The following is a 57,671-nucleotide window of genomic DNA, read 5'->3' on the forward strand; positions in this document are numbered from 1 at the left end:
AACCGCCGTATACGGATCCGTACGTACGGTGGTGTGAGAGGTCGGATAATCAATTAATGATTATCCTCCTACTCGATGTGCATCACCTTAAATAACTATCGATGATAACTATGCTCTATTTATCTTTATTGACTTCAAGTCTCGTATACAATTCAACAAAAAGATGGACTGTCATACCAAAGATAAATGAGCATGTGATGATAACAAATAAAGAAAGTTCTTTATGAAACCCTAATACGAGAAACAACGTAAATACAATTAGGGTACTAATAAAGAATTTAGGTGAAACCTTCATAATAGAGTCCTCCTTTTAAATTTATTTAAAGCTTTTTTCTAAAGGATTTTCTCTCATAGATTTTTGCTCTTACCTATTAGATTTAAAGGACAGAACAATATTAACATAATAACCCAATGGAAATAAAATACATAAAGTTGCACAAACTCCTGGATTTAATGATAAAGTTAAAAAATAATAAATAAATGTAAAAGCATTCATTATATAAAATCAATAACAGTGGAGGGAGAAAATGAAATTATTCATTCAATCTATTCTTATTTCAATCATTGTTCACGCTCTATACATTATCGGGCATGTTGTCTATGGTATTTACTTAACGAACTCATATGTGCCCAAAATTGTTAACTCATATGAAAATGTGGCTTACTTACAAAATGAAGTGGCTTTCGGGTACGTAATTAATCCATTCTTAATGGTCGGTTCTTTTATTATCGTTACAATTGTAGCTGCAATTGCCCTACAAATAATTAAGAGGTTAAGAGATGACAGGTTAACTAATGCTTAATATCATGTATAGTTGGGTTATTGTAGCAGGGAATGTAGAGAATATTTCCCTGCTACTTTTTTCTTTATTAACAAACACACATTCGCTACAATAGTGAATAGAGGTGAATGATATGTTCGGTAAAAAGTCATTATCAGATGTTTTAGAATTTTTAAGAAAAGATGAGCAATTATCAAAAAATATAACATACTGGCATGAAATAGAACCTGAAGATGGATCATACGTTTCTTTTCCAGAAGTGTTAGATAGTCGAATAAAAAACGCATTATCAAACCGTGGGATCAAGTCTTTATATAGTCATCAAGGACAGGCGTTCACTGCAGGGGTTAGTAAGAGAAGTTTCGTGGCCGTAACACCGACAGCATCAGGGAAAAGTCTTTGTTATCACTTACCTGTGTTACAGCAAATTATTGAAGATGAGGAAAGCAGAGCACTTTATCTTTTCCCCACAAAAGCACTTGCCCAAGATCAAAAAAGTGAAGTCAATGAGTTAATAGATGAAATTGATGTTCATGTTAAATGTTATACGTATGACGGTGATACGGCACCAAACATCCGGCAAGCTGTGCGTAAAGCTGGTCACATCGTAATTACAAACCCAGATATGCTTCATTCAGCAATCCTTCCACATCACACAAAATGGGTAGCATTCTTTGAGAACTTAAAATATATCATCATTGACGAGTTGCATACGTACCGTGGAGTGTTTGGTAGTCATGTAGCAAATGTTATTCGTCGTTTGAAGCGAATTGCTAACTTTTACGGCAGTGATCCAACGTTTATTTGTACGTCAGCTACAATTGCCAACCCTAAGGAATTGGCCGAGCAATTAACGGGAAAAAAGATGGAGCTAATTGATAAAAGTGGGGCGCCACGAGGTCGCAAGCACTTTCTTTTTTACAACCCGCCAATTGTTAATGAGCCATTAAATATTCGCAGAAGTGCAACGGTTGATGTGAATAAGTTAGCTAAGACGTTTTTAAAAGAAAAGATCCAAACAATCGTGTTTGCTAGAAGTCGGGTCAGGGTTGAGGTGATCTTGAGTCATTTGCAAGAACTTGTAAAAAAAGAATTAGGGCCAGCTTCGATCAGAGGGTATCGAGGAGGTTACTTACCAAAACAGCGCCGAGAGATTGAACAAGGTTTAAGAAAAGGTGATGTTATCGGTGTTGTTAGTACAAATGCTTTAGAGCTAGGAGTTGACATTGGGCAACTTCAAGTTTGTATTATGACAGGATACCCAGGGTCTGTTGCAAGTGCTTGGCAGCAAGCAGGAAGAGCTGGTCGGAGGCAGGATGAGTCCCTTATCGTAATGGTAGCTAGTTCAACGCCAATGGATCAATATGTTATTCAACACCCTGAATATTTCTTTGAACGAAATCCCGAGTCAGCGCGTATTAATCCGAACAATTTAATTATTTTAGTTGATCATTTAAAATGCGCAGCATATGAACTTCCTTTTAAATACGGTGAAACGTTTGATGGTGAGGAGATTGAAGAAGTTTTAGAATTTTTAACTGAGGAGCAAGTACTTCATCATAAAGGGTCAAAATGGTATTGGATGAATGATGGATTCCCTGCTCACGGTATTAGTCTGCGTTCGGCTTCACAAGAAAATGTCGTCATTATCGATCAAACAAATACTGGTAATGTAAAAGTAATTGGTGAAATGGATACGTTCAGTGCAATGACACTTCTTCATGATGAAGCGATTTACCTTCATCAAGGAGTGCAGTATCAAGTAGAATTACTTGACTGGGATGAGAAAAAAGCATGGGTTCGCGAAGTTGATGTCGAATATTTTACAGATGCCAACCTAGCTGTTGAATTAAGAGTTTTAGAAGAAGATAAGGAAAAACCAATGGATGAAGCAAAATTATCGTATGGGGATGTCATGGTCAATGCAAAGGCTACAATCTTTAAAAAAATTAAGCTTTCGACGTTTGAAAACATTGGTTCAGGACCGATTCATTTACCTGAAGTTGAGCTGCACACCAATGCGATGTGGATGAGCTTCTCAAAAGATGTTGTGGATGAGTTAGGAAAAGAGCCTCTTGAACAAGCGCTTACTGGACTTGCTCACCTATTTCAACATGTTGCACCCGTTTTTGTTATGTGTGATCGTAATGATTTGCACGTTATCCCGCAAATTAAAGCTATTCACTCTGAAGAACCTACGATTTTCTTTTATGATCGTTATCCAGGTGGAGTAGGACTAAGTGAACAGATTTATAAGAATTTCCCCCAAGTATTGAGGGAAGTTCAAAAAATGGTTGGCAATTGTCCGTGTGAAAGTGGTTGTCCGTCCTGTGTAGGACCATCTGTTGAAACAGGAGAAAAAGGAAAAAGCTTAGTTGGTAAATTAATTGCTAAATTGACAGGGGAGGATTTACATGTCCATTAAAGGCAAACTTTCGCGAATGAAAAAGCACTTGTCAATTGAGGCACCCCAAGAATCAGTGGTTAAGCCAACACCTACTATAATGGAGTCTGTTGCTCAAGTTCCTTTTTATGATAAATGGAGAAAGCTTGATGCTAGTGTTATTCATCTAGAGGAAAATTACACAATTCTTCGGGAAAAACACTATGAGCTAGAGACTCTGCATGGAAAATATACGTTTGCTGATGCGATTGACATTGTTGAGCGATGGCACGAAACTAGTTTGAAGCATCCCTTGTCCGCCGCAGGACGATCACCAGAGGATTTACTGTTTTTTGATACAGAAACGACTGGGTTGTCGAGTGGGGCTGGGAGTACGATTTTTTTACTTGGATACAGTCAATTGACAAGAGAAGGGGTTAAGGTAAAACAATATTTTCTCCCTGGCCCTGAGCATGAAGTGGCTATGTATTATCATTTCTTAAATGATGTAAAAAACTTAAGTAATCTTGTAACTTATAATGGAAAGGCTTTTGATTGGCCACAAGTAAAGACGAGACATACTTTTGTAAGAGACGAAGTACCGAAGCTACCAGCATTTGGTCATTTCGATTTACTACATGGTTCGAGGAGGTTGTGGAAAGAAATATTGCCTTCTTGTAAGCTTTCAATTGTTGAAGGTGAAATATTAAAGTTTGAACGAGGAGAAGATACACCGGGATATATGGCGCCGATGCTGTATTTTGATTTTTTACATGAACCTGATCCCGATTATATTAAAGGTGTTTTAACGCACAATGAATGGGACGTCCTTTCCTTAATCTCATTGTATGTTCATATTTCAAGCTGCTTATTAGATTATGAGAATAAAGAGTTATCAACGATTGAAAGACTGCAGATTGGAAAGTGGTTTGAGTTTGTTGGTGAAAAGGAGAGGGCACTCGATTGTCTTGAAAAGCTTATGAAAGAAGATGAAGGCAATATATCTGAAGACGGAATTTTATTACTGAATAAGTTATATAAGCAATCTAATCGAGAGAATGATGCAATAAAACTTTTAGCAAAATCGTTCAAAACTAGAAATTTATTTTCTGTTGAAATGGCAATTGAACTTTCCAAACTATATGAGCACTATAATAAAGATTATGAAAAAGCATTAGATATTGCAGTAGCTGGTCTAACCTGGTGCAAGGAAGCAACAAAGTTAGCGGGGAAATTAAAAACAAAACAAACGGCCGAACTCGTAAAAAGAATAGAAAGGCTTGAACGAAAATTAGTTAAAGCGACTGACTCCTAAGGGATATAACCGAAAGCGTTATTCCTTATTATGGAGTCAGACGCTTTCTTCATTAATCTTCGCTTGGTCTTGGCCCAGCATCGAGCCCTGATGCGCTTACTGTCATCATTGGCTTAACTGTAGCATCACCATTAACGAAAACTTGGCAAGATAAGCGGTAATTTTCATCAATTCCTTTAGCTGAAAAAGCTGCCTTTTCAATATCTGTTAATTCACCAAATTCACCGTCAATAACTTCCACTCTACAGGTTGTGCACTTGGCTTTACCACCACAACGGTGAAGGATATCAATCCCGTGATCTTCTAATGCTAACACTAGTTTAGTGCCATTTTCTACTTCAAATGTATCTTGGCCAGGAACTGTTATTTTTGCCATGATTAACCCTCCTTTATTTCCATTATATCCCCCATATTTCCAGGAAGCAAACGGGTTGTATTTCCCGAGCAAGCGCATATTTAGAGTAGTTTCGCCAAAAAAAGATACTACTGGTTTGTTTGTTTTTGACGAAAAAATCACACTATTCTAAATAAACAAATCTTTATTCAGAGATGTTTAATTATTTATTATTGTGTTTTCTTAACCTTTCGGTTCCTGAAATGCCAGATAATTTAACTATTACAATTAAACATTAGACTTTAACACAGATATTTCGTTATAAATAGGACTAACTATAGCGAAGAAACTTAGGCGAACCTATAATTTATCAAGGAAATTAGGGCAAACAACTAGTACATCTTGAGTGCTCCTTACATAGGTTAATATTGAATAACAATTAAGGAGGAATATAAAATGTGGAATAGACCATGTAGACCATGTACAAAAGTAATGCCTGCAGTTGTTCACCCGACAAAAAATACTTTTTCTCAACAGAGCTGTGAGTATATCGTTCCTGAAATTCATCCGAGTCATCACCATCACATGACAAACCATCACTATAAGCATATTCACAGTTTCCCTCAAACAGCTTCACAATCACAACAAATCACTCATCAACACTTTGTATCACCAGGAGCAGGAGCAGCAGGCTTTGGAGGACCAGGAGCAGGAGCAGGCTTTGGAGGACCAGGCTTTGGAGGACCAGGCTTTGGCCCGCGTCCACGTCCAGGTTTTGGCTGGTAATTCTAAGGGAGAGCTGATTTGCTCTCCTTTTCATTTTTTCTAACTTGTATTAGGATAATTATGTATCAATATTTATCGAAATCGTTCAGGGAAATAAGTTAGGAGTATATATGATAAAAGTGTGTGTAGTTTCTGGCTACAAAGGACATGAATTAGGCATTTTTGACCAAAAACATAAAGGAATACAATACATAAAAAAGACAATCGAAAAAAAGCTTCGCCAGCTTCTAGATGAGGGTTTAGAATGGGTCCTTATCAGTGGTCAACTTGGTGTTGAGCTTTGGACAGGTGAAGTAGTGTCTGATTTAAAAAAAGAATATTCACAGCTAAGGCTTGCGGTAATGACGCCTTTTTTGTTGCAAGAAAAAAACTGGAGTGAAGCGAATCAAGAGCACTACCGTCACGTTCTAGGGTTAGCTGATTTTGTAGATAGCATCTCCAAAAAAGAATATGAAAGTCCAGCACAGTTAAGGGTGAAAAATCAATATTTGGTCGAAAAAAGTGATGGTCTCGTTATTTTATATGATGAATGGAAAGAAGGTTCCCCGAATTATTATTTGGAACCTGCTTTGAAGCGTACTGAACGTGATGGCTATCCTATATTCTATATCACACCTGATGATATAAATTCGACAGTACAAGAAGAATTAGATGAGTTTTGACGTGAAGAAAGTCGAAAAGAACAAATTGACAATTGTTCTTAATTCTGAAAAAATAGTAAAAGTAGTAGTCTACAGTTAAGAACTGGGGTGGATTTTATATGAGTCAATTTCGATTTACAGCAAAAGATATTTTAGAAAAAGAATTTAAAACAAGCCTAAAAGGATATAATCAAGATGATGTTGATAAATTTTTAGATGCAATTATTCAAGATTATGAAAAATTTCACGAAACAGTTGAAAGATTAGAACAAGAAAATCAACAATTACGTCGTGAAGTAAAACGGGCGCAAGAACAAAAACCAAAAGCTCCGACGTCATCATCACCTGTCGGAAGTACAAATTACGATATTTTACAACGTCTATCAAACTTGGAAAAAGAAGTATTTGGTAGAAAACTATACGAATAATCTTTTTTATGACGGTAAAAATGTAGATACTAAAACAACTAATTAACAAAGGAGAGGCTCTATTGATTGAAGTATATATTGATGGGGCAAGTGCTGGAAACCCTGGTCCTTCTGGAGCAGGTGTTTATATTAACTACAAGGATGGGACTGAAGATCGCTTTGCAATTCCACTTGGTGAGTTAACCAATCATGAAGCTGAATATATGGCTTTAATAAAAGCTTTAGAAATATGTAAAGAAAAAAACTTATCAGCAGTATCATTTCGCACAGACTCACAACTAATTGATCAAGCGGTTGAGAAACGCTATGTTAAGAAAGAAAATTATCAAAAGTTACTAGAGCAAGCACTAAAATACATCGATGAACTTGATTTGTTTTTTATGAAGTGGATTCCTAGTAATCAAAATAAAAATGCTGATGAACTTTCTAGACAAGCCGTAAGAAAAAATTAACTGGTCTTCAAAGTAGTACCAGTTGACCCTACAGCCTAAATCGTAATATAATAATACTTGTCGATAAGACAGCACAGCGTTTAGCGTTCAGGTAATTGCTATATCACTCGATGATATAGAGGAAAGTCCATGCTCGCACGACCTGAGATGGTCGTAGTGTTCGTGCCTAGCGAATTCATAAGCTAGGGTAGTCTGGTTTTGACTGGGCTAACGGCGAGGTAAGCACCTACGTCCTTTCGGATATGGTGTGATGCTTCTGAAAGTGCCACAGTGACGTAGTCCGCTTGGAAACAAGTGGAGTGGAACGGGTAAACCCCTCGAGCGAGAAACCCAAACTATGGTAGGGGCACCCTCTTGAAGGAATTCAACGGAGAGAGGGACAGGTGACTAGTCACCTGTAGATAGATGATTACCCCCTGAGTACGAGGCTCATCACCGCTTGCAGTACAATGGGACAAAACATGGCTTATCGAACGCTAAAATGATGACTGTTAAGCCCACAGTATAAGGGCTTTTTTATTTGCCCTTTTTTACTGGGTAATGTTGGTCAAATATCCTTATTTGTGATTTTGGTTGAACATGTCTATAATGGTGAAAGACTATAATGTAGGTGATTGAAATGGATAAAGTGACGTTAATCGCTACGGCAACAATGGGACTAGAAGCGCTAGTAGCAAAAGAAGTAAGAGATTTAGGATATGAAGATGTAACCGTTGAAAATGGACGGATTATATACACAGCTGATCCGATGGCGATTTGTCGTTCGAATTTATGGTTAAGAACTGCTGACCGTATTAAAGTAAGAGTCGGTGAATTTAAAGCACTAAGCTTTGAAGAGTTATTTGAAAAAACAAAAGCTCTTCCGTGGGCTGATTTCATTCCAGTAAACGCAGAATTTCCAGTGATAGGAAAATCAGTCAAATCACAATTATTTAGTGTATCTGACTGTCAAGCGATCGTCAAAAAAGCAGTCGTAGAAAGTTTAAAGAAAAAATATCGTACCGATTGGTTTAAGGAAGATGGTCCGCTTTATCGAATTGAAGTTGCAATACATAAAGATATAGCGACGCTAACGATAGATGCAAGTGGAGATGGTTTACATAAACGCGGCTACAGATACCGCTCTAACCAAGCCCCATTAAAAGAAACGTTAGCATCAGCACTTATCATGCTCACAAATTGGAAAGCGGACAAGCCTTTAATTGATCCATTTTGCGGGTCTGGAACTCTTCCTATAGAAGCAGCAATGATCGGGCAAAATATTGCACCTGGATTTATGCGAGAATTCGCTTCCGAGCAGTGGGGTTGGATTGGACAGGATAAATGGGATCAAGCGAGAATGGAAGTTGAGGATTTAGCCAAATATAACCAAGAGTTAGATATTCTCGGAACTGATATTGATCACAGAATGATTGAATTATCAGAGCATAATGCGGCTGAAGCTGGATTTACTGATATTATTCGCTTTAAGCAAATGCAAGTAACCGACCTTCGAGCGAAGCGAGAATACGGCTGTGTAATTGCTAACCCACCATACGGGGAACGCCTAGGCGAAAAAGAACAAGTGGCGCAATTATATAAAGAAATGGGCAAAATCTTTCAAGAACATATTCCAACGTGGTCAATTTATGTTTTAACTTCGAATGAACAATTTGAAGAGCTATATGGTAAAAAAGCAACCAAAAAGCGGAAATTATATAATGGGAAAATCCGTACTGATCTATACCAATATTGGGGACCAAGACCACCCAAACCAGTCGATTTATCTGAACAATAACAACAGACGCCAAGCATTTGCTGCTTGGTGTCTCTTTTTTTATCTGATATCATGCCTAGGTCTTTCCTCAATAGGTACATCGACAGGAACATCGAAAATCCAAACGAGGAGGATGGTGATAATAACTGAAATTACATAAGTGAGTATAGGTCGTTTATGATGTAAACGAAACATCGGGAACATAATCGCTACTAATAATGCTGACCAACCTAAATTCCAACCAAATTGATAATAAATTCGTCCAGTTAAAAGGAAAAAATACTCTATCCCTACATAAATAGCTATCCAAATACTATTATGAATAATTTGCTTTTTAAAGGTACTCGGATAATGTCGTAAAAACATTAAAATAGTCCCTGGGAAAACAACAAAAGTATAAAGCATCTCGGTCATTGAATGATTTGGCATAATGTCAGGATCAAGTTTCCAAAGTAGATAATTCGCACATAGAAAGTTGTATGTTAAATTACCGAGTGCATAATAAAGCATTGTTGTATGGTACTTTTGCCAGTTTTTATAATCTCCTTTTACCCAAATGGCAATAACGACGATTAGAGTTAATGTAAAGTGCATGTATTTATCCACCTTATCTTAAAACAATTGATAAGGTTTAATTTTCCCTTTAAAAACCAAAGTATCCAATAATAACGTAAAATGTCCCACAAAAATAAATTACCCATAAAATTATTATGTAAACTTCGTTGTGAATAATTTAGCTGTTTTAGACATACAATAGCACTATATGAACGAAAGGTGGAATAGTGTATGTCAGAGCCGTATAACGATTTAAAACAAGTAGAAATGGCAATAAAAGCCGCAGAACGTATGGTTGGACAAGCTACAATGAGTATGGACGAAGATCAATTACAAGCGGCAACTGAAGCGGTACAACAAGCAAAGAAACAATACTATACCGCTGCGTCGCATCAAACAGGTGTAGATGAGCGCTTTTTTGAAATCTCATCTGAATTGATCGAAAAAATCGACCATCAACTAGAAGAAGCAAAAAAATAAAGAGTATGTACAAAATCTGGTGCTCCTTTTAAAAATAAAGTTATAATCATTTATTATCAACCAAGAATAGCATAATAGGCTGACTTTGCGTATGAGTCAGCCGCTTTCTATTGTTCAGGATGATATATGTCTTCAAATTGCGGATTAGAAAATATCATCATATTCAAATCTTCATTATAATCAATAGTCATGCCTTCAAAGTACCAAGCATCATCTTCAGTAATAAAAAAGGTAATACCTTCTACAGTCGTATGATAAGAATTGTGTGTAGGTTTTTCTTTGCTGATGCCTACTGAAAAACCACCAGAACCGACACCTCCAACACGAACAAAAAGTCGTAAAGGTTGATCTTCACCCAAAAGAACTTCTTGTTTGTAAAAGCGTGCAGCTGCTGAAGTAATAGATATGTTCATTTTTGTTACCCTCCCTCATTCTACTAAAACATCATAACAAAATTCTTTGTCGAGTAAAAATAGTTAACATTTGTCTTAAGAAAATTTATAATTAAAGTTGTATTTCAGTTTTCGAAATATTGTCAATAAAGAGAGGATGTATAAGAGATGTCAAAAGAAATTGAGAAAGATTTTTTAGAGTATGTTAAAAAGATGGAAAACTTTAGCGAAGCTCGTTCGTTAATGTTTTGGGACTTGCGCACAGGAGCTCCTAGGAAAGGTGTTGAGCAACGTTCAGAAGTAATTGGTACACTCTCAACTGAAATTTTTAATATGTCTACATCTGATCAAATGAAAGAATACATAGATACTTTAAGTGAGAGCAACGAAACTTCCGAAATCGTAAGAAAAACAGTTGAAGAATGTAAGAAAAATTATGATCGAAATAAAAAGATACCTGAAAAAGAATATAAAGAATATGTAATTCTTGAGTCAAAGTCTGAAGCTATTTGGGAGCAAGCAAAAGCCAAGTCTGACTTTGAGATGTTCCAACCGTATCTAGAAAAAATCGTGGAAACAAAAAAGCGCTTCTTAGATTACTGGGGTTACGAAGGACATAAATATAACACTTTATTAGACGATTATGAACCAGGAATTACTGTTGACATTCTAGATGAAGTATTCGGGAACCTTCGAAAGGAATTAGTTCCTTTAGTTCAAGCTGTAAAAGATTCAAGCCAAAAACCTAAAACAGATTTTTTATTTGAGCATTTTCCAAAAGAAAAACAACGTCAATTAAGTTTAGAAATTCTACAAAATTTAGGCTATGATTTTGCAGCTGGTCGTCTTGATGAAACTGTTCATCCGTTTGCCATTAGTTTAAATCCAAATGATGTGCGTGTCACAACGAAGTATGATGAAAAAGACTTCCGTACAGCTATTTTTGGTACGATTCATGAATGTGGTCATGCGGTTTATGAGCAAAATATTTCTAAGGATTTAATCGGTACACCGCTTTGTGATGGTACGTCGATGGGAATCCATGAGTCACAGTCACTGTTCTTCGAGAATATGATCGGGCGTCACCCATCATTCTGGAAAGCAAATTACCCGCTATTACAAAAACATTCAAATGGTCAGTTTGATAATGTTTCATTAGAAGATTTTTATCGTGCAATTAATGTGGCAGGTCCATCGCTCATCCGTATTGAGGCAGATGAAATGACTTATGCTCTTCACGTTATTGTACGTTATGAAATTGAAAAAGGTTTATTCAGTGATGAAATTGAAGTGAAAGATCTCCCGCAAATTTGGAATGACAAAATGGAAGAATATTTAGGCGTACGTCCATCCAATGATGCTGAAGGTGTACTGCAAGATGTGCATTGGTCTGGTGGAGCATTTGGTTATTTCCCATCATATGCATTAGGCTATATTTATTCAGCACAAATGAAAGCTGCTATGGATAAAGACCTTCCTAACTATGGTGACCTTCTTGCCGAGAATAATATTGAACCAATTAAAGAATGGTTAACAAAGAATGTTCATCAATATGGAAAAATGAAAAAACCAGTTGAAATTTTAAAGGATATTACTGGAGAAGGCATTAATTCAAGCTACCTAGTGAACTACCTTACTAAAAAGTACGGTGACATTTACCAGTTTTAATTACTAAACAGAAACTCCTCTCCTCATTTGTAGGGGAGGAGTATTTGTTATTTCCTATAACATAGAATGACATAAAGGATGGAAATAAGAGTGGGTAAATGAGAGAAGCATGTCTTTCAAAACGCTACTAAGAAGTTTAATAAAAAAGGAGCTGTGAAAAAAGTGAATGTAACAATTGAAACGCTACTAAATCATAAATCAATTCGAAAGTTTCAAGAACGTACGTTAACAAAGGAACAAATTGAAACGATTGTAAAAAGTGCGCAAGCAGCATCAACGTCAAGTTTTATTCAAGCGTATTCTATTATCGGTGTTAAGGATAAGCAGAAAAAAGAAAAGTTAGCTGAACTAGCAGGGAACCAAGTATATGTTGCGAAAAACGGACACTTCTTTGTATTCTGTGCAGATATACACCGTCATGAACTAATTAGTGACATGGAAAGTAAAGACTTATCAGGATCATTAGAAAGTATGGAAACATTTATGGTTTCCTTAATCGATACAGCATTAGCAGCGCAAAATGCTTCTGTTGCTGCCGAATCAATGGGGCTCGGAGTAGTTTACATCGGTGGAATACGGAACAACCTAGAAGAAGTTTGTAAACTTTTAAAAGTCCCGAAAAAAGTAATTCCATTGTTTGGTCTTGCTGTTGGGTATCCTGACCAATCTCCTGATGTTAAACCACGTCTACCACTCGAACATATTTATCATGAAGATAGCTATCACGAAAATAATGGTGTTTTAAAAGAACAATTACTGGAATACAACGAAGTTATTTCCTCCTATTATGAAAAAAGAACAAATGGTAAAAGGAAGGATACTTGGACCGAACAAATGGCACAAATGTTATCCAATCAGAAACGTCAGTACATGAAAGAATTTATTCAAAATAAAGGGTTTTCAAAACACTAATGAAACGCCATACGAAGCTTTTGGTAAAAGAAACATTTATTATCAAAAGCTTTTTTATGAGTTCTATTTCGGTGGTTTTGAATACTGATTACATATTGTAACCAAAATTAAGACTAGTAAAATCAATGGATATTTCACATTGTTTCAAAATTCGACAAAAAAATTTAAAAAAGTTGTTAACAAAATCAAAACTTTCTGTTACAATTTGAGTCATTAAGAAGTTATTTTTTTATTCATTCTTGAATACGTATTCATAAATACATAGAAAAAGAGAACTAATGGGGAAAAAGAGGGATACAATGATTTCATCGAGAGAAGTTGCCAAATTAGCAGGGGTGTCTCAAGCTACAGTTTCGCGCGTGTTAAATGGTGCTACAAATGTTCGGAAAGAAACAAAAGAAAAAGTAGAGAAAGCGATTGCTGAACTACATTATCGTCCGAATATGATCGCTAGAAGTCTTGTAATGAAAAAAACAAAGACAATTGCACTAATTTCAGGTGACTTAGAAAACCCGTTCTACTCTGAAATTACGACAGCTATTATTAACTTAGCAACGAAAAAAGGTTACAATACGATGGTTTATTTTGATAATCAACCAAATCGAGAAGAAATCTATGAACATATTGTAAGTAATAATGTTGCTGGGATTATCCAGTCGTCGATTAATATTGATGAACCAATGTATGACTTCTTTTCCGAAAGTGGTACACCTTATATTCAAATTAATCGCAAACATAAAAAAGCTGGAAACTATGTTATTTTAAATAATGTTAAGGCTGGAAAAATAGCAATGGACCATCTTCTCCAACTAGGACATAAACAGATTGGTATGATAATGGGCCCAACCAATGTGTCTACTTTTCTTGAAAGACAAGAGGGATGTTTTCAAGCTCTTTGTGAAAGAGGAATTGAAATTGATCAACGGTATTTGAAAATTGTAGATACATCAGCAAAAGAAACAGAAATGGCGATGTATGACCTTCTAAGTATACAGCCACAGCCTACAGCGGTACTTTGTGCAACAGATCAAATTGCCTTAACGGCTATGGACGTTAGCCTGAAAATGGGAAAATGTATTCCAGAAGATATAAGTTTAATTGGCTTTGATGATATTGCACTTGCCAGTCACCAAGCAATCCAATTAACGAGTGTCGCTCATAATATTCACCAGATGGGTGAGATTGCGGTCAATAGTCTTATTCATATTATTGAAGGTAATATTCAGCAAGGAAACTATCAACAAATTAAATTAGAACCACATCTAGCAGTTCGAAAAACAACAAGCAAACCAAGTTATTAATTTTTAGGTAATTTATGAATACGTATACATCCTAAAAAGTTATTTTTATCAACAGGGATCGAATTTTGTTTTCGGTTCATATGAATACGTATACATTTTTTGATTACTTTAAGGAGGTGGTTGTACTTTTAACTTGATAGGCTTGAGAAGTAATTCATTATGCAAACGCAAACAAAATAAATTTATTTTTGGGGGAAAAGAGAAATGAAAAAACAACTTTTACTAGCTTTATCAGCTTTACTTCTAATTGTTGCATTAGCTGGTTGTGGAGCAAGTTCAGGTGCAGGTGGGAGTGACAGTACAGAAATCGTACTTTCACATACAGCAGCTCCAGGAACACCTATTTACTTAACGTACGAGAAGTTTAAAGAAGAAGTTGAAGAGCGTTCAGAAGGAGAGGTTACTGTACGTATTCACCATAGTGCAACTTTAGCGGGGGATACTCAAGGAGTCGAAATGCTAAAAAGTAATACTCTTGATGTTGCTTCCGCAGCTACAAACAATATGGCACCATTCACTGATTTATTCCTAGTATTTGACTTACCTTACATGTTTGAAGATGTATATGCGACACATAAAGTGTTATCGGGAGAAATCGGTCAAGAATTTAGAGAGAAAACAAGAGAAGACTTAGATTTAGAGCTACTATTCTTCTTAGACCCTGGTACTCACCGTCATGTTATGAACACAGAGCGTGAAGTGAAAGTTCCAGATGATTTAAAAGGTTTACGTTTCCGTTCAGCTGAAAGTCCAATTGAAATGGCATATGTCGAGTCTTTAGGTGCGATTGCTACACCAATTACTTGGGTTGAAGTGTATTCGGCACTAGAGCAAGGCGTTGTTAACGGTTTAGTACAACAACCACACTGGGCAGTAACTGCTAACTTACACGAAGTAATTCGTCACGTAACTGAAACAGGTGGAATTCATGCCCTTCATATTGCATTTATGAACCCAAGAACTTTTGATGGTCTAACAGAAGAACAACAGCAAATCGTTCGTGATGCGGCACTTGCAGCACAAGAGTTTAACTTTGAGCAATCACCTGAGTTTGCTGATGAGTTAAAGCAAGAAATGATTGATGAAGGTGTTACATTCTATACACCAACAGAAGAAGAGCAACAATTATGGGTTGAAACTTCAGTGAAAATCTGGGATCAATTCACAGATAAAGTAGATCAAGATTTAATTGAGCGAATTCAAGCGGCTCAACAATAATTAAAACTTGAGGCTTAAACATTAAAACGAACGTTTTAAGCCTCTTTCTTTTTTAAAGGAGTTGAATGTCTTGCTAGAGCAACTAGATAAAAACCTAGAAAGAGTAAGTAATACTCTTAATCATTATTCTAAGATTGCACTCGGTGTAATCGTCGGCTCGATGTTTTTAGCGGTCATTCTTCAAGTGGCATTAAGGTATATGTTTAACACTGGCTTAAATTGGCCAGAGGAATTTACAACATTCTTAATGGCGTGGATGACGTTCTTAGGATCAGCGATTGCATTAAAACAATTAGAGCATATTAACATTGATATGTTTGTTGAAAAACTATCCATTCGTGGACAGGAAATTCTTCGTTTTATCACGAAGTTACTAATGCTTGCTTTTATTATTTTACTTACTTATGTAGGCTTCCGATTTGCACTTAATAGTATGAATTTTACGTCAAACGCATTAGGCATTCCATTGTTTTGGCCTCGATTAAGTGTTGCATTTGCAGGGGCACTTATGATCATCCATATGTTACACTTCATTGTTCGAGACCTTAGGGAGGTGATCATAAAATGATTTTTTGGCTTATTATTCCGTTTCTAATCTCTTTAATTATTGGGATACCGATTTCTTTTAGTTTAGGGGTAGCCATCGTTGTTTTTATGATCGCAACGGCTAAATTACCATTTGATGTATTTGTACAAACGCTTTATAACCCGACCGAGTCATTCCCGATGATGGCGATTCCGTTTTTTATTTTAGCGGGTGAGTTGATGAGTCGTTCTGGGATTACAGATCGATTGATCAATTTTGCTAAATTTTTTATGGGACGTTTCCGTGGTGGCCTAGCCCACGTGACAGTCGTATCAGGTGCTGGTTTTGCAGGGTTATCAGGATCTGCAGTTGCAGAAACTGCTGCATTAGGTAAAACACTTGGACCAGCAATGAAAAAAGAAGGCTATAAAAAGAGCTTTACAGCTGCTTTAATTGCGAGTGCGGGGGTTATGGCACCGGTTATTCCACCGAGTGTTATTATGATCCTGTACGGAGCACAGATGAATGTTTCAATTGGCGCAATGTTTATGGCAGGTATCGTTCCAGGTTTAGTGATTGCAGCATTATTAATGATTGTTTCTTATGTTGTTGCAGTAAAAAATAACTATCCAACAGCAAAAATTCCATTTACCTGGAAAGGTCTTTTTGAAGTAACGTTAGCTGCATCATTAGCGTTTGTTATGCCGATTATTATTGTTATCGGTATTCGTGGCGGTATTTTTACACCGACAGAAGGTGGTGCTGTTGCAGCAGCGTACGCGTTTTTAGTTGGTGGGTTAATCTATCGTAGTTTAACAGTAAAAGATATTTTTGATAGTTTAATTCGAACAGGTACAATTTCTGCAGTTATCCTTCTAGTTGTTGCAATGTCTGCTCCATTTGGTTGGATTATGGCTTACTTTGGAATTCCGCAAGCATTTGCAGATTCAATTTTATCTATTACTGAAAATCCAGTTATTATTCTTTTATTAATCATTCTATTATTGATGTTTATTGGGATGTTCTTAGAAGGTGCTGCAATTGTTATGTTACTTGGTCCAGTTCTAGCACCAGTTGCAATAGCGATCGGTATGGATCCAGTTCACTTTGCGATTGTTATGGTAGTAGCAATAGCAATCGGTATGGCGACACCTCCTGTAGGAGTTAACTTATTTGTTACTGTTCCGATACTCGGTACATCGATGGAAAAAGCAAGTAGGGCGGTTCTGCCGTTTATCATTACATTATTCATTGCACTACTGATTATTGCCTTTGTTCCAGAGATTGTTTTATGGCTTCCTAACATGTTTAGGTGATGACTAGCATAGTGTATGAATACGTATTCAAAAACGTAACCAATTCAACACAAATATGTAAACATTCTATATGAAATAAGGGGAGTATTCCCCTTATTAGGATGTTCATTTCTTGGTAATAAAATCATGTTTTTCTAAGAGGAGGAGATTATGATGGCAAGTACACCGTTACATTTCGGTTCATTAATTAATGGTGAAGAATTAAAAGGTTCAGGTAGAAGTAGTTTAGAAGTAAAAAGCCCTTTTGATGGTGAAGTTGTTGGGACGATTGACTTAGCAACAAATGAAGATATCGAATTATCTTTAGCAACAGCACAAAGTGTGTTCCGTAACACGATGAAAAAGCTGCCAGCTCATCGTCGTGCAGAAATCTTAAGAAAAACAGGTGAACTTTTGGCTGGAAGAACAGAGGAGTTCGCCCAAGTTTTAGCGCTAGAAGCAGGTAAGCCAATTCGCGATGCACGTGGTGAAGTCGGTCGTGCCGTTCAGGTACTTAACTTTGCTGCTGATGAGGCGAAGAAAATCGAGGGTGAACTTGTTCAAATGGATGGTGCTGTTGGTGGAGAAAATCGTATTGGTATGGTACGACGTAATCCAATTGGTGTTGTTGTGGCAATTACACCATTTAACTTCCCTCTAAACCTAGCACTACACAAATTAGGTCCAGCATTTGCTGCGGGGAACACAGTTGTTTTAAAACCAGCGGAAAAAACACCGTTCACTTCTTTTATGTTAGCAAAATTATTTGAAGAAGCAGGTCTACCTAAAGGGGCATTAAACCTTGTAATGGGTATTGGTTCAGAGATGGGTGAAAAGCTTGTAACGGATGACCGAGTCAGTAAGATCACATTTACAGGTAGCCCGACAGTAGGAAAAATCATCAAAAAACAAGCAGGACTTAAAAAAGTAACGTTGGAATTAGGATCAAACTCTCCTAATATCATCTTCAATGATGGGGACATTGAAACAGCTGCTACTAGTTTAGTAAAAGGTGCATTTGCATTCGCTGGTCAAGTTTGTATTTCAGCTCAACGTATTTATGTCCAAAAAGACGTTTATCAACAGTTTGTAGATACTTTTGTTCCACAAGTAAAAGCGCTGAAAATCGGAAATCCAACAGATGAAACGACGGATATCGGTCCCATGATTACTGAAGAAGCAGCTAAACGTGCAGAAGAGTGGGTAGATGAAGCACAAGTTCAGGGAGCTACACTATTAACAGGTGGAAAACGCACAGGAAATCTGTTTGAGCCAACCGTTTTAGTGAACGTTGAACCACAAATGAAAGTTGTTTGCCAAGAAGTATTTGCACCAATCGTATCGATCATTCCGTTTGAAACAGAAGAAGAAGTAATTGGCTACGCTAATGATTCTGACTTTGGTCTGCAAGCTGGTGTATTTACAAAAGACATTAATCGTGCGATGCGCTTAGCAGATGAGTTAGAAACAGGTGGAGTGTGGATTAATGAAATGTCTACATACCGTCAAGATAACTACCCATACGGCGGTGTTAAGCTTAGTGGTGTTGGTAAAGAAGGCGTAAAATACGCTGTTGAAGATATGACAGAAATTAAGTTTGTTGGAATTAAATTAGGATAATAGTAGTTGAAACTAGATAGAGACAGAAAATAATTAAATAGCTTAGGATAGGAGATGTCGGAGAGATGAACGTTTCAATATTTCAAACAGCTGGACAATTAATTACTGGAAGCGGATCAGTAGCTAAAGTTGGAGAAGAAGTGGCTAAGCTAGGTGGAAAGAAAGTACTGATCATTACTGATAAGATTATTAGAGAAACAGGTTTGGTGAATAAGGTCATCGAACCATTACAAGAACAATCGATTTTAGTAGATATAATTGATGATGTTATTCCAGAACCTCCTTTTGAAATTCTAGAAGAAATGGCATCAAAAATAAGCGGTAAAGGTTACGATGTATTCGTTGGTGTCGGCGGTGGAAGTGCACTTGATGTTACTAAATTACTAGCTGTTATGATGACGAATACGGAAGATGTACGGGATATGGTTGGGATCGATAATATTAAAAATCCAGGCTTACCATTTATTTTAATTCCAACAACATCAGGAACAGGTTCTGAAGTAACGTATAATGCTATCTTTACGGATAATCGTGATAAAGTTAAAAAAGGTATCGTAAGTACTTATTTATTACCAAATATCGCGATTGTTGACGCAGAGTTAACGCTAACAGTTCCTCCAGCTGTGACTGCTGCAACTGGTATGGATGCTTTAGTGCATGCGGTTGAGTCTTACACAGCGATTCGCGCAAATGAATTAACAGATGGAATTGCACTTCAAGCAATAAAATTAATTTCGCGTTCATTACGTACAGCTGTTCATAACGGAAGAGATTTAAAAGCTCGAGAAGACATGGCAATGGGAAGCCTGCTAGCAGGTATTTCTTTAGGAAATGCTGGTGTCGGTGCTGTGCATGCTTTAGCTTATCCTCTAGGTGGAAAATTCAAAGTCCCACATGGGGTAGCGAACTCATTACTTTTACCTTACGTTATGAAATACAATGTTGTGGCTAATCTAGAAAAGTTTTCAGAAGTTGCTAAAGCAATGGGTGAAAACGTAGAAGGGCTATCAACAAGAGATGCTGCAGAATTAGCGGTTCATGCAATGGCAAGATTATCTCAAGATGTAGGTATTCCTGAATCAATAAAAGATGTAGGTGTATCAGCAGAAGATATTCCTGCACTTGCAGAAGAAGCTAGTAAAATTGATCGCCTATTAAGTAATAATCCTCGTACTTTAACGGTAAAAGATATCGAAAAAATTTACCAAGAAGCTTACGGAGAAGTAAGAGAAGCTCTAGAAGTATAATGAAATAAAGAAACCGCAATGGATTTGTCGATCTTTTGCGGTTTCTTTATGTATTAAGACATTTAAAAACAGGTAGCCATTTAATAAAAAGGAGAAGGCGAATTTACGTGTGTAGGACTATAAATCAAGAATTCGGACAATAAAACCTAAAGTTTGGACCATAAATCAAGAATCAGGACCATATTCAACTAAACTATAAGTGAAAGTAACAATACCTATTTGTCAAAATAGGCTTTTCGTCTATAAACCTATTATATGAAATACAATATGCCTGATAACATAACAAAAAGAGCTTGAGAAGCGATACTCTCAAGCTCTTTTTTTACTTGTTGGAACTAATATTGGGTTCATACGTAAATAAATAGACTGACTTACAATTCTGTTTTTTAGGCAATGATTTTAACTTTTTTAAATTTTACTCCACATTTGCATATAGTACTGTGCTTTAGTTGTTTTACTTCGGTTTCGCATCTAGGACATATTGGTTTTTTGTGCATTGGTCTCACACCTTTTTGATTTAATTTTATTTATTTTAACTGGGTGTAATAGCTGGATCGAAATGGTAAAATTAGCTCATTAGAGTTTGCTAGTTTATATAAAACTTTATATTATAATAATACCATCATTTAAAAAATAATCAATACTTATTAATAATTATTATAAATAGGAGGAGAGGGAGATGGTAAATCATTATAGACACGGTTTATCCTCGATCTTTTGGGGGCTTTTAATTGTTTTTTTAAATTTCGATATAAACGGTTTTTCATTGTTACCTAACTTTATTGGGTTTTTACTCGTATTATTTGGGGTTCGAGAGGTATCAAAGCAGGATACTGGTGCAAGAGTACTGATGCCTTGGACTAACGGATTGATTGTCTTTTCAGCTATAGCATGGTTTTCGTCATTTATAGGATTAGATAGCTTACCTACTATGCAGCAACATGGTGGATTTATTACGTATGATCTACCAGTTATGAATTTGTTTTTTATTATTGATGGGATCGAACAAGTTTTAACTCTCACCTTTGTGATATTATTAATGAACTATTATATTCAACTGATCAAACGGTCGAACCAAGATAAGTGGGAGCCAACCTTCATTAGGCGTAGGAACTTTTATGTAGTGGTGAATGGAATAATGCTGTTTAGTATGCCGTTATTTGTAATTTTTCCTATGTGGTTTTCTATCGTATTTTTCATTTTATTGTTATTAAGCTTTATCGCGTTTATCAGAATATTAATGACGGCTTATCGGATGAAGAAAATAGCAGAGACAGAATTATTTAGTGAAATCGAAGAACAAGACGCACAAGGAAAAGAAGTACCTTTTTATGTTAAAAAGAAAAGACTAATAATACCAGCATTTGTAATCTTAATATTATCTTGGACTGGGAGTATGATGTGGCTTAATCAATGGCGTATAGAGGAACCGCTGCTATTACCAGCATTTATTGCAACGACTGGAGAAGATTTTGCAAATGTTTACTTTCTGCATAATGGAAAAGGGGAATCGTCAGAACCGTATTTTAGTTTCTACGACGAGCTTCACAACCAAAATACTGTTTATTTCGAGAATTACTTTGCAATAGATCAGTTACATTTTAGACCAGCACACCATGAAGGTTTAAATGATTTAGCTAATGGTGGATTAAGGTTATACGACGGTACGCATTTAAGAAATGATGGACAGTTGCAATATATAGAGTTACCTAAGCTAAAAACAGATCCTTCTAAATTTATGGACCTTCAAAGTGGGAGGGGTAACTCTGATGGATATACTTTAACATTTAAAGTCCAAAAATCTTTTGAGATCGTTGATGAGCTTGCAGTACCTTTTACAGAAGAAGTCCACGAATATTTTACATTTGACTGGCAAGTAGAAAATAGCTTAAACACTAGTGATGATCATGACGATAAGTTAAGGAAATTTGTTCAAGGAGAGACAGTTACGTTCTCTATTACGCCGAAGGATACGGAAAGCTATCATCAGTTGGCAACTTTCCAGTCTCCTGTACGCATTATCGTTGATGGTGGTGAAGGTGAGGAAATAATTGATGTAGGTTGGATTGAACAATATCCTAGTTATAATGTAAGACCCATCCAAGATTACGTGCGAAATTATAAGTAAAAGATAAATAATTGAAATACATTGTAAAAAATTAAAAAAGGGATTCTTTAAATTCCTTTAATGTATATATCCTTTTCCTTGATCATCTTCATTTAAAGTTTCGCCAACTCCTTCTTGTGCGACTTTTAAACGAAATGTTTCATATAAATACATTCCAAACATTTCAAAGCGTTCGTTATCAGATAATTCATTAATTAACTTTCTAATATCTTCTTTACTAATTTCTTGGAGGATGCCGTCGACGATAATGTAGGCATCTTCCTCATCTCCTGTTAGATGATTTTTATACATTTCATATAAGTCATCAACAAATTTCATATGATTACCTCCGCCCATCTTTGCTGTCATCTTTTTAGTGTTACTATTTTTACTAAAATTATTCAGAAGACCTTTTCAGTACATATCTTTAGCCAAAATCATCTTATATCAACAATTAACACATTTTTTTATTGAAGGGAGAATATCACTTTTGCTTATAAAAGACTCGTTGTATGGTAGTTATGACATAGAAAAAGTGCTTGAGGAGCTTATTCTTTCAAAACCAGTCCAACGTTTGAAGGGAATTCATCAAGGTGGGGCTAGTTATTTAGTGAACAAGAAGTGGAATGAGACGAGATATGACCATTCTGTAGGAGTGATGTTACTTATTCGTAAGTTAGGTGGTTCACTCGACGAGCAAATTACAGGATTACTCCATGATGTGTCGCACACTGCGTTTTCACATGTTATTGATTTTGTACTCGGTCAACAAGAGGATAGCTACCATGAAGAGATTTTTCAGCAGGTAGTGATGGCTTCTGAAATACCACAAATATTAGAGAGACATGGATATTGCTATAGGGACCTACTCCTTGATAATTCAAAATGGACATTGCTGGAACAAGCAGCTCCCGAGCTATGTGCAGACCGAGTTGATTATACATTGAGGGATATGTATAAATACGGTCAAATTACTCAAGAGGAAGCTCAACGCTTTTTAGAAAATCTAATCATTGTAGACGGAAAAATGTTTTTACGAACTATAGAGAGTGCGGAATGGTTTGTGGAAACCTATTATAAAGAAGTTATTGATTTCTTTTTAGATCCATTAAATGTTTACGGTTATGACTTGTTAACGAAGGCAATTAAAGTGGGTTTTAATAAAAATGTAATATCTCTTCAAGACATGCTAAGTGTTGATGAGGATGTTATGAACTTGCTCAGAGCTTCATCGGATCCCGTTTTACACGGCTATGTAAAACAACTTAACGATCAAGTAAAGGTATGTGAAGATAAAGAGAATTTTCATACCCATTTAACAAAGAAAACACGGTTAATTGATCCTTGCGTCTTTATAAATAACGAGTTAGTCAGGGCGTCTAGCTTATCAGAAAAGGTAAAAGCAATGAATGAAACAGCTTTAAAGAAGTCAATGGAAGGTACTTATGTCAGAGTTGTTACATAATAGGCAGGAAAAACCGATTACACCATTGTAGATGCGATGATTGTAGACAAAATAGTCATCGCTTTTATTCTGTATATCACTCAAACTTTTATAATCTAGAACAAACCATAATTAATGCCCACAGTTTTGTCTAAATGATTTCTACTATATTTTACAAACTCCCTACTGTCAATTTATTCGTTATAATATGGTGATAGGCAAAGAGGGAGAGTGATAAAATGCCATCTAATGAAAAGAAACGTTATTCTAATAAAAATACCTTTCGTAAGTTTATATATATTGGCTTTATCCTAGTATTATTAATCATTCTTGGGAGTTCGATACTAGCAATCTATCCTTTACCTTCAAAAGAAAAAGTAGATTACTTTCATTCAGAAAAACCGATTATTTTCAAAAATGAAGTTATTGAAGGTGAGACGCTTCTTGTCGAAAACCAATTTTATGTTAGTTTACAGTTCTTTATGGAGTATATCGACCAGAATGTTTTTTTTGATCAAACATCTATGTCAATTATTATTACAACAGAGGATAAAGTTCTCCAAATTCCAGAGGAAGAGTTGTCTATTTTCATCAATGAAGAAGCTTTCTCGTTTGAATTACCTCTGTTGACTTTAAATGAAGAGGATTACTATGTAAGTCTTGAGTTATTAAAAATGATTTATGCATTAGATATTAATGTAGTTGATGATACAAATGCGCTATTTATTCGTGAAGACGGGGAAGAAGTACAATTGGGGACTGTAAATGGTTCAATTAAAGAGCATGAAGCTCGTTTACGAGAGAAAGAGACAGTTACAAGTCCCTATATAGCTGAAGTAAATAAAGAAGAACGAGTAATTGTGGAGCAGGATAAGGGGGATTACCTCTATGTCCGAAAGTTAAATGGAATGGCAGGGTTTCTAAAAAGTAAGCATGTCACAGTAGACCCCGAGCCAGGGCGCATTGAAGTAGTATTGGAAAGAAAAGAAAATATTGCGTTACCTAAGATTGTTGGTCCTATTAATCTAACATGGGAAGCTGTGTACACGGAAACCCCTAGTTCAAACACATTCCCAGAATTACCTGGGGTTAATGTCGTTTCACCAACATGGTTTAAACTCAAAAACGCTGAAGGAGATATTTCAAATATTGGTTCAACAGAGTACATGGAATGGGCCAGAGAAAAAGACTTTCAAGTGTGGGGGTTATTTTCTAATGATTTTGACCCTGATTTAACGAGTAAAGCGCTCGAGAGTTTTGAGACGCGTCAAAAAATGATTCGTCAGCTCCTTTATTATAGCCAATTGTATGATCTCGACGGTATTAACGTTGACTTTGAAAATGTGTTTTTTCAAGATAAAGAATTGGTTACGCAATTTATGAGGGAGCTTACTCCTTATTTGCATCGTGCGGGATTAATTGTTTCGATGGATATTACTTTTATTTCTGCAAGTGAAAATTGGTCTATGTTTTACGATAGAATTGCGTTATCAAAGATCGTTGATTATATGATTGTCATGGCATATGATGAGCATTGGGCCACATCTCCCCAATCAGGAAGTGTTGCTAGTCTACCTTGGGTTGAACAAAATGTTGCTCGTTTACTTGATGAAGTACCTAATGAAAAGCTTGTGCTCGGTATCCCAATGTATACGAGACTTTGGACCGAACAAACAACAGATGGTGGGAATGTTGAAGTGTCTTCTCAAGCATTTTCTATGGATGAGGTAAATGAATGGATAGAAGCTCGGCAATTAACACCACTTTATGATAAAGCAAGTGGTCAAAACTATGTCGAATATACGGATGAAACTGAGAAGGTGACGTACAAGATTTGGATAGAAGATGAAATGTCTATTGAACAAAGGATTGCGATTAGTAAGGACTACAAACTAGCAGGTGTTGCAAGTTGGGCAAGGCACTTTGCCAATGATGATGCTTGGAAGCATTTAAATAAAGTACTTCACGGTAACGAAAAATAAATATTAAAAATGGTTAGACGGGATTACTGCAAGAGCGGTAATTCCGTTTTTTCATTTACAGAGCCTATGTCTAGTAAAAATTTTAAAAGTTTAAAATGGTAGTATATCTTTGAGTGGTTCGTCCAAGCTATTGGAAATTTTTTGAATAATGTAGTATTAGAAAACGAAAAGGAGGTTTTAAATAATGTCTGACAAAAAAAGTAGTCACAAGAGTAATAAGGTAGAACCCGCCCCCCCATACTTTAACTATAAGCCATACAAAGAGAGAAATGCGGTTTCTCCTAAAGTAAGTAATCGTCCTGTCGAGCCGGATGTCACGCTAGGTCCAACAACTGTAAAGGTGCCTGTAGTTCTTGCTGAAACGGTGGTTCAAATCGATCTAAACCCAACTATTAAATTTCCAGAACCAGTACTAGAAATTAAAGCCATTAGAAAAAATCTTAAAATAACACAATGCCGTCTATTATTACCAACAAATAAGCTATTTATTACTGGCTTTGTCCGAAAAAATATTCAATATGCTACACCACACTTTGGTACAAAAGATGCTGTTATATCAAATATTCGTTCTTTAACAATCGATATCCCATTTAAAACAGTAACAGAAATAGATTATATTAATAAACCAAAATTTGATCTTGCACCGCCAACACAAAGATCATCTTACTTTATGAAGTCTCAACTCCCTGATGGGTTTGCTTCAAAAGACCATTTATTATCCGCTGATCTTTCTCAATTTGATCAATTTAGTGGTGAAGAGTTTAATGAAGTTCCTTTCTGTGAGCTAATTTCCAGTCGTTTTTATGAGTACGATGAAGCATTAGATCGAAAAATGGGTAGAGTGTATGATGAAAAAGGTAAGTCCATCGATGCTCCATTTGAAGAAGGCACATTCACAGAAGTAGAAGAGAAAATGGTAGTAGAAGTAAAAATAAAAGTGTTACAAAAACAACAGGTTAATGTGAAGTCTGAAAAACATGATGGTTATCATTATTAATGTTAACCGATAAAGGTGGTTGAGAGCAATTTCTCAACCACCTTTATATTAAGTATTGTTAGAATTGGTAGTAACAGACACACTAGCAACTGCTGCTATCATCGCTGCTTGTTGAGCTTGCATTAGAGCCTCAAATGTAGTAAAAATCCCTGTTTCTAATATCATCGACTCTTTCATTTTATCTGTCATTAGGAAGTTAACGGCCATAATAAAGTTCATATCTTTATACCATTTAAATGCTTTTTCATTATTTAATTGTTCTTCAAGCTCCAGTACTAGATCAATCTGGCTAATACCATCCTCAAGTAAAGCTAGAAGGCCAACTTCTGGAAAGTGCATCGTTTTTAATCTCCTTTTAGATTCCTTAAACTTTTCAAGGATATTTAAGGAACGTTCAATAAGAACTTTTGGTTTTTCATCAAATTGCAATGATAAAATGTGGCTAAGGAATTGAAGGTCATTTCCTTTTCTAAAACCATTTTTAGAGAGCTCATTATAATACGTTTCTGTTAGGTCTAGAAGTTTTTGCTTGTCAGTATCTACTTTCGCTAGTAAGACGGCTAATGGGTAATCTGCTGTAGATGTGAGGAAGAAGTGTTGAGCCTTCATTCCTTTATATATGGCTAGTGCGCTCTCAATACTTTCTTGATGATCACTTTCGTCTGGGTCATTTGTAAGTAGGACCATCGCTGCAATATAAGAAAATGGACTACGGCTAAAACCACCTTGAATTAATCGTTCATATAAATCAATAAATTCTTGAAATTTTTCTTTAGGGTTTTCGAATCGAACATCAAGCATGGCGGCAATCGTGAAGCGTTGATAACCTCTTAGTGTGGAGAGCATTCCGACTTGAGTTTTAATATACTCACTTAGTTCAGTGAAACGGGTAATATTCAGTGGTTTGTTATTTACCACATAAATCGAGGCAATCATCATTAATGTTTTATCAGAAACTCTCCACTTTAGTTCTTTTTTCAACTGATGATAACCATCTATGTACTGCGTCATTTTTTGTTGTAGTGGTTCCTGTAACATCATAATCACTTCTTTCATTTTAACTTTACTTTAATTTACATTAATAAGAGTAAGTGGTTTCACGGTATTTTCTCATATATTCTGATCGTGGGGTCATTTTATTAAACCATTATTAGTCTATCCTAATTTATTTTCAATCATTGGAGAATTTAATTACGGGAGATAAAAAAATTTGGACCGTTAGCTAAGCGAATGATTGGTTTTCACGCCACAAAGTTTACGAAAACAGCCTTTTGAATAGAGCAAAAAAAAGACTGATTAAAATTTAATCAGTCTCTTACATGTACGGGCTTTTTAAATGGAACAATGTTAGTAAAGTGCTGAAAATCTCTTAGCTCTTCCTCTATCTTTATTAGTTTTATTATATCAGCAAACGTTTTAATACTTTTCATGACATCGATAAATTGCTCGGTAAAAGACTGATTTTCAAGTGATGCGCGCAAGTGAGTATTTAACGTTAACCAATCAAAACTTTGGGTTTGATATTCTTTTGTATCGCTCCATAAAATGTATTGGTAGCAAATGGGCGATAGGGTAAAGCTATTTTGGTCCTCTTCAAGAAATTGCTTACTCCATTTCACAGCTAGCGCTTTTTCTTCAATCATAAGTCACAATCCTTATCTACTAATGTATTCTACTATTATAGTAAATTGCCAATCGATATACTACTTGATAAGTTTGGTAACGAGGACTTATACCGTTGAAATTAACCTAACTACTACTAGGAAGTAACAATTAGGATCAAACTCCATCACTAAATGAAGTTTCGCTTTATAAAAAGTTCTCAGCTTTTAATTTATTAATTACGAGGCCATCAGTTTCGAAGGCTAATTCTGGTATATCTTCAAAAGCAAAGTAATCGACTTCACTTAAATCATCGTTAGCCTTTAATTCACCAGCAATAACCTCGGCAAGAAACCATATCCCTACAGTATGTTGTGCGGGGTTATGGAAATTGGAGTGTACTTCATATACTTGTTTAATTCCGACATGTAATCCAGTTTCTTCAAAAAATTCTCTTTGAGCTGCAAAACGCACGTCCTCGTCATATTCAACATAACCACATGGAATGCACCACTTATCTTTAAAGCTTATGTTGCGTTTTCCAAGGAGAACCTTTTTATCTTTAATAACAATAGCAGCAACACCAACGATTGGATTTTGATAAAAAATGAATCCACAATCTGTACATTTTGGTTGATTGATTTTTTTCGGGTGATTTACACCTAATTTTCCGCCACACTTTGGGCAAAAATGGTAGCGCATTTTTTTACCTCCAATTAAATAAAAAATGTGAGGGTTTATCCTTCTTTCATAATTATTGAAGTATCTCCTTAATAATAGGGCAAACTAATTTAAAATTTGATGGAGAGTGAAGATAAAATGTCTTATGTCAATGGTCAGATTATATGTGGAGAGTTTGATAAAGACTTAAATGAATTCGCAGTACATTCTGTCAAACACCATTTAACAGAAACAAGTCTCAAACACAGTCAAATTGCCCAATTATGTAATTACTTAAAAAAACACAAGGATGAAGCTAGCGGCCAGATCATTAGTCTTTATGATCAAATGCTTATTCCTTTATCGATCGAGGAGATGAAAGCAATTTTACAGGATTTAGAGCAAATTCAGAATATGTATCAGTAAATAAACGAATCGCATTCTATCTGTGTAAAAATCCTAAGAAAACTTCACGTTATTGCTTGTTTCGTTTAGCTATTTCTTCAGCAACGATAAATGCAAGATCATCATTTCCAAAGAGGGAAAGGACACCTAGGACAGTGTTATCAGGAATTGGACCTGCTTCTTCTTTTGAGACTGTCAAACTTAAAGCTTGTTGTAAAGCAGGATTACTTAATTGATTAGGGTATGCTCGTAAGTATAGTTCCTCTGGGTATAAATCATGATTTATACACCATTGGGCAAAAACGAGGACCATCATTTGTTCATCTTGTTGAAAGTTTTGGATAATCTGTTCTTCTAATTGCTTTTTGCTCATTGAAAATTCTCCTTAATAACAGTATGGTTAATATATTATAACAAATAATCTCGAGCATACTAGTAACACATAAAACACTTTGTAAAAACAAAAAAAGTTACACAGTAATAATGAACAATAATTCTATTGAGAAGTAAATTATACATAATGTTCTCTTTACCAATAGGAAGGGGTGCTTATAATGAGTAAGTTAACCGCACTATACCCTCAAGCCATAGAACATACGAAAATGAAAATTTATGAGGACATTGACCATTACTTAGAGGTAAAAGAGTCAATGCCCACATATGAACAATATATTATTGACCGTCGACACTATATTGAACAAATCTGGATTAATGTCTGGCTTACAAAAGTTACAAACGATGTACCAAAAAGAGAAAAAAAAGCGTTTTTAAATGAAAGCGGGTATGAAGTAGAAGGGGTAGATCGAAAGCTCATTAACCGTTTATTTAGAAATGAAATGAGGACTTTTGAACCGTTCGATACACTTTCATGGATTGAAGATACTTTTTCTGGAGATGATCAAGGGTGGGAAGAGCGTTATCAACTTGTTCGCGAACAATATCTAAAGAGAAAAGAAGAAGAATTACAAGCAGAAAAAAGAAGTAGCATTAAAGAAAATATTGAAGCCTTTGCTCAACATATAATTGAAGAGGAATATGAGCATTTCTATCTTTATGTAAGGTATCATGTAGCCAAACAATTAGCGGATGACTTTGAAAATAATCAAAAATATCCTGCAATTGCTCCTTTTAAAATCGAAGAACGGCTAGTTGAAGAAGGTTCTTTTGACACAGCTAATTATTCAACATTAGCTACCTTCTTTGATGAGTTGACAGGTGCTGTTCACAAAAAGTTTCATTGGGAGTATGAAACATACTTTTATGCATACGAGAAATTAATATCCGAATATCTTCCCAATTTAGTAGCGCGGAATTTAATGGATCAATTACCACCATCGCTCACAGACCAATACGCTATAGAATTTAATAGAGAATTATCCCAAAGGTCATTACGAAAATTGTTAACCATTTATATAAATACACTTGAAAGTGATTTTTTCAAAAGGATCCAAGAAGAATACGTATCTGATTTAATTGAACTAGCAGCAATACCGTTTACTCTTGAACGTCATGGTGCAATATATGAGCAAGATCTTGAAGATCGTGAACGTAAAAAGGCGGAAGAATTAGCCGAAATTGAACGCAAAAAAGCGATGGAAGAACGGATGCTAGAAGATATTTTCGGACGAGAATATCGACCATCGATTGGACGTAACATCCAGTATGTGTTGCATATAGGTGAAACGAATACTGGGAAAACCCACCATGCACTTGAACGAATGAAGGAAGCAAATAGCGGTTTATATTTAGCACCACTACGATTATTAGCTCTCGAAGTTTTTGATAAATTAAATCATGAAGGTGTTCCTTGTTCCCTAAAAACAGGGGAAGAAGAAAAAGAGATGGAAGGAGCTTCTCACATCTCTTGTACAGTTGAAATGTTCCACGAAAAAGAGTTCTACGATATTGTTGTCATCGACGAAGCACAAATGATTGCTGATAATGATCGTGGCTTCTCATGGTTTAAGGCAATTACAAAAGCGAATGCAAAAGAAGTCCATATTATCGGGAGTAATAATGCAGAATCGATGATTGTCGAATTACTAGGGGATTCGGATATCGAAATATATAAGTATTACCGAGAAATTCCTCTTGAGGTTGAGTCTAAAGAATTTAGCATGAAGCACACTCGAAAAGGAGATGCGCTCGTCTGTTTTTCACGGCGTCGAGTTCTTGAAACTGCTTCTCGGTTACAAAACAGCGGTCACTCTGTCAGTATGATTTACGGAAGCATGCCTCCTGAAACGCGTAAAAAACAAATGCAACGATTTATTGACGGAGAAACAAATGTTATTGTAGCAACTGATGCCATCGGAATGGGGTTAAATCTCCCGATACGACGTATTGTCTTTTTAGAAAATGAAAAGTTTGATGGGACAAGAAGGCGCCGGTTAACTTCTCAAGAAGTAAAACAAATTGCAGGGCGTGCAGGACGTAAAGGTATATATGATGTTGGAAAGGTTGCTTTTACGAAAGATATCAAACGGATGAAACGTTTACTAAATCAGGAAGATGAACTGGTGTCAACTTTCGCTATCGCACCTACCAATGCCGTGTTTGAAAGGTTTCAGAAGTACTACCGTGATCTCGGAACCTTCTTTGAGCTTTGGAATAAGTTTGAAAGTCCAAAAGGTACGAAGAAGGCAACACTTTCAGAGGAAAGAGAGTTATATACGATGGTCCGTGGTACACAAATCGAGGCACGCTTATCAATGATGGATCTATATGGGTTCTTGCATTTACCTTTTTCGACGAACGAACCTCTACTGACAAAACAGTGGCGACAAGCCATGTCAGCTATAATAAAAGGTGAAGAACTACCAGAGCCAATCATAAAAAAAGGAAGTCTTGAGGAAGTAGAGCTCTCTTATAAAGCAGTTGGTTTACATTTATTATTCTTGTATCGTCTTGATCGCCGTACAGAAGCTTTATACTGGGAGCGAGTTCGAGAGGAGATTAGTGATGACGTTCATGAACGCTTAAAAACAGACGTTCGAAATATGAGTAAAAAGTGTAAAGCTTGTGGAACTAAGCTTGATTTGGACTTTGCGTTTCCGATCTGTGAAGACTGCTACGCTTCAAGACAAAAAAAATACGATTATTATTATGAATATTAAATAGTTAAGAAAGTGAAAGGTTAAGAACGATGGGGAAAAAGAAAAAAACAAAGAGAAGGTCAATGAGAGGACGGCTATTCTTCATATTTGCCGTTCTCCTTCTTGTGATGGTCCTACATTATCAAACGGAAATAAAAAGAGGACTTATCCATTTTTCATTTAAAGATAATGCGATCCCAAGTTGTTATATTCCGATATATAAAGAGGCTGCCCAAACGTATTCCATACCGTGGGAATTACTTGCTGCTATACATCGAATTGAAACGAGGTTTTCGACTGTAGATCCAATGGTTAGTTCAGTTGGAGCACTTGGTCACTTTCAATTTATGCCTCGGACATGGGTTGGCTGGGGGTATCCAGGAACTGACTTAGGAGATATTACTGACGGTGTAGATATTACTGATCTCGATTTAATCGTACAGTATGGCGGCTATGGTATTGATGCTTCGGGGAACGGAAAAGCAGATCCTTTTAATGTAGTTGACGCCGCCAATGCTGCAGCGAAATATTTAGCCGATCACGGTGCAGCGGATGATGATATTCCTAAAGCTATTTTTGCTTATAACCATAGTCAAAAATATGTAGATAAAGTTCTACATTATTATGAGCTCTATAACGACGGAGGATACAAAGCGGAAAAGCCGTCTGGATATTGTTTTAAATAAAAATAAATAGCGAGCACATTATAAAAAAGTGCTCGCCTAATTTATTGCCTTTTGATGAAGATAAGAGGCAACGTCTGTGTGACCCAATTCGTGTGGGCCACAGTAACAACCCGATTGGTTCAACCAATCTTCAGTGGGGATGAAGGAACCCCCTTGTTTGATTTATACCATTCCATTTGGATCGATTGCTTTTTCAACTTCATTTGTCATCATCCCTAATTCTTGAAGTACTTGTTTTAAGGTTTTATTTTCGACATCTGCTTGCATCCCAATTTGAGCGGTAAGATCATACCCGAGCATCGGACTAAGTCCTGTTACTAATCCTAAACTCGCTTCCATCCAATTTTTACATATTTCCTCATTTGCCTGAATTCCCGTAATACATTTTGTGACTAACGTTGATACCGCATTAGCTAGAATATCAATTGCCTCTAAAAATGTGTGTGCAATTACTGGCATCATCACATTAATTTCTAATTGACCTGAAATTCCAGCTGTAGCAACTGCTGCTTCGTAGCCGATAATCTGGCAACAAACCATATGTACCATCTCTAAAATAGCTGGATTAACTTTTCCAGGCATTATTGTTGAACCAGGTTGTACAGCAGGTAAGGTAATTTCGGCTAACCCTGTTCTAGGGCCAGAACTTAGTAAACGCAAATCACTCGTAATTTTAATTAAATGAACCGCAAGTTCTTTTAATGCCATCATCATTCGTATGGGGGCATTTCGGTTTTGCATAAAACTAAATACGTTCGTAGGGGCTCGGAATGGGAAATTTGTACGCTTACTAATTTTTTTAATGACTTTTTGCGGATAATCGGGATGTGTATTAATAGGTGTTCCTACTGCATTTCCACCAAGTCCGATTTCATATAAGGCGTCCAAAGTTGCTTCAATCTGTATATACATTGATTGAATTGTCTCTGCATATCCAGAGAATTCTTGACCTAACCGTATAGGGACTGCATCATGTAAATGAGTTCGACCAGTTTTTAAAATGTGCATAAACTGATTCGCTTTGTTTTGTAGTTCCTGTTGTAGTTGTGAAATAGCAGGAAGAAGTCTTTGATTAATATTTTCAACAGCCGCTATATTAAGGGCTGCAGGAAATGTATCGTTTGTTGATTGTGACATATTTACATGGTCATTTGGATGTACGCGAAATGTATTTAGTGAATGGTCGATTATACCACCTAATAACTCAGTAGCTCGATTAGCTATAACCTCATTAGCATTCATATTTTGTGAAGTTCCAGCACCAGCTTGGTATATATCAATGACAAAGTGATCATCCCATTTTCCTTCTACAACTTCATTGGCTGCAGTAATGATTGCCTGGCCTATATTTTTTGGGAGCTTGCCGACCTCCATATTAGTGAGTGCTGCTGAAGCTTTAATAATTCCTTGTGCTTTAATAAAGGATCTTGGTAGTCGCTTTCCACTTATTTGAAAGTTTTCAAATGCACGTTGAGTTTGCGATCCATAATACGCGTTACTTGGCACATGAATCTCACCTAGAGTGTCTTTTTCTTTACGGAATTGATTAGACGGTATCATCATTTACTCCTTAGCATCAATAAAATCTTACAGGTTATTGTTTCCAGAGAACTTCTATTTTATTTGATTGTCTTATTGAAGGATTTTAGACTAAATTGTCGAAATTATCTAACTATCAACTTTGTAAGAGGTGTTTTTTGTGTGTTTATTTGTAGTTAATCTTTCAACGGTTTTTACAGAAGTCCCCTTCCTTGAACGATTTAAAAAAGCAAGTGAGGCCAATTTTGCTCATGTTGAATGCCAATTTCCGTATGTAACTTCTAAAGAAAGTATCAAAAAGGAACTTGAGAGAAATCGATTAAATCTTATACTTATTAACCTACCACCAGGAAATTGGGAAGATGGTGACCGTGGATTAGCGGTTGACTTAACTAAAGTAAGTGAGTTTCATGAAGCAGTTGAGCGTGGAATTGAATATGCTACAACGTTAGGTTGCTCAAAAATCCATTGTATGGCAGGGATACTTACTAAAGATATAGACAGGCAAAAGGCGAGAAATACATACATAGAAAATATTAAATATGCAGCAAATCGTTTTGCTGCATATCAATTAACATTACTTATAGAGCCAATTAACACTTATGACATGCCAGGATACTTTTTAAATAATATTGAAGATGCAGTAGCCATTATAGAAGAAGTAAATTTACCAAATGTTAAGCTACAGTATGATTTCTATCATCAACAACGAATGCAAGGTGATGATTTAATGCTGACTTTTGACAAGTACAAAAAATATATTGGGCATGTTCAAATTGCAGATGTTCCTGGTCGCCATGAACCTGGTACAGGCAAGATGAATTATAATCATATTTTCAAGTCACTTGATGAACTAAAATATGAAGGGTTTATAGGACTGGAATATACACCGATAAAAGAAAGCGAAGCTAGCTTTACTTGGATGAGGGGGAAACAATAATGAACATTGGGTTTATTGGAACTGGAGTTATGGGATCGAGAATGGTTAAAAGAATGCTAGAAGGCGGGTACAGAGTAACCGTATATAATCGTTCACCAGAAAAGCTTGAACAACTGTTAAAAAAAGGAGCAGTTCAAGCAGAGAGTATTGCATTACTCTCTAGTCAATCTGATGTAATTTGTACTTGCTTATCGATGCCTCAAGATGTAGAAGACGTTTATTGTCGACAGGACGGAGTGTTAGAGAATGCAAAACCGGGCACGATTTGTATCGACTTTACAACAGTTGGAGTGGATACAAGTAAAGTTGTTGCTAGGAAGGCAATTGAAAGAGAAATCTGTTATTTGGATGCTCCAGTTAGTGGTGGGCCAGAAGGAGCGGAACAAGGAAGTTTAACCATTATGGTTGGTGGTGATGATAAGACCTTTGATAAAGTAACACCGATCTTAAAAGTATTAGGGCAAACCATAAAATACCTTGGTCAAACAGGATCTGGTAGTGTGGCTAAATTAATCAACCAGTACTTAGTCGCCGTTCATTCAGTAGCAGCTTCAGAAGCTATGGTTGCTGGGACAGCACTAGGTTTAAATTCAGAACAGTTATTTGAAATATTACAAGTTAGCTATGGAGATAGTCGAATGTTACGTAGACATATGGGTGAATATATTTTAGACCGCCAGTTCGAACCTGGTGGTGCAGTAAAGTACGTTCATAAAGATGTGAAGCTTGCCAACCCATTGTTCGAACAAGTTGGAATGAAAAAATACACAGGGCTTCTTGCAGAACAGTCGTTTCAAGAAGCTATCAACCAAGGATATGCCGATTTAGATATGTCAGCTGTTATCTGTCCATTAGAAAAAGATTGTAGGGTAATTGTAAAAAAAAGAGGAGTAGTTGAACCATAGTATGTATTTAATGCAAACGAATAGCATAAAGCTTGGACAGCGTAATGGATACATAAGTTTAACAACTGATAAGGAGAAAATCGAGTTATGTGATCATTAATAAAAGAGGCAGATCAGCTCATGATTTGCCTCTTCTAAAATGTAGAGTAATGTTCTAAATTACTGTGCTAAAGCTTTTTCAATAGCATCAATGACATCCTTGTCATCTGGCTTAACTCGACTGTCATATCTTTCTAATAGATGACCGCTCCGAGAAACAAGGAATTTTTCAAAATTCCATTTAATGGGTTCTCCCGATGCTGTAAGGTGTTTAAATAAAGGGTGAGCATTTTCTTGTCCTGCATGCACTTTATCAAAAACCTCAAATGTAACGCCATAGTTTATTTGACAAAATTCAACGATTTCTTCTACCGTTCCAGGCTCTTGTCCACCAAAGTCATTCGAAGGAAATGCGAGTATTTTAAAGCCTTGTTCTTTGTATTTTTGATATAATTCTTCTAGTTGTTCGTATTGAGGCGTAAATCCACATTTAGAAGCGACATTTACAATTAAAAGAACTTGGCCTTCATAATCTTGCAGCGTTTTTTCATTTCCTTCAGCTGTCGTGACACTTACATTATAAATGGTATCGTTTGTCATCGTATCATCACCATTCCTTTGGGTTTCAATAGCTTGTTGACCACAAGCACTTATAATTAGGAAGCATATTAGAAAGAAGAACCATCGCAAATTGATCACCTTTTTCTGTAAAGTCATCCTAAATTTATTCAACTAAATTATAGTACAATGACATGGGTGATCTCAAACATTATGGTATTCCTGACCATAAACATATAATATACTGGTAAAAGAAAGTGTTGTTAAAGTTTGTTGCTGATAAGTTAGCTCTGTATAAAATATGCATGAAATAAAGCAATTAAATAGAAAGCTAGTTTATTAACTACAGTAAGTCGTCCTTTTTATTCTACATAAAAGTAAAATATTGTGGGGGAGTACATATGAAGTGTTTAATCGTTTTTAGTTCTTCACATGGGACAACGGAAAAAGCATCAATGCTTCTTTGTCATTTTCTAAAATGTGATGTTCAACTAATAGATTTAAATCAATGTAATTCACAACCCGATATCACTGAATATGACACTATAATTATTGGTGGGTCTATTCATTTAGGTTCGATACAAAAGAAAGTGAAACAGTTTATAAAGAGTAATTTTGAAAAACTTCTAACAAAAAGAGTGGCGCTTTTTCTTTGTTGTATGAATGAAGGAGAATTAGCTAAAGTGCAATTTAATAAGGTATACCCACTAGAGTTAAGAAAACATTCGATCGCAAACGGTCTTTTTGGCGGAGAACTACTATTTTCACAGATGAACTTTTTAGAACGGCAAATTATAAAAAAAGTAAAAGGCATTAGCGGTGATGTAACGAACCTTAATGAAAAGTCGATTAAAGCATTTGCTAATCAACTTAATTAAATAAATCTACTAGCAGTTAACAATTGTAGTAGTCGTAATTAACAACTTAGGAGTAGTTTAATGGGAGAAGTCAAGTATCGTGAAATAGAGAAGAAATCTGTTTTGGAACGGTTTGGCTTGGAGTCAGTTCCTGCACATTTACGAACGACATCATCAATAGAATATACTATGATTCAGATCGCCATCTCGGTCAATGCTGGAAATGTATTAGTTCCTGCACTAGCGGTACTCCAAGGTGGGTTATCTTTTTTTCAGGCTGTGTTAGCCACGATCATCGGTGCAACAGCAGCTTTTATATTCGTATCTTTTTTAGCATTGCCAGGGGCAAGGTATGGAATTCCAGCCCAGTATGCGATCCGTTCTATTATGGGGGTTAGGGGTGCACGGTATATTGCCTCACCTGTAAGGACGATCACTTCTCTTTACTGGTTTGCGGTGCAAACGATTGGTGGGACGTATTTAATAAAAGAAATTTTTGAACGGCTGACATCAATAGAAGTTCCTTTTATACCAATAGCCTTAGTAATGGCGACAATGATGGCAACGTTAGCACTCATAGGATTTGAAGCAGTAAAAAAAATAACAAAATATTTTCTTCCCCTGCTTTTTATTGGTGGGGTCGTTATGCTTTATGTATTAATGACAGCCGATTCAAGCGGTCTAATAATGAACCTGCAAACACAAGATGGTAAAACTCCAGTAGGAACGATGATTTTCTTTGCTAGTTTAGCTTTCGTTCAGTATATTTCAGGTGTTAGCTCGTCCGCGGATATGGCGAGGTATGCCAAATCTACTAAACACGCATATTTTGGCTTGCTTACAGGAAATACAATAGGGTTTACATTAACAGCAATCCTAGGTGCTTATACTGCAACGATATCAGGAAACTGGAATCCTTATGTTGTATCAAGTCAACTCACTGAGTCTGCAATTTTTATTGTTATTATTTTTTTGGCAGCGATCTTATCGATGATTACGATAAATCTTAGTAATGCGTATACTGGTGGTTATAGCCTGTTAAATAGTATTCCCAATTTAGGTAGAGTTCGTAGTGCGATTATATTTGGGATAGCAGCAATTACCTTAAGTGCCTTTCCAACCTTAGTAAACAATGCACAAGTATACATCTCATGGATGGGGGCACTTATTATTCCACTTTCTGCTGTTATTGTCATCGATTTTACATTTATTAAAAAAAGGCAACTAACCTCTACAGATTCTGAAAAACTGGCTACTAATTGTTTTAGCTATAACCATACAGCTTTAGTTTCAATTTTGGTTGGTATTGTTTTTTATGTATGTTTGCCAGAAACTCTATCCCCAGGTTTTATTACATTTGTTGTAACTTGTGCATTCTATGTAATCTTAATGAAGTGGAAAAGATCAGAGGGGCAGAGTAATTTAAAAAGTTAAACCTCTATGAAGCTATTATTGTGGTAAAATGAATGATAATAGACTTTCATTCATTAAATATTTTTTTGTGTTGTTAAAATTTTTGCGTGTGAAATTAATGTATTTAATAATAGGTGTACCATTTTTGGTATACCTTTTTTGTCATAATAGATGTAGTTATAAAATTTTTAGGTAAAAGGATGGTGCTCAAAATTGAAATTTTTCCATACCGCTGATTGGCATCTAGGGAAATTAGTACAGGGTGTTTATATGACAGAAGACCAAAGACATATACTTGACCTATTTATTAAAGAAGTAGAACAGGAAAATCCAGATGCTGTTGTCATTGCTGGAGACTTATATGATCGCTCAATTCCACCAACAGAAGCTGTCGATCTCCTAGATGAAGTATTAGAAACGATCGTGATAAAAATGAAAATTCCTGTTCTGGCAATCGGTGGAAACCATGATGGTCCAGAGCGCCTTGATTTTGGTAGAAAAATTATGAGAACAAACGGTTTTCATATCGTAGGTCAATTCACAGATACGTTTGAACCAGTTGTACTCCATGATGAGCATGGAGAAGTTCATTTTCACTTAGTTCCTTATGCCGAACCTAGTAAAGTTCGCCATGAGATGCAATTAGAAGATGTACGATCCCATGACGAAGCTATGCAAGCAATTATTAATAAAATCGTAGAAACGATGGATAAAGATGCAAGACATATTTTTGTTGGACATGCCTTCGTAACGCCATACGGAGAAGAAAAACCAAATACGAGTGATTCTGAACGTCCACTAGCGATCGGTGGAGCGGAGCATGTCAATGCTAACTTATTCCAACCTTTTCATTACACGGCTTTAGGTCACTTGCATCAAGCCCATCACGTCGGTATTGAAAAAATTCGTTATGCGGGATCACCGTTAAAGTATTCGGTTTCTGAAGAACATCATAAGAAAGGATATTATGTCGTGGAATTAGATCATTCGGGAGAAGTATCGATTGAAAAACGATTACTAGAGCCACGTCGAACGATACGAACAGTCGAAGGGAAGATCGATGATATTGAACAGAATGAGAGAAATGAGGATTACGTATTTGTTAGGTTATTAGATGAGAGCCCTGTGTTGTCACCAATGGAGCGAATTCGCTCTGTTTATCCAAATGCGATGCACGTAGAAAGAGTCATATCCTTGCTTGCTACGGATGAAAATAACACCGAGAAAATAGAACGTTCAAAAATGGATGAACTCTCACTTTTTAAGGCGTTTTATAAAGAAGTTAAAGGTTCTGATATATCCGAAGAAACAGAACGATTATTCCGCGAAGTGCTACAAGAAACGATTAGTTTGGATGGTGAGCGAAAATGAGACCAATAAAGCTAACATTGACTGCATTTGGACCGTATAAACAAAAGGAAGTTATTAATTTTAGAGACTTAAAAGAACACCGTCTATTTGTTATTTCTGGTAATACAGGTGCTGGTAAAACGAGTATTTTTGATGCGATTTGTTTTGCTTTATATGGTGAGGCAAGTGGTGAAGATCGTAACGATTCAAGGATGCTTAGAAGTCACTTTGCTGCAGATGAGGATCATACGTCCGTAGACTTTGAGTTTGAGCTTCGAGGGAGAAGTTACCGTGTGTTTCGTCAGCTCGCCCATATAAAAGGGACAAATAAAACAGCAACTGGAGATAAATACGAATTGTATGAAACAACAGGGGGCCAAGAAGTATTATTAGTTGATCGTTTGACAGTAAGTCAAGTCAATGAGAAGCTACAAGAAATTATTGGGCTAACAAAGGAGCAGTTTAGTCAAATCGTTATGCTCCCCCAAGGTGAATTTCGTAAATTATTAACATCAGAAACAGAAGACAAAGAAACGATCCTACGAAAGATATTCAAAACAGGATTGTTTAAACATGTGACAGAGCGGTTAAATGAAAAACGTCAATCTTCACAAAAAGTGTATGAGAAACAAAGGCAGGAACGAGACCTTCATATTAAAAATATATTCGAAAATCTTCCTAAACGAAACGACTCGTTGTTAACAGAGGTTTTCACTCAAGAAAATTATAATACAAATCAAGTGCTTGAAGCTCTGTCTAATGAAAGAGCATATTACCAGCAAGAAACAGAAAAGCAACAACAACGCTTCAACGAACAAAACGGGTATCTCCAAGTAAAAACGAAACTGTTTCATGAAGCGAAAGCCATCAATGAACGCTTTGACCACTTTGAGAGAAAGCAAAAACAGGATGAAGCTCTAGAAAACAAAAAACCTGAAATGAATGAAAAGGAACGTGAGCTAACGTTAGCCGAAACAGCTAGTCAATTAGAGGTTCATGAGGCACATTATCAAGAAGTGGGTCAAGAGCTTCAGGTCATCAAAGACCAATTGACTAAAACAAAGGCAGATTTTGTTCGAGCAGAAAAGGATATGGATATTGCCCAAAAAACGTATAAAGTTGAAGAAGAAAAGCAGCAAGAACGTGAAGATGTAGCTGTCCTCGTTAATAAGTTAAAGGAATATGTACCGAAAGTAGAACAGCTGGAGGAAAATCAAACGTTGTTGCAGGGTATGAAAAATAGGGTTGAGCAATTAAAACAAGAATTAGAAAACCTTATGTTGCAATTGGAACAATATAAAGGGAAAAAGAACGACATTACGGGTGAAATTAAACGACTGGAAACAAATAGCCAAGGGTATGCAGGGAAGTTCGAGCAACTTCAAAACATTAAAATACAAGTAAAGGCTGTTCATGAGTATATACAGTTGATAGAGGTACAAACCAAAAAGTCTAATCAGATGCTTAAAGAGGAAGTGTCTTTTTCAGAAGTAAAAAACGACTATAATCAATTAGAAGCGCACTGGATTGCTGGACAAGCTAGTTTACTAGCAGAGCACCTCCATGAAGGAAATTCTTGCCCTGTTTGTGGAAGTGTAGAACACCCAGCCAAAGCAATTCGTAAAGAGGATATGCCAACAAAGGAACTTCTTGAACAAAAAAGAAATGAAAAAGACACGGTTGAAGCAAGCTACAGAAAATTACAGGCGGAACTTAGTACGATCCATGTTCAACTCAATACTAAGGAACAAGAGGTTTCAGATTTAGGTATAGCAGTAGACGATTTAGATGAAACGCTTCAGCAATTAACAGAAAAAGAAACGGTGCTTCAGGAAGAAATAAATCAGCTTAAATTAGAGCAGTCAGAATTGGAGCAGCACAAAAAAGTACTTGAGCAGGTAGAAAGAAACTTCGAACAAGCAGATATGAAAAAGGTTCAAGTAGATAAGGAATATAACGAAATAGTTATAACGTTCGAAAAAGAGATGAGTCTACATGAGCAACTTTTAAAGGATATCCCTGACCAGTTACAATCGCTAGTGCAGCTCCAAAGAGAAATACGACTTCGTGAAGATGAAAAGGAACAAATGGAGCGACAGTGGAAAGCTGTTATAGATGCTTATAACGAAACAAAGGAACGTTTTTACACGACAAAAACGACAATTGAAAATCTGGAAAAGCAAGTGGAAGCTACGCGTGAGAAAAAAGACAAGGCGTACGACAAGTTCCAGCAACAGCTCGATGCTACAGGCTTCTTAACAGAAGAACAGTACCACGAAGCTAAGCGGGAAAAGTTTGAACGTGATGCCTTGAGAGAAGAGATTGAAACATTTAAGACCGATCTATTGACAACGAAAAAACAAGTAGCTGAACTTGAAATTGACTTAAAAGGCAAAGAGCGTTTAGACCTCGTTGCTTTGGAAAATGAACTTCAGCAATTGGAACAAATAATTGAAGAAGTGCGATTAGCTTACATCCAAATGGAAACATATGTTAAATTAATCGATAAATCAGTGACAGACATTGAAGGAGCGAGTGAAAAAGTAAAGGAAGCTGAACAGCTATATTACATTCATAAAGATCTTTATGACGTTGTTCGTGGTGATAATGCTAAGAAAATTTCATTTGAACGTTATTTACTAATCGAGTTTCTAGAGCAGATCATTCAAGTGGCGAATCAACGATTAACTCGACTTTCAAATGGTCAGTTTCAGCTTGTGCGCAGTGATCGACTCGAAAAAAGAGGAAAGCAAAGTGGCCTTGGTTTAGATGTGTATGATAATTATACGGGACAGAAACGAGATGTAAAAACATTATCTGGAGGCGAAAAGTTCAATGCATCGCTTAGTTTAGCACTGGGTATGGCGGATATTATTCAATCGCATCAAGGCGGAATTTCCATCGAAACGATGTTTATTGACGAAGGTTTCGGTTCACTAGATGAGGAGTCCCTAAGTAAGGCTATTGATACTTTAATAGAACTTCAACAATCAGGAAGGTTGATTGGTGTAATCTCTCACGTCCAAGAGCTAAAACAAGCTATACCAGCCATTTTAGATGTGAAGAAGACAAAACAAGGTCACAGCCAAACGTCATTTGTAATAAAATAAGGCTCTTTTCTCTCAAAGATTGTTGCTTTAAGCTATTGGACCGTTAATCAAGCGTAAGTTTGGTTTTTCACGCTTTAGCGTGAAGCTTTTGAATATATATTAGCCAGATGGACAAATGAATTTGTCCATTAGGGCTAATTTATATTCAAAAAACGGTCCAATAGCAACAAAGAGCTGTTAAAGAACGTTGTTATATTAACAATACCCTATAAAAAAGCTTTATAAAAAGAAATTGAATAACTACTCCATTTAAATTGTTCGCTGTGAATATGGTAATGATGGGTCCCCTCCTTTATGATTATTTTTACGATACAAGTTAACGTAAGTGTTCATTATTTCGTTATTTTCTTGAAATAAATATACAAAAAATAAATAAAAAGTTAATTTTCTGAAAATTAAATAAAGACAACATACTAACCGGTAGGTATAATATATATAGAAAGACAACTACTTATTATTATGTTTGGGGGAATTAGTATGCATTTACGATTAACGGACGAGCAAAGAATGGTTCAAAAAACAATCCGCAAGTTTGTAGAAAATGAGCTTATGCCCTTAGAAAATGAAGTGTTACGTAATGAGAGAGAAGGTAAGCCGAGTCTTTCAGAGGAACAAATGAAAACGCTTCAATTGAAAGCGAAGGAATTTGGCTTCTGGGGAATTAACACACCAGCAGAATACGGTGGGGCAGATCTTGGGAATATGATGTTAGCGATCGTTATGATGGAAGTGTCAAAAACATTTGTCCCATTTAAATTTGGTGGTACTGCAGATAATATTCTCTATTATGCAAATGAAGAGCAAAAGAAAAAATATTTATTGCCAACAATTAGTGGTGAGAAGAAATCGTGTTTTGCCATGACGGAACCGAGTGCTGGTTCTGATACACGTAATATAAAAATGACTGCAGTTAAAGATGGAAATGAATGGGTATTAAATGGAGAGAAAACGTTTATTACAGGCGGAAACGATGCTGATTTTGTTATGGTTATTGCGATAACAGATAAAGAAAAGCATAAAGCTACAGGTACTGAAGGGATTACGTGCTTTATCGTTGATCGAGATATGGGCTGGAGATCAGAGTATATTGACACGATGGGAGAATGGGGTCCAGCTGGACTAGTCTTTGAAAATGTTCGTGTACCTGAAGAAAATATATTAGGAGAACTGCATAAAGGCTATCAGCTTGGTCTAGAGTGGATTGGCTTTGCACGCTGGATAGTTGGCGCTAATGCAGTTGGGTCGGCTGAACGTTTATTACAAATGGCAATCGATTATTCAAAAGAACGTGAAACGTTCGGGAAACCAATTGCTGAAAGACAAGCTATTCAATGGCAAATAGCAGATTCAGCAGTTGAGATCGAAGCTGCACGTTGGTTAGTTCTTAATGCGGCATTTACTCTAGACCAAGGTGAAGATAATCGTCACGTAGCTTCAATTGCCAAGCTATACGGGTCAATTATCGGAAATAATGTTGTCGATCGTGTTTTACAAATACACGGAGGCATGGGTTATACGAGAGAACTTCCAATTGAGCGCTGGTACCGAGAAGCTAGAGTATGGAGGATTTACGATGGAACAGACGAAATTCAACGTTTAATTATTGCTAGAAATCTACTAAAAGGAAATGTAAAATTAGGTCAGTCCATATAACGGTAATATTTGAGGTGAAGAAATGTTTCAGAAAGCTATTGGTAAACAATCAAATAAAGTAAAGAATGTTGTTGAAAGAGGTGCTGTAAGAAAATTTGCTGAAGCGATTGGGGACCTAAATCCAATTTATTTTGATGAAGAAACAGGTAGACAATCAAGGTTTAATACAAATATTGCACCGCCAACATTTCCAAGGACATTTGATTTTGGAGAACTAGAAGGTGTAAAGCTTCCCACTACAGGAATGATTCATGGTGAACAAAGCTACCATTATAAAAGACCATTATTTGTAGGTGAAGAGGTCTATTGTTATGCAGAGATTTCTGATTATAAGGAAAAGTCAGGACAAAGTGGTTGGATGGGGTTTATCACATTTAAAAGATATGGTGAAGATAAAGAAGGGAACCTAATTTTTACAGAAAAAATGATTGGAATCATTACAGAAGCGGTGAGAAAGGGGTTAGAGGTTTGAAGAGTTTAACAAGATTACAAGTTGGTGAAGCGCTTGAAGAGATTAAACTACCTCCCGTTTCAAGAATGGATCTAATTAAATATTCTGGGGCCTCAGGTGACTTTAACCCAATTCATACTATAGACCAAGAGGCAATAAAGTCAGGTTTACCTGGTATTATTGCTCATGGAATGTGGACGATGGGACATTTAGCAAAATTCTTCACGGTTTATTATGAAGAAGGTTATATTCAGGATTATACGATCCGTTTTAAAGGTATGGTCTTCTTAAATGATGTTATTACACTAAAATCCAGTTTATCAGATTTAGATGAAAATAAACTAACATTTGATGTAAAGGCATTAAATCAAGAAAATCGTGTTGTTCTTGAAGGCGACATTGTTTTTAATTTATATAAGTAATGTTATAAATGTCAAACGCCCTTCTTCGATATTTTTTGAGATATCGTATAAGAAGGGCGTAGACATTTATTAGTCAAATGCATACTAATATACAGTTATTAGCAAACTTTTTTATGACCCCAAGACGCACCAATTATGATTAACAAGATGAACAGCACCACAATTAGTGAAAAGCCTGTGCCGTGTCTTGGTCCATATCCAGCTCCTGCCACTTGTGTTGGGCCGTAACCAAACCCTGGCCCAGAGTGAGCACATCCTGGAAGTACTGGACTTACAGGGTAAGCACCGCATCCGTGTCCAAACATAATAACACCACCTTTCTTATCAGGTAGTACATTGTATGTATAAATGTGGAGAAGAGTTAATAATAATGGTAATTGGAGGGGAATTTTTTTGGGAGATGGACAATAAACTTGTTATGTACACTTTAATAATCTTGAAGTTTCGAGAGATATAACGAGAATATAAGACTTTAAGATTAGGCTTGTTTCCCAGAAACTTTGTGTTATGTGTAACGTCCAATGAATTGAGGTGAATTAAATGGCTGAATATGCGAGAAACTTTTTTATTGCCGTGTTTTTAGGCTGTTTATTGTTAGGTCTGTTTATCGTTGGCACAAGTACAACGAATGCAGAAGAAATAACGGAAACAGCTGCAACTTTGAGTGAGACATCAGAAGAAAAAGTTAGTTTTTTATTAGGAGACAATTAGAAGTTAAAAAAGTAGTTGAATAGAAAAAGTTATAATGGTAAAAGAAAGGAATAGGTCTTATGATTTTGCATGCAGCAATACATAAAGTGAGATTCCTTTTGTTCACCAGCTTCTCATGAAGTGAGGCCGACCCTTAAAAGAGTCAGCCTCATCCAATCGTTTTATTGGTCAAAATATTCAAGCGGCTCTTCCGTGTCAAAAACTCGGAAGCCATTTTTGTTTAGACTTGAAATGATTTTCTGGCACAACTCCTCATCTACTTCCTTCGGCAAGGTTACAACTATTCTTCTAGAATATGTTTTACTGTTATCTAAAGTAATCAAACTTTGGATGTGAGTAAATTTATTAATGATCTGGGTCACCTTATTAAGTGCGCCTTTATATTCCATCGCAATAATTGATAATGTATAGCTTCCTTGGTCTACACCCCAGCTGTCTTCCAGAATATTCATGATGTGACTATGTGTTAAAATTCCTACGAAATGTTCTTTCTCATTTAAAATAGTTAAGTAGGGTAAGCGTTTAATTGAGAGGAAAGCTTCAAAAAAAGATGAGCTTTTATGGATTGTCGCAGCTTTATCTTTAGCTAACGTAGTTACTGGTAAAGACAGATCGCCTTGCTCTTTAACGATATATTCATAAATTTTTGATTTATAAATATTCCCTAAAAATTTCTCGCTTTTATCATCTAAGATGGGAATGCAACGATATCCAGAGTCCTCCAGCTTTGATAAGGCTTCTTGTAACGTGTCGCTCTCTTTACTAAAGACAATATTTGAAATATCTTTATAAATGTTGCTAACTCTCATTTTTATACCCCCTTGGCTTTATTACTATATTATTTAGTAATATTATACTTCATATGGTACACTATCAAGCATGAAGAATATGTCGAAAAGGTGTAGTCCATGAAAATTTTTAAAATATTAAATAATAATGCAGTTGTTGTAAAAGAAAATGATGAAGAAAGAATTGTTATGGGATCTGGTATTGCTTTTCAGAAAAAGAAAAATGATTTGATTAATCGACAAAAGGTTGAGAAAATTTTTGTTATGAATGAGGGTAATGAAAAGTTTCAGGAATTATTAAAGACATTGCCGGAAGAACACATTGAAATAGCAGAAGACATAATTAGTCATGCTGAAGGATATTTGCAAACACCACTAAGTAATCATATTCATATTTCTTTAACTGACCACCTTTCGTTTGCTATTGAACGTCATCAGCAAGGATTTCAGATCAAGAATAAGCTATTAAATGAAATTAAGCATCTATATAAAAAAGAGTTTGAAATCGGAAAGTGGGCTATTAAATATGTTGCTGAAAACTTAGACGTAGAACTCCCAATCGATGAAGCAGGGCATATTGCTCTCCATATTCACACGGCGAAACTTGACAGCGGTGATATGGCAACCACGCTTCAACAAACGACGATAATAAGTGAAATGATTGAAATTATTCATAAAGAACTTGGATTAGACCTTGATGAAGATACTATTTCGTATCAAAGGTTATTAACCCATTTAAGGTTTGCGGTTACTCGAATTGAAAATAATGAGCCGTTTCAAGTGATGGACCCTGAGATGTTGGATATCATTCAAACGAAATATGAAAAAGCTTATATAATTGCAGAAAAAGCAGCACATTATATTGATAAAGAATACAATATTCAACTGCCTAATTCGGAAAAGGGCTATATTTCTCTTCATATCCAAAGGTTAATTTGAAAAGTACTTAAACGTTTTCACGTCAGTATCCAGTTAAAAATCGTATTTTGACGAATAGAGTCGAAAAAAATTAATATTGATGTTGACGAAAGAAGAATCTCAGATTACAATGAAAGCGTATTAATTATATATTGTAGGATTGTTACTGGTTAAGCAGGCAAGACCTAAAATGCGTAAAAAGGATCCCCTTTTTCTATGGGGGTATTCTATGCATTTTAGGTCTTTTTCTTTTGTCTAAATAATTAAATAACCATCAAACCATCCATATTAAAATATAGGAGTGATTTTTAATGAACCACAAGGAAGTAGCTTCACAGCTCATTCCTCTACTAGGAGGAAAAGATAATATTATTAGTGCAACACACTGTGCGACACGTTTGCGGATTGTATTACAAGATGATTCAAAGGCCCAAAAAGATGAAATTGAAGAATTAGAAGGTGTCAAAGGGGCTTTCTTAAGCTCTGGACAGTTCCAAATCATCTTTGGAACAGGTATCGTGAACAAAGTGTACGGTCCATTTTCCGAACAAGTGGGATTAAAAGAGAAGGAATCAGTTGATCATTCAGAAGCAGTGAAAAAGAAAATGAACCCGTTTGCAAGGTTTGCTCGTACATTATCGAACATTTTTGTACCTATTATTCCAGCCATCGTTGCAGCTGGTCTTTTAATGGGACTACTTGGAATGCTCAGTACGTTTGAATGGGTGTCTCCTGATAGTGCCCTAATCGTGTTACTCGATATGTTTTCAAGTGCGGCTTTCATAATCCTTCCTATTTTAATTGGTGTTAGTGCAGCTAAGGAATTTGGTGGAAATCCGTATCTAGGGGCAGTAATTGGTGGTATTATGACGCATCCAGCTTTATTAAATCCATGGGGGTTAGGAAATGCTGAACCTGACATGCTTCCATTTTTAGGATTTGAAATTGCTTTGATAGGTTATCAAGGAACAGTTATTCCAGTTTTACTTGCTGTTTATTTTATGAGTAAGATTGAAAAAGGACTTCGAAAAGTCGTTCCTAATACAGTTGACCTACTTGTTGTTCCATTCATCACAATTATTGCGACTGGTTTCGTATCTTTGATGGTCATCGGGCCACTTGGTACATTTGTAGGGGATGGCATTACAACAGTTCTGAACTTTGTATATGATAATGTTGGATTTGTAGCTGGACTACTGTTTGGTGGAACTTACTCTCTAATAGTTCTTACAGGTGTACACCACAGTTTCCATGCAATTGAAGCAGGCCTAATTGCAAGTATCGGGATTAATTATCTACTTCCAATTTGGTCAATGGCGAACGTTGCTCAAGGTGGAGCAGGACTGGCTGTATTCTTCAAAACTAAACGTGCAAAAACGAAAGAAATTGCACTACCGTCTGCTTTTTCCGCATTCCTAGGAATCACAGAACCAGTAATCTTTGGGGTTAATTTAAGATACCGTAGACCATTTATTGGCGCGATGATTGGTGGAGCTTTAGGTGGAGCGTACGTTGTATTTATGAACGTATCAGCAACAGCATATGGCTTAACTGGTATTCCGATGATTGCGATCGTTTTACCACTTGGTACAATTAACTTAATGAACTACTTAATTGGATTTGCGATTGCTTTAGTTGGTGCCTTTGTTGCTACATGGATCTTAGGATTTAAAGAAGAGGAAAAATAACATTTGAATAGTTAAGAACAGGCTGTGTGCCTGTTCTTTTCTCAAATTGAACGGGGGTTTTTTTATGAAGCAAGGAGTTATTTCTTTAGGTGAGGCTCTGATCGACTTTATCCCACTAGACAATGAAAATATCTCGTATCAAAAAAGTGCTGGAGGAGCACCAGCTAATGTAGCAGTTGGTTTAGCGCGACTAGGAACAAATTCAACATTTCTTGGTAAAGTCGGTGACGATGTGTTAGGACATTTTTTAAAAAACACATTAGATCAATACGGTGTACAAACGGATTATATGTTTTTAGATGAAAAAACACGAACAGGTGTAGTATTCGTCACACTAGCAGCAAATGGAGAAAGGAGCTTTGACTTCTATATCAACCCGAGTGCTGATCAAATGCTAACAACAGACGAGATAGAGCCAAATTTATTTGTACGAAATAAAATTCTTCATTTTGGTTCAATAAGTTTAATTAATGATCCTGCGAGGTCAGCGACAAAAAAGGCCGTGGCCCTTGCAAAAGAAAATAGAATGCTTATTTCATATGATCCGAATTTGCGCTTAAACTTATGGCCGAGTGAAACAGCTGCAAGAACAGGAATCGTTTCTATGCTAGATCAAGCAGATGTCCTGAAAATCTCTGAAGAAGAGCTAGAATTCATAACAGGCAAAAAGGATCTTGCAGAAGGAATAGAGGCATTGGCGATCTATGAAATCCCGCTTATTTTTATTACTTTAGGAGCAGATGGTTGTATAGTGTACTTAAATGGACAGCGACAGTCAGTACCAGCAATGAAAGTCAATGCAATTGATACAACAGGTGCTGGGGATGCTTTCGTTTCAGGAATTTTATATAGCCTTAATAATACAGAGCAACCTTTGAGTTCTTTAACTTTAGAAGAAGTCGTAACGATGGCAAGGTTTGCAAGTGTGTCAGGAGGTTTAGCAGCATCAACTAAAGGAGCGATGACTGCATTACCTACATTAGAAAAAGTAGAAGAAATGCTGCAAAAAATGTAATAAGAAAAGGAGTGATTGCTCGTGGATCGTAACAGTGAGCTTATCCGTCAAGCTGAAGAAACGGTCGCAGCATATAGAGATATAGTGAATCAAGATAAGTATCGATTACACTTTCATCTTATGCCGCCAGTAGGATTATTAAATGATCCGAACGGCTTTATACAATGGAAGGGAAAATATCATTTATTTTATCAGTGGAACCCTTTCAAGACAGGTCATGGGGCAAAATTTTGGGGACATTATAGTTCTAGTAATTTAGTTGATTGGCAAGAAGAAAAAATTGCTCTTGCACCGAGTGAATGGTTTGATAAGAACGGTTGTTATTCAGGGAGTGCAGTCGATGACGGTGGAGTGTTAAAACTTCTTTATACGGGTAATGTCAAGGATGGAGCAGGGAATCGTGAAACCTATCAATGCTTGGCTGAATCTCTGAACGGAATTGATTTTCATAAAAAAGGCGTCGTTCTCCGTTTACCTGAGGGTTACACAGCACATTTTCGTGATCCGAAAGTGTGGGAGCATGATGGAAAGTGGTTTATGGTGATTGGGGCACAATCAGAGAAACTTGAAGGTCGTGCGGTATTGTTTACATCGAATAACTTAGAAGAATGGACGTTAATTGGTGATGTTGCTGGAACAAACAAAAACGGCCTTGAAAACTTCGGATATATGTGGGAGTGTCCGGATTTGTTTTCATTAGGAGACAAAGACATACTACTTGTTTCTCCACAAGGACTCAAATGTGAAGGCATGCAATTTCAAAATGTTTATAATACTGGATATTTTATTGGAAAGTTGGACTACAAGACAGGTACATTGGATCATGGCGATTTCACTGAGCTCGATCGTGGGTTTGAGTTTTATGCACCTCAAACTACAATCGATACTAAAGGTCGTCGATTGGTCATTGGTTGGATGGGCGTTCCAGAACAAGAGGAAGATAAGCATCCGACAATAGCACATCATTGGATCCATGCGATGACCCTCCCACGGGAATTGGTGCTCAAAAATGGTCACATCTATCAACAACCAATCAAAGAATTACAAGAGCTTCGCAAAAATGAAGTATTGATAGAAGGTATAAAAATTGAAACAGAAGAATTACAGATTTCTCAACTTGAGGGAAGTACTTATGAATTGCAAATGCACGTTACTGAACTCGAAACAAGTCTTTTAGAAATATCATTAAAGGATAGTGTACGACTTACTTATAATAGGAAAGATCAAGTTTTTACTCTTGAACGCATTAGTTTATCAACAGGGAAACCAGAGGTGCGTCAATGTCAGCTCAGCAAATTAAATAAACTTCAAGTATTTGTTGACACATCAGCAATTGAAATTTTCATTAACGATGGACAAGAAGTGTTTACCGCTCGAATATTTCCTGAAGTTGAAAATAAAAAGATTTCTCTCAAAGCCGCTGACGGACATGTTAAATGCTCGTTACAAAAATGGGATCTAATAAAATAGCTTTGTTTATGGATACTTTATTAAAGGAATTTTGTGCTCCGTTGTGTGAAATGTTCATTTCACACGATAAAATGTCAGTTAAAAAAACACCATGGTTTTCAAGATGAAAACCATGTTTTTTTTTAATAGGAAAGACTGTGTTTAGCTGTTTGCTGTTAGAAGTCCAATAAAGTAACAAGGTTAGCTGTGTTAACAATTTATAGAGATTATAGAAAAAATAAGGATAAATGCGACTTTCAAGGAAAGTCATTTGAGGAGTAATGAAATATTATTTTTTTCTCTATTACTACCATCTCTTGAATTTGTATTTGGAACTAGCTTGTCATGATTACTACTTTTTTTACATATGAATGACGTATGTCTGTCCCATACAAAGATGCAGAAGGGAGATGGCGGTAGGAGAGGAGGAGACCAGAACTTTGTCTTACTGGAAACATAGTTTTCATCATGATGTCGTCGCGGGCCTTATCGTTGCGATATTGATCATTCCGCAAGCAATCGCTTATGCCATTCTAGCTGGTGTGCCCCCTGTTGTAGGGTTATACTCGGCAACGGTTCCTGTATTAATTTACTTATTATTTGGTAGTTCACCACACTTGTCGGTAGGTCCTGTTGCGGTAGTGTCTCTATTAATTTTTTCAGGTGTATCCTCGGTTGCAATCCCTGGCTCCAATGATTATTTTAGCCTAGTTATTACCGTTACATTATTAGTAGGTATACTGCAGGTGTTATTTTCTCTCATGAAGTTTGGTACATTGTTTGAATGGATCCCTTATAGCGTCATAAAAGGGTTTACATCGGCGTGTGCGATTATAATAGCAGTTAGTCAAATCGAAAACTTAATTGGGTTTTCACTCGGCCATTCATCATCTGTAATTCATACGTCTATTACGTTATTCACTAATTTAGATAGTATACATATTGCAACGTTTTTTATTGGGCTAATAAGTATACTACTTATTTTAACCATTAATTCAATAAGTAAAAAATTACCGACACCGTTGTTTGTCGTTGTGATTTTAACCGTCAGCGTGTCATTTTTTAGATTAGATAATTTCGGAGTACCAATCATTGGACAGCTTCCACAAGGCTTTCCGACTTTTACATTACCGATGTTTAATGCAGAAGTGTTGATGGCTATTTTACCGACTGCGATAATCATTGCACTCATTGGATACATTGAATCAGTTGCTGTCGCTAAAGTAATCGCAGAAAAAGAAGGGTACAAAGTGGGGGTCAATAAAGAGCTAGCAAGTTTAGGGTTAGCTAACACAGTAGGTTCATTTTTCTCTAGTATACCAGTAGCTGGAGGAATTTCACGCTCAGCTGTCAATTATGATTCTGGTGCAAAAACGAAGATAGCGAGTTTAACCACAACGGTGTGTATTTTTCTAACACTTAAATTTTTTACACCTTTATTTTATTTTCTACCGAAACCGACTTTAGCAGCAATAATTATCGTAGCTATTACTAAAATTATTAACATAAAAGGATTATGGTTAACTTGTAAAGCTAGTAAAAAAGATTGCATGTTATTGATAACAACATTAGTTATGACATTATCTTATGGCCCCGAATGGGGAATTGTAAGTGGTATAACGCTGGGCATACTTTTACAAGCTCTTCCAACAAAACGATGGGCCTAACAATAAAGGTGCCAGGCACCCAAAAAGGGTGCCTGGCACCTTTGCTACTTTACAGCGTCAGCGTTGCATTTTAATATAACATTGACTTATGTTGCATTGTGATCGCTTTCCTCGTATGCAATGAGTATTACGTCTTTGTGGGATTCAGCTTGTAAATCTTTTTCTAATTCTATAACTCGGTTTAATAATTCTGGGCTAAGATGAGCTGCGGTGTATCGATCATATTCGGTAGGTTGCTTATGCTCGTTCGTCATATAGATCCTCCTAGAAATCAAAATATGGATTGTAATATGTAATTAACTTTCTCTCCAATATCTGTTATTATTCAATAAGGTAAATAATTTCAATATTTGAAATATATACGTAATAATTGTATAAAAATTCAACATTTAGAGAGTCATATATTTTACTTTGAAAGGAAACTTCAGCTTGCGAAATCCAACTAAAAAGTCAAGATTACTAGGAATTGGTCTCGTATTATTAGGAGCAGTATTTTGGGGTGTTTCAGGAACAGTTGCTCAATTTTTATTCCAAGAAAATGGCTTTAGTGCTGAATGGTTGGTCGTTGTTCGTTTAATTGCAGCAGGATTTTTATTATTACTCATTTGTTTGTGGAAGCGAAATCCGAATGTATGGAATATATGGAAAACGAACAAGCATCGGTATGCGATTATTTACTTTGGAATTGTAGGAATGCTAGGTGTTCAATATACCTATTTTGCAGCAATTGAAGCCAGTAATGCAGCTACAGCTACATTACTTCAATATTTAGGGCCTGTCTTTATCGCCATTTTTATTGCTGTTAAATCAAGGAGACTACCTAGTAGAAGTCAAGTCATTGCCATTATTTTGGCTTTATTAGGGACGTTGTTACTTGTTACTCAAGGAAACTTTCAGACACTTTCAATTTCAGGTTGGGCTTTATTTTGGGGAATTGCATCAGCCCTAGCGCTGGCCTTTTACACTTTACAGCCAATTCAACTTTTAAAAGAGTTCGGTTCAGCGATAGTAGTTGGTTGGGGGATGCTTGTTGGTGGAGTCGCTATGAGTTTTATACATCCTCCTTGGAAGGTCGTTGGTACGTTTTCATTCGCATCTATAACAGCCATATTATTTGTTATCATTTTTGGAACATTAATTGCATTTTATAGCTATTTAGAAAGTCTAAAGTATTTAAAAGCAACAGAAACAAGTTTGTTAGCATGTGCCGAACCTCTGTCTGCTGCAGTTTTAGCTGTTGTATGGTTAAATGTTGCATTCGGATTTTCAGAATGGATTGGGGCTATTTGTATTATGGCTACGATTGTGATTTTATCCCGCGCAAAACTACCAGATGAAAAAGAAAGGAAACAAGTTGGAATTTCAAAGCAAACTGGTTAGCAAAGCACCCCTATAAGGGTGCTTTTTGTTCTTTTTTACTGTAAGTTATCCATAGTACCTCTTGATTTTTCTCTAGGACGCACGCAAGGTGAGATAAGTTAAGGGACAAAATCCTTGAAACTGAGTGTTGCTTTATTTTATGGTAAAATAACGTAGTGAACAAGTGCATTTTATACATAATAGATTGAGCCAATGATACTGGAGGTAAGATCCAAAAGGAGTCTTTTAAGTGAAATCAAACCAAAAACAAAGTATGAATGTCGGCAGAAAAAAAATTCTGGTCATCACTTCAGTAGAAGCAGAAAAAGAGTCAATTTTACGTGGGCTGCAACCGACGAATGCTATCGATGTTGTTGTTTCAGGAGTAGGTATAGCAGCTGCAGCAGCAACAACTGCGAGAGTATTAGCATCTCAAAAATATGATTTAGTTATCAATGCTGGTATTGCTGGTGGTATTGTTGGACAGGCTGAAGTCGAATCAATAGTGGTTGCCGATGCGGTCGTTGCAGCGGATTTTGGAACGGAGACAATAGATGGTTTTTTAAGTATAGACGAGCTCGGATTCGGTACGAGTCGTATTGCAGTGCCTGAAAACCTTGTTACAACTGTCGTAAAAGCTCTTGCTGACAACGGGCAAACTGTTACGGCTGGTGCGATTGTAACAGTATCAACGGTAACAGGAACTACAGAAACTGCACAAGAAATAATGAGGCGAGTACCAGAAGTTAAGGCAGAAGCAATGGAAGGCTTTGGTGTAGCCACAGCAGCAAAACAATTTGACGTTCCGATACTAGAAATACGTACGATCTCAAATGCTGTTGGACCAAGAGATCGTGAAGCATGGCGGATAAAGGAAGCATTACAAACTTTACAAGAAGCAAGCAAAATCCTACAGGAGGTCTTAACATGAAGATAGCTTATTCACCTTGCCCGAATGACACCTTTGTGTTCCACGCTTGGGCACACGGTCTTATTCCTGATGCGCCAAAGTTAGAGGTTACTTATGCAGATATTGATGTGACCAATAACTTGGCAACAAAACCAAACGACCTTGATATTCTTAAAATTTCATATGCAGCATTACCATGGGTATTATCGGAATATGCTTTACTACCGTGTGGTGGAGCGTTAGGTAGAGGGTGTGGACCGTTAGTCCTGACAAAAGATGAAATCAAAGGAGCGTCTGTTTTGTCAGGACGTAAAGTAGCAGTTCCAAGCGAGCGTTCAACAGCTTATCTACTTTTTCGCCTTTGGGCAGCACAAAATATCCCTGGGGGAGTAGGAGAAATAATCGTCATGCCATTTCATGAAATCATGCCAGCTGTACGCGATGGAATAATAGATGCTGGTCTTGTTATTCACGAGGCAAGGTTCACGTATCAACAGTATAACTTAAACCTATTGCAAGATTTAGGCAGTTGGTGGGAAGAAGACACAAACTTACCGATTCCGTTAGGAGCAATTATTGCACGACGCTCACTGGATCTTTCTGCAATTACCAAATGGATCCGCTCTTCAGTAGAATACGCATGGGCTAATCCGAAAGACTCACAAGAATATATATTATGTCATGCTCAAGAAATGTCAAAGGATGTAGCACAGGCACATATCAACTTATACGTAAATGAATTTACTAAAAATCTAGGCGAAGAAGGTTATGAAGCAATCTTTTCTCTTCTCAGTCGAGCTGCAGATGAAGGTTTAGTTCCTAAATTTGATTTAAATGCATTGCGCTTATAGATAATTACA

General features: G+C 36.3%; 56 protein-coding genes and 1 other RNA gene. 43 read left to right on the forward strand and 14 right to left on the reverse strand.

What is annotated here, in order from left to right; genetic code table 11:
* Nucleotides 1-115: 115 nt before the first annotated feature.
* A complete protein-coding gene (locus tag GKP30_RS11360) occupies nucleotides 116-295 on the reverse strand; it encodes a hypothetical protein (protein ID WP_216829566.1) in 180 nt (59 codons plus the stop codon).
* Nucleotides 296-527: 232 nt separating this feature from the next.
* Here GKP30_RS11360 and GKP30_RS11365 point away from each other — a divergent pair, with 232 nt between their 5' ends.
* The 3 genes from GKP30_RS11365 (at nucleotide 528) to GKP30_RS11375 (ending at nucleotide 4,480) form a co-directional block, all read left to right on the forward strand.
* Nucleotides 528-803: a hypothetical protein gene (locus GKP30_RS11365; protein ID WP_216829567.1), complete on the forward strand. Its 276-nt coding sequence runs from the start codon at nucleotides 528-530 to the stop codon at nucleotides 801-803.
* Between the two features lie 112 nt (nucleotides 804-915).
* Nucleotides 916-3,207, forward strand: a complete 2,292-nt coding sequence (locus tag GKP30_RS11370; protein ID WP_216829568.1) for a DEAD/DEAH box helicase — start codon at nucleotides 916-918, stop codon at nucleotides 3,205-3,207.
* Complete coding sequence (locus GKP30_RS11375) at nucleotides 3,197-4,480, forward strand: ribonuclease H-like domain-containing protein (RefSeq protein WP_216829569.1); 1,284 nt, start codon at nucleotides 3,197-3,199, stop codon at nucleotides 4,478-4,480. The genes GKP30_RS11370 and GKP30_RS11375 overlap by 11 nt, the downstream gene beginning before the upstream one ends.
* A 52-nt stretch (nucleotides 4,481-4,532) precedes the next feature.
* On the opposite strand, the gene GKP30_RS11380 is transcribed toward GKP30_RS11375, so the two are convergent.
* Nucleotides 4,533-4,856, reverse strand: a complete 324-nt coding sequence (locus GKP30_RS11380) for a 2Fe-2S iron-sulfur cluster-binding protein (RefSeq protein WP_216829570.1) — start codon at nucleotides 4,854-4,856, stop codon at nucleotides 4,533-4,535.
* A 414-nt stretch (nucleotides 4,857-5,270) separates the two neighbouring features.
* Between GKP30_RS11380 and GKP30_RS11385 the strand changes: the two genes are divergently transcribed.
* The 6 genes from GKP30_RS11385 (at nucleotide 5,271) to GKP30_RS11410 (ending at nucleotide 8,898) form a co-directional block, all read left to right on the forward strand.
* Nucleotides 5,271-5,600: a CotD family spore coat protein gene (locus GKP30_RS11385; RefSeq protein WP_216829571.1), complete on the forward strand. Its 330-nt coding sequence runs from the start codon at nucleotides 5,271-5,273 to the stop codon at nucleotides 5,598-5,600.
* Between the two features lie 113 nt (nucleotides 5,601-5,713).
* A complete protein-coding gene (locus tag GKP30_RS11390) occupies nucleotides 5,714-6,262 on the forward strand; it encodes a DUF1273 domain-containing protein (RefSeq protein WP_216829674.1) in 549 nt (182 codons plus the stop codon).
* Between the two features lie 98 nt (nucleotides 6,263-6,360).
* Complete coding sequence (gene gpsB, locus GKP30_RS11395) at nucleotides 6,361-6,669, forward strand: cell division regulator GpsB (protein WP_216829572.1); 309 nt, start codon at nucleotides 6,361-6,363, stop codon at nucleotides 6,667-6,669.
* 62 nt (nucleotides 6,670-6,731) lie between these two features.
* Entirely contained in the window at nucleotides 6,732-7,121 is a 390-nt protein-coding gene (locus GKP30_RS11400) for a reverse transcriptase-like protein (RefSeq protein WP_216829573.1), read from the forward strand.
* Between the two features lie 83 nt (nucleotides 7,122-7,204).
* Nucleotides 7,205-7,595, forward strand: an RNA gene (rnpB, locus tag GKP30_RS11405) — RNase P RNA component class B.
* Between the two features lie 145 nt (nucleotides 7,596-7,740).
* Entirely contained in the window at nucleotides 7,741-8,898 is a 1,158-nt protein-coding gene (locus tag GKP30_RS11410; protein ID WP_216829574.1) for a THUMP domain-containing class I SAM-dependent RNA methyltransferase, read from the forward strand.
* Between the two features lie 39 nt (nucleotides 8,899-8,937).
* On the opposite strand, the gene GKP30_RS11415 is transcribed toward GKP30_RS11410, so the two are convergent.
* Nucleotides 8,938-9,471, reverse strand: coding sequence for a CBO0543 family protein (locus tag GKP30_RS11415; RefSeq protein WP_216829575.1), 534 nt, complete (start codon nucleotides 9,469-9,471; stop codon nucleotides 8,938-8,940).
* Nucleotides 9,472-9,663: 192 nt separating this feature from the next.
* Here GKP30_RS11415 and GKP30_RS11420 point away from each other — a divergent pair, with 192 nt between their 5' ends.
* Nucleotides 9,664-9,912, forward strand: a complete 249-nt coding sequence (locus GKP30_RS11420; protein ID WP_216829576.1) for a DUF2564 family protein — start codon at nucleotides 9,664-9,666, stop codon at nucleotides 9,910-9,912.
* A gap of 107 nt (nucleotides 9,913-10,019) precedes the next feature.
* On the opposite strand, the gene GKP30_RS11425 is transcribed toward GKP30_RS11420, so the two are convergent.
* Nucleotides 10,020-10,325 (reverse strand): iron-sulfur cluster biosynthesis family protein, encoded by a 306-nt coding sequence (locus GKP30_RS11425; protein WP_216829577.1) that lies wholly within the window; start codon nucleotides 10,323-10,325, stop codon nucleotides 10,020-10,022.
* Between the two features lie 147 nt (nucleotides 10,326-10,472).
* Between GKP30_RS11425 and GKP30_RS11430 the strand changes: the two genes are divergently transcribed.
* The 9 genes from GKP30_RS11430 (at nucleotide 10,473) to GKP30_RS11470 (ending at nucleotide 22,219) form a co-directional block, all read left to right on the forward strand.
* A complete protein-coding gene (locus GKP30_RS11430) occupies nucleotides 10,473-11,972 on the forward strand; it encodes a carboxypeptidase M32 (protein ID WP_216829578.1) in 1,500 nt (499 codons plus the stop codon).
* A 162-nt stretch (nucleotides 11,973-12,134) separates the two neighbouring features.
* The gene (gene nfsA, locus GKP30_RS11435; RefSeq protein ID WP_216829579.1) at nucleotides 12,135-12,884 is read left to right on the forward strand and encodes an oxygen-insensitive NADPH nitroreductase; all 750 of its coding nucleotides are present in this window, start codon (nucleotides 12,135-12,137) and stop codon (nucleotides 12,882-12,884) included.
* Between the two features lie 299 nt (nucleotides 12,885-13,183).
* Nucleotides 13,184-14,185: a LacI family DNA-binding transcriptional regulator gene (locus GKP30_RS11440; RefSeq protein ID WP_216829580.1), complete on the forward strand. Its 1,002-nt coding sequence runs from the start codon at nucleotides 13,184-13,186 to the stop codon at nucleotides 14,183-14,185.
* A 204-nt stretch (nucleotides 14,186-14,389) separates the two neighbouring features.
* The gene (locus GKP30_RS11445) at nucleotides 14,390-15,403 is read left to right on the forward strand and encodes a TRAP transporter substrate-binding protein (RefSeq protein ID WP_216829581.1); all 1,014 of its coding nucleotides are present in this window, start codon (nucleotides 14,390-14,392) and stop codon (nucleotides 15,401-15,403) included.
* Between the two features lie 70 nt (nucleotides 15,404-15,473).
* Nucleotides 15,474-15,971: a TRAP transporter small permease gene (locus GKP30_RS11450; protein ID WP_216829582.1), complete on the forward strand. Its 498-nt coding sequence runs from the start codon at nucleotides 15,474-15,476 to the stop codon at nucleotides 15,969-15,971.
* Complete coding sequence (locus GKP30_RS11455) at nucleotides 15,968-17,245, forward strand: TRAP transporter large permease (protein ID WP_216829583.1); 1,278 nt, start codon at nucleotides 15,968-15,970, stop codon at nucleotides 17,243-17,245. Before GKP30_RS11450 ends, GKP30_RS11455 begins: the two co-directional genes overlap by 4 nt.
* Before the next feature lie 150 nt (nucleotides 17,246-17,395).
* The gene (locus tag GKP30_RS11460; protein ID WP_407928609.1) at nucleotides 17,396-18,844 is read left to right on the forward strand and encodes an aldehyde dehydrogenase family protein; all 1,449 of its coding nucleotides are present in this window, start codon (nucleotides 17,396-17,398) and stop codon (nucleotides 18,842-18,844) included.
* A gap of 65 nt (nucleotides 18,845-18,909) precedes the next feature.
* Nucleotides 18,910-20,091 (forward strand): iron-containing alcohol dehydrogenase, encoded by a 1,182-nt coding sequence (locus GKP30_RS11465; protein ID WP_216829584.1) that lies wholly within the window; start codon nucleotides 18,910-18,912, stop codon nucleotides 20,089-20,091.
* Nucleotides 20,092-20,770: 679 nt separating this feature from the next.
* Nucleotides 20,771-22,219, forward strand: coding sequence for a hypothetical protein (locus GKP30_RS11470; RefSeq protein ID WP_216829585.1), 1,449 nt, complete (start codon nucleotides 20,771-20,773; stop codon nucleotides 22,217-22,219).
* 57 nt (nucleotides 22,220-22,276) lie between these two features.
* Here the strand turns inward: GKP30_RS11470 and GKP30_RS11475 are convergent, their stop codons facing one another.
* Entirely contained in the window at nucleotides 22,277-22,537 is a 261-nt protein-coding gene (locus GKP30_RS11475) for a DUF6154 family protein (RefSeq protein WP_216829586.1), read from the reverse strand.
* Between the two features lie 151 nt (nucleotides 22,538-22,688).
* On the opposite strand from GKP30_RS11475, the gene GKP30_RS11480 reads away from it, so the two are divergent.
* The 3 genes from GKP30_RS11480 to GKP30_RS11490 all read left to right on the forward strand — a co-directional run bounded on the left by GKP30_RS11480 (nucleotide 22,689) and on the right by GKP30_RS11490 (nucleotide 26,621).
* Nucleotides 22,689-23,663: an HD domain-containing protein gene (locus tag GKP30_RS11480; RefSeq protein WP_216829587.1), complete on the forward strand. Its 975-nt coding sequence runs from the start codon at nucleotides 22,689-22,691 to the stop codon at nucleotides 23,661-23,663.
* A gap of 218 nt (nucleotides 23,664-23,881) precedes the next feature.
* Complete coding sequence (locus GKP30_RS11485; RefSeq protein ID WP_216829588.1) at nucleotides 23,882-25,624, forward strand: glycosyl hydrolase family 18 protein; 1,743 nt, start codon at nucleotides 23,882-23,884, stop codon at nucleotides 25,622-25,624.
* 184 nt (nucleotides 25,625-25,808) lie between these two features.
* Nucleotides 25,809-26,621, forward strand: a complete 813-nt coding sequence (locus GKP30_RS11490) for a CsxC family protein (protein ID WP_216829589.1) — start codon at nucleotides 25,809-25,811, stop codon at nucleotides 26,619-26,621.
* A gap of 48 nt (nucleotides 26,622-26,669) precedes the next feature.
* On the opposite strand, the gene GKP30_RS11495 is transcribed toward GKP30_RS11490, so the two are convergent.
* From GKP30_RS11495 to GKP30_RS11505, 3 genes are all read right to left on the reverse strand, one after another.
* Nucleotides 26,670-27,659 (reverse strand): DUF4003 family protein, encoded by a 990-nt coding sequence (locus GKP30_RS11495; RefSeq protein ID WP_216829590.1) that lies wholly within the window; start codon nucleotides 27,657-27,659, stop codon nucleotides 26,670-26,672.
* Nucleotides 27,660-27,928: 269 nt separating this feature from the next.
* The gene (locus GKP30_RS11500) at nucleotides 27,929-28,264 is read right to left on the reverse strand and encodes a hypothetical protein (protein WP_216829591.1); all 336 of its coding nucleotides are present in this window, start codon (nucleotides 28,262-28,264) and stop codon (nucleotides 27,929-27,931) included.
* Between the two features lie 166 nt (nucleotides 28,265-28,430).
* Entirely contained in the window at nucleotides 28,431-28,925 is a 495-nt protein-coding gene (locus tag GKP30_RS11505; RefSeq protein ID WP_216829592.1) for a nucleotide triphosphate diphosphatase NUDT15, read from the reverse strand.
* 117 nt (nucleotides 28,926-29,042) lie between these two features.
* Here GKP30_RS11505 and GKP30_RS11510 point away from each other — a divergent pair, with 117 nt between their 5' ends.
* Nucleotides 29,043-29,309, forward strand: a complete 267-nt coding sequence (locus tag GKP30_RS11510) for a hypothetical protein (protein ID WP_216829593.1) — start codon at nucleotides 29,043-29,045, stop codon at nucleotides 29,307-29,309.
* Nucleotides 29,310-29,358: 49 nt separating this feature from the next.
* On the opposite strand, the gene GKP30_RS11515 is transcribed toward GKP30_RS11510, so the two are convergent.
* The gene (locus GKP30_RS11515) at nucleotides 29,359-29,661 is read right to left on the reverse strand and encodes a hypothetical protein (protein ID WP_216829594.1); all 303 of its coding nucleotides are present in this window, start codon (nucleotides 29,659-29,661) and stop codon (nucleotides 29,359-29,361) included.
* Nucleotides 29,662-29,842: 181 nt separating this feature from the next.
* On the opposite strand from GKP30_RS11515, the gene GKP30_RS11520 reads away from it, so the two are divergent.
* Both GKP30_RS11520 and GKP30_RS11525 read left to right on the forward strand, forming a co-directional pair.
* Entirely contained in the window at nucleotides 29,843-32,404 is a 2,562-nt protein-coding gene (locus tag GKP30_RS11520) for a helicase-related protein (protein ID WP_216829595.1), read from the forward strand.
* A 29-nt stretch (nucleotides 32,405-32,433) separates the two neighbouring features.
* Complete coding sequence (locus tag GKP30_RS11525) at nucleotides 32,434-33,069, forward strand: lytic transglycosylase domain-containing protein (protein ID WP_236035046.1); 636 nt, start codon at nucleotides 32,434-32,436, stop codon at nucleotides 33,067-33,069.
* 162 nt (nucleotides 33,070-33,231) lie between these two features.
* On the opposite strand, the gene GKP30_RS11530 is transcribed toward GKP30_RS11525, so the two are convergent.
* The gene (locus GKP30_RS11530; RefSeq protein WP_216829596.1) at nucleotides 33,232-34,629 is read right to left on the reverse strand and encodes a class II fumarate hydratase; all 1,398 of its coding nucleotides are present in this window, start codon (nucleotides 34,627-34,629) and stop codon (nucleotides 33,232-33,234) included.
* A 139-nt stretch (nucleotides 34,630-34,768) separates the two neighbouring features.
* On the opposite strand from GKP30_RS11530, the gene GKP30_RS11535 reads away from it, so the two are divergent.
* Both GKP30_RS11535 and GKP30_RS11540 read left to right on the forward strand, forming a co-directional pair.
* Complete coding sequence (locus GKP30_RS11535; protein ID WP_216829597.1) at nucleotides 34,769-35,548, forward strand: hydroxypyruvate isomerase family protein; 780 nt, start codon at nucleotides 34,769-34,771, stop codon at nucleotides 35,546-35,548.
* Nucleotides 35,548-36,453, forward strand: coding sequence for an NAD(P)-dependent oxidoreductase (locus GKP30_RS11540; protein WP_216829598.1), 906 nt, complete (start codon nucleotides 35,548-35,550; stop codon nucleotides 36,451-36,453). The genes GKP30_RS11535 and GKP30_RS11540 overlap by 1 nt, the downstream gene beginning before the upstream one ends.
* A 159-nt stretch (nucleotides 36,454-36,612) precedes the next feature.
* Here the strand turns inward: GKP30_RS11540 and GKP30_RS11545 are convergent, their stop codons facing one another.
* Nucleotides 36,613-37,092 (reverse strand): glutathione peroxidase, encoded by a 480-nt coding sequence (locus tag GKP30_RS11545; protein ID WP_216829599.1) that lies wholly within the window; start codon nucleotides 37,090-37,092, stop codon nucleotides 36,613-36,615.
* 359 nt (nucleotides 37,093-37,451) lie between these two features.
* Between GKP30_RS11545 and GKP30_RS11550 the strand changes: the two genes are divergently transcribed.
* From GKP30_RS11550 to GKP30_RS11580, 7 genes are all read left to right on the forward strand, one after another.
* Entirely contained in the window at nucleotides 37,452-37,928 is a 477-nt protein-coding gene (locus tag GKP30_RS11550) for a flavodoxin domain-containing protein (protein ID WP_216829600.1), read from the forward strand.
* Nucleotides 37,929-37,988: 60 nt separating this feature from the next.
* Nucleotides 37,989-39,341: a purine-cytosine permease family protein gene (locus GKP30_RS11555; protein ID WP_216829601.1), complete on the forward strand. Its 1,353-nt coding sequence runs from the start codon at nucleotides 37,989-37,991 to the stop codon at nucleotides 39,339-39,341.
* A 192-nt stretch (nucleotides 39,342-39,533) separates the two neighbouring features.
* Nucleotides 39,534-40,691 carry an exonuclease SbcCD subunit D gene (locus GKP30_RS11560; protein WP_216829602.1) on the forward strand — a complete coding sequence of 386 codons (1,158 nt, stop codon included), beginning with the start codon at nucleotides 39,534-39,536 and terminating at the stop codon, nucleotides 40,689-40,691.
* Nucleotides 40,688-43,780 (forward strand): AAA family ATPase, encoded by a 3,093-nt coding sequence (locus tag GKP30_RS11565; protein ID WP_216829603.1) that lies wholly within the window; start codon nucleotides 40,688-40,690, stop codon nucleotides 43,778-43,780. Before GKP30_RS11560 ends, GKP30_RS11565 begins: the two co-directional genes overlap by 4 nt.
* Nucleotides 43,781-44,257: 477 nt before the next feature.
* Nucleotides 44,258-45,433 (forward strand): acyl-CoA dehydrogenase family protein, encoded by a 1,176-nt coding sequence (locus GKP30_RS11570; RefSeq protein ID WP_216829604.1) that lies wholly within the window; start codon nucleotides 44,258-44,260, stop codon nucleotides 45,431-45,433.
* Between the two features lie 22 nt (nucleotides 45,434-45,455).
* The gene (locus GKP30_RS11575; protein WP_216829605.1) at nucleotides 45,456-45,905 is read left to right on the forward strand and encodes a MaoC family dehydratase N-terminal domain-containing protein; all 450 of its coding nucleotides are present in this window, start codon (nucleotides 45,456-45,458) and stop codon (nucleotides 45,903-45,905) included.
* Entirely contained in the window at nucleotides 45,902-46,306 is a 405-nt protein-coding gene (locus GKP30_RS11580) for a MaoC/PaaZ C-terminal domain-containing protein (RefSeq protein WP_216829606.1), read from the forward strand. The genes GKP30_RS11575 and GKP30_RS11580 overlap by 4 nt, the downstream gene beginning before the upstream one ends.
* 98 nt (nucleotides 46,307-46,404) lie before the next feature.
* Here GKP30_RS11580 and GKP30_RS11585 read toward each other — a convergent pair whose 3' ends face one another.
* Nucleotides 46,405-46,611 (reverse strand): YjcZ family sporulation protein, encoded by a 207-nt coding sequence (locus GKP30_RS11585; RefSeq protein WP_216829607.1) that lies wholly within the window; start codon nucleotides 46,609-46,611, stop codon nucleotides 46,405-46,407.
* Between the two features lie 235 nt (nucleotides 46,612-46,846).
* Between GKP30_RS11585 and GKP30_RS11590 the strand changes: the two genes are divergently transcribed.
* Nucleotides 46,847-47,017 carry a hypothetical protein gene (locus tag GKP30_RS11590; protein ID WP_216829608.1) on the forward strand — a complete coding sequence of 57 codons (171 nt, stop codon included), beginning with the start codon at nucleotides 46,847-46,849 and terminating at the stop codon, nucleotides 47,015-47,017.
* 161 nt (nucleotides 47,018-47,178) lie between these two features.
* Here GKP30_RS11590 and cbpA read toward each other — a convergent pair whose 3' ends face one another.
* Entirely contained in the window at nucleotides 47,179-47,826 is a 648-nt protein-coding gene (cbpA, locus tag GKP30_RS11595; protein ID WP_216829609.1) for a cyclic di-AMP binding protein CbpA, read from the reverse strand.
* A 99-nt stretch (nucleotides 47,827-47,925) separates the two neighbouring features.
* Here cbpA and GKP30_RS11600 point away from each other — a divergent pair, with 99 nt between their 5' ends.
* The 5 genes from GKP30_RS11600 to GKP30_RS11620 all read left to right on the forward strand — a co-directional run bounded on the left by GKP30_RS11600 (nucleotide 47,926) and on the right by GKP30_RS11620 (nucleotide 54,542).
* The gene (locus tag GKP30_RS11600; RefSeq protein ID WP_216829610.1) at nucleotides 47,926-48,744 is read left to right on the forward strand and encodes a PRD domain-containing protein; all 819 of its coding nucleotides are present in this window, start codon (nucleotides 47,926-47,928) and stop codon (nucleotides 48,742-48,744) included.
* A gap of 290 nt (nucleotides 48,745-49,034) precedes the next feature.
* A complete protein-coding gene (locus GKP30_RS11605; protein ID WP_216829611.1) occupies nucleotides 49,035-50,411 on the forward strand; it encodes a sucrose-specific PTS transporter subunit IIBC in 1,377 nt (458 codons plus the stop codon).
* Between the two features lie 64 nt (nucleotides 50,412-50,475).
* A complete protein-coding gene (locus tag GKP30_RS11610) occupies nucleotides 50,476-51,426 on the forward strand; it encodes an aminoimidazole riboside kinase (protein ID WP_216829612.1) in 951 nt (316 codons plus the stop codon).
* A 15-nt stretch (nucleotides 51,427-51,441) separates the two neighbouring features.
* On the forward strand, nucleotides 51,442-52,896 hold the full coding sequence (locus GKP30_RS11615) for a glycoside hydrolase family 32 protein (RefSeq protein ID WP_216829613.1): 1,455 nt from the start codon (nucleotides 51,442-51,444) through the stop codon (nucleotides 52,894-52,896).
* Nucleotides 52,897-53,315: 419 nt separating this feature from the next.
* Nucleotides 53,316-54,542, forward strand: a complete 1,227-nt coding sequence (locus tag GKP30_RS11620; RefSeq protein ID WP_216829614.1) for a SulP family inorganic anion transporter — start codon at nucleotides 53,316-53,318, stop codon at nucleotides 54,540-54,542.
* Between the two features lie 86 nt (nucleotides 54,543-54,628).
* On the opposite strand, the gene GKP30_RS11625 is transcribed toward GKP30_RS11620, so the two are convergent.
* Nucleotides 54,629-54,796 (reverse strand): hypothetical protein, encoded by a 168-nt coding sequence (locus GKP30_RS11625; protein WP_216829615.1) that lies wholly within the window; start codon nucleotides 54,794-54,796, stop codon nucleotides 54,629-54,631.
* 175 nt (nucleotides 54,797-54,971) lie between these two features.
* On the opposite strand from GKP30_RS11625, the gene GKP30_RS11630 reads away from it, so the two are divergent.
* The 3 genes from GKP30_RS11630 to GKP30_RS11640 all read left to right on the forward strand — a co-directional run bounded on the left by GKP30_RS11630 (nucleotide 54,972) and on the right by GKP30_RS11640 (nucleotide 57,662).
* Nucleotides 54,972-55,922: a DMT family transporter gene (locus tag GKP30_RS11630; RefSeq protein ID WP_216829616.1), complete on the forward strand. Its 951-nt coding sequence runs from the start codon at nucleotides 54,972-54,974 to the stop codon at nucleotides 55,920-55,922.
* Between the two features lie 253 nt (nucleotides 55,923-56,175).
* Nucleotides 56,176-56,832: a futalosine hydrolase gene (locus GKP30_RS11635; RefSeq protein WP_216829677.1), complete on the forward strand. Its 657-nt coding sequence runs from the start codon at nucleotides 56,176-56,178 to the stop codon at nucleotides 56,830-56,832.
* Entirely contained in the window at nucleotides 56,829-57,662 is an 834-nt protein-coding gene (locus GKP30_RS11640; protein ID WP_216829617.1) for a 1,4-dihydroxy-6-naphthoate synthase, read from the forward strand. The genes GKP30_RS11635 and GKP30_RS11640 overlap by 4 nt, the downstream gene beginning before the upstream one ends.
* Nucleotides 57,663-57,671 lie beyond the last annotated feature (9 nt).

The sequence above is a fragment of the Alkalihalobacterium elongatum genome (assembly GCF_019024285.1).
GTDB lineage: Bacteria > Bacillota > Bacilli > Bacillales > Bacillaceae_F > Alkalihalobacterium > Alkalihalobacterium elongatum.

Coding starts and splice junctions, on each gene's coding strand:
- GKP30_RS11530 (WP_216829596.1), bottom strand. CDS start 34,629: ATGATACCGTCTAATCAATTCCGTAAAGAAAAAGACACTCTAGGTGAG.
- GKP30_RS11430 (WP_216829578.1), top strand. CDS start 10,473: ATGTCAAAAGAAATTGAGAAAGATTTTTTAGAGTATGTTAAAAAGATG.
- GKP30_RS11495 (WP_216829590.1), bottom strand. CDS start 27,659: ATGTTACAGGAACCACTACAACAAAAAATGACGCAGTACATAGATGGT.
- GKP30_RS11640 (WP_216829617.1), top strand. CDS start 56,829: ATGAAGATAGCTTATTCACCTTGCCCGAATGACACCTTTGTGTTCCAC.
- GKP30_RS11365 (WP_216829567.1), top strand. CDS start 528: ATGAAATTATTCATTCAATCTATTCTTATTTCAATCATTGTTCACGCT.
- GKP30_RS11410 (WP_216829574.1), top strand. CDS start 7,741: ATGGATAAAGTGACGTTAATCGCTACGGCAACAATGGGACTAGAAGCG.
- GKP30_RS11455 (WP_216829583.1), top strand. CDS start 15,968: ATGATTTTTTGGCTTATTATTCCGTTTCTAATCTCTTTAATTATTGGG.
- GKP30_RS11540 (WP_216829598.1), top strand. CDS start 35,548: ATGAACATTGGGTTTATTGGAACTGGAGTTATGGGATCGAGAATGGTT.
- GKP30_RS11440 (WP_216829580.1), top strand. CDS start 13,184: ATGATTTCATCGAGAGAAGTTGCCAAATTAGCAGGGGTGTCTCAAGCT.
- GKP30_RS11460 (WP_407928609.1), top strand. CDS start 17,396: ATGATGGCAAGTACACCGTTACATTTCGGTTCATTAATTAATGGTGAA.
- GKP30_RS11635 (WP_216829677.1), top strand. CDS start 56,176: ATGAATGTCGGCAGAAAAAAAATTCTGGTCATCACTTCAGTAGAAGCA.
- GKP30_RS11510 (WP_216829593.1), top strand. CDS start 29,043: ATGTCTTATGTCAATGGTCAGATTATATGTGGAGAGTTTGATAAAGAC.
- gpsB (WP_216829572.1), top strand. CDS start 6,361: ATGAGTCAATTTCGATTTACAGCAAAAGATATTTTAGAAAAAGAATTT.
- GKP30_RS11385 (WP_216829571.1), top strand. CDS start 5,271: ATGTGGAATAGACCATGTAGACCATGTACAAAAGTAATGCCTGCAGTT.
- GKP30_RS11445 (WP_216829581.1), top strand. CDS start 14,390: ATGAAAAAACAACTTTTACTAGCTTTATCAGCTTTACTTCTAATTGTT.
- GKP30_RS11545 (WP_216829599.1), bottom strand. CDS start 37,092: ATGACAAACGATACCATTTATAATGTAAGTGTCACGACAGCTGAAGGA.
- GKP30_RS11520 (WP_216829595.1), top strand. CDS start 29,843: ATGAGTAAGTTAACCGCACTATACCCTCAAGCCATAGAACATACGAAA.
- GKP30_RS11585 (WP_216829607.1), bottom strand. CDS start 46,611: ATGTTTGGACACGGATGCGGTGCTTACCCTGTAAGTCCAGTACTTCCA.
- GKP30_RS11490 (WP_216829589.1), top strand. CDS start 25,809: ATGTCTGACAAAAAAAGTAGTCACAAGAGTAATAAGGTAGAACCCGCC.
- GKP30_RS11380 (WP_216829570.1), bottom strand. CDS start 4,856: ATGGCAAAAATAACAGTTCCTGGCCAAGATACATTTGAAGTAGAAAAT.
- GKP30_RS11375 (WP_216829569.1), top strand. CDS start 3,197: ATGTCCATTAAAGGCAAACTTTCGCGAATGAAAAAGCACTTGTCAATT.
- cbpA (WP_216829609.1), bottom strand. CDS start 47,826: ATGAGAGTTAGCAACATTTATAAAGATATTTCAAATATTGTCTTTAGT.
- GKP30_RS11470 (WP_216829585.1), top strand. CDS start 20,771: ATGGTAAATCATTATAGACACGGTTTATCCTCGATCTTTTGGGGGCTT.
- GKP30_RS11625 (WP_216829615.1), bottom strand. CDS start 54,796: ATGACGAACGAGCATAAGCAACCTACCGAATATGATCGATACACCGCA.
- GKP30_RS11610 (WP_216829612.1), top strand. CDS start 50,476: ATGAAGCAAGGAGTTATTTCTTTAGGTGAGGCTCTGATCGACTTTATC.
- GKP30_RS11570 (WP_216829604.1), top strand. CDS start 44,258: ATGCATTTACGATTAACGGACGAGCAAAGAATGGTTCAAAAAACAATC.
- GKP30_RS11515 (WP_216829594.1), bottom strand. CDS start 29,661: ATGAGCAAAAAGCAATTAGAAGAACAGATTATCCAAAACTTTCAACAA.
- GKP30_RS11505 (WP_216829592.1), bottom strand. CDS start 28,925: ATGCGCTACCATTTTTGCCCAAAGTGTGGCGGAAAATTAGGTGTAAAT.
- GKP30_RS11600 (WP_216829610.1), top strand. CDS start 47,926: ATGAAAATTTTTAAAATATTAAATAATAATGCAGTTGTTGTAAAAGAA.
- GKP30_RS11420 (WP_216829576.1), top strand. CDS start 9,664: ATGTCAGAGCCGTATAACGATTTAAAACAAGTAGAAATGGCAATAAAA.
- GKP30_RS11465 (WP_216829584.1), top strand. CDS start 18,910: ATGAACGTTTCAATATTTCAAACAGCTGGACAATTAATTACTGGAAGC.
- GKP30_RS11565 (WP_216829603.1), top strand. CDS start 40,688: ATGAGACCAATAAAGCTAACATTGACTGCATTTGGACCGTATAAACAA.
- GKP30_RS11475 (WP_216829586.1), bottom strand. CDS start 22,537: ATGAAATTTGTTGATGACTTATATGAAATGTATAAAAATCATCTAACA.
- GKP30_RS11360 (WP_216829566.1), bottom strand. CDS start 295: ATGAAGGTTTCACCTAAATTCTTTATTAGTACCCTAATTGTATTTACG.
- GKP30_RS11590 (WP_216829608.1), top strand. CDS start 46,847: ATGGCTGAATATGCGAGAAACTTTTTTATTGCCGTGTTTTTAGGCTGT.
- GKP30_RS11575 (WP_216829605.1), top strand. CDS start 45,456: ATGTTTCAGAAAGCTATTGGTAAACAATCAAATAAAGTAAAGAATGTT.
- GKP30_RS11500 (WP_216829591.1), bottom strand. CDS start 28,264: ATGATTGAAGAAAAAGCGCTAGCTGTGAAATGGAGTAAGCAATTTCTT.
- GKP30_RS11605 (WP_216829611.1), top strand. CDS start 49,035: ATGAACCACAAGGAAGTAGCTTCACAGCTCATTCCTCTACTAGGAGGA.
- GKP30_RS11370 (WP_216829568.1), top strand. CDS start 916: ATGTTCGGTAAAAAGTCATTATCAGATGTTTTAGAATTTTTAAGAAAA.
- GKP30_RS11485 (WP_216829588.1), top strand. CDS start 23,882: ATGCCATCTAATGAAAAGAAACGTTATTCTAATAAAAATACCTTTCGT.
- GKP30_RS11425 (WP_216829577.1), bottom strand. CDS start 10,325: ATGAACATATCTATTACTTCAGCAGCTGCACGCTTTTACAAACAAGAA.
- GKP30_RS11415 (WP_216829575.1), bottom strand. CDS start 9,471: ATGCACTTTACATTAACTCTAATCGTCGTTATTGCCATTTGGGTAAAA.
- GKP30_RS11555 (WP_216829601.1), top strand. CDS start 37,989: ATGGGAGAAGTCAAGTATCGTGAAATAGAGAAGAAATCTGTTTTGGAA.
- GKP30_RS11525 (WP_236035046.1), top strand. CDS start 32,434: ATGGGGAAAAAGAAAAAAACAAAGAGAAGGTCAATGAGAGGACGGCTA.
- GKP30_RS11550 (WP_216829600.1), top strand. CDS start 37,452: ATGAAGTGTTTAATCGTTTTTAGTTCTTCACATGGGACAACGGAAAAA.